This is a genomic window from Streptomyces sp. NBC_00203, assembly GCF_045206325.1.
In the GTDB taxonomy this organism is placed as follows: Bacteria; Actinomycetota; Actinomycetes; order Streptomycetales; family Streptomycetaceae; genus Streptomyces; species Streptomyces lutosisoli.
In genome coordinates, this window is the sequence record NZ_CP108126.1 from 9,963,827 (window position 1) to 10,020,401 (window position 56,575).

At 71.5% G+C, this 56,575-nt stretch carries 49 protein-coding genes, 3 pseudogenes and 1 riboswitch (2 of these 53 cut by a window edge); of the genes and pseudogenes, 22 read left to right on the plus strand and 30 right to left on the minus strand.

Annotated elements, in window-relative coordinates; genetic code table 11:
* Positions 1-77: the 5' portion of a PaaI family thioesterase gene (locus OG975_RS44155; RefSeq protein ID WP_406335340.1), read on the minus strand. 337 nt of this gene lie to the left of the window's left edge; only the first 77 of its 414 coding nucleotides appear in the window; its start codon is at positions 75-77; its stop codon lies off the left edge, out of view.
* Positions 78-273: 196 nt separating this feature from the next.
* Between OG975_RS44155 and OG975_RS44160 the strand changes: the two genes are divergently transcribed.
* Positions 274-1,602, plus strand: a complete 1,329-nt coding sequence (locus OG975_RS44160; protein WP_406335341.1) for a S1 family peptidase — start codon at positions 274-276, stop codon at positions 1,600-1,602.
* A 162-nt stretch (positions 1,603-1,764) separates the two neighbouring features.
* Here OG975_RS44160 and OG975_RS44165 read toward each other — a convergent pair whose 3' ends face one another.
* Positions 1,765-3,921, minus strand: a complete 2,157-nt coding sequence (locus OG975_RS44165) for a SpoIIE family protein phosphatase (protein WP_406335342.1) — start codon at positions 3,919-3,921, stop codon at positions 1,765-1,767.
* Between the two features lie 212 nt (positions 3,922-4,133).
* On the opposite strand from OG975_RS44165, the pseudogene OG975_RS44170 reads away from it, so the two are divergent.
* Positions 4,134-4,736: pseudogene (locus OG975_RS44170) on the plus strand (LuxR C-terminal-related transcriptional regulator); the annotation flags it as partial.
* On the opposite strand, the gene OG975_RS44175 reads toward OG975_RS44170, so the two are convergent.
* From OG975_RS44175 to lanKC, 4 genes are all read right to left on the minus strand, one after another.
* Positions 4,659-6,623 carry an ATP-binding cassette domain-containing protein gene (locus OG975_RS44175; RefSeq protein ID WP_406335343.1) on the minus strand — a complete coding sequence of 655 codons (1,965 nt, stop codon included), beginning with the start codon at positions 6,621-6,623 and terminating at the stop codon, positions 4,659-4,661. The pseudogene OG975_RS44170 and the gene OG975_RS44175 sit on opposite strands and share 78 nt — an antisense overlap.
* Positions 6,620-8,365 (minus strand): ABC transporter ATP-binding protein, encoded by a 1,746-nt coding sequence (locus OG975_RS44180; RefSeq protein WP_406335345.1) that lies wholly within the window; start codon positions 8,363-8,365, stop codon positions 6,620-6,622. The genes OG975_RS44175 and OG975_RS44180 overlap by 4 nt, the downstream gene beginning before the upstream one ends.
* 103 nt (positions 8,366-8,468) lie before the next feature.
* A complete protein-coding gene (locus OG975_RS44185; protein WP_264925528.1) occupies positions 8,469-8,585 on the minus strand; it encodes a SapB/AmfS family lanthipeptide in 117 nt (38 codons plus the stop codon).
* 49 nt (positions 8,586-8,634) lie between these two features.
* A complete protein-coding gene (gene lanKC, locus OG975_RS44190) occupies positions 8,635-11,310 on the minus strand; it encodes a class III lanthionine synthetase LanKC (RefSeq protein ID WP_406335346.1) in 2,676 nt (891 codons plus the stop codon).
* 206 nt (positions 11,311-11,516) lie between these two features.
* Here lanKC and OG975_RS44195 point away from each other — a divergent pair, with 206 nt between their 5' ends.
* From OG975_RS44195 to OG975_RS44205, 3 genes are all read left to right on the plus strand, one after another.
* Entirely contained in the window at positions 11,517-13,949 is a 2,433-nt protein-coding gene (locus OG975_RS44195) for a SpoIIE family protein phosphatase (protein WP_406335347.1), read from the plus strand.
* A gap of 37 nt (positions 13,950-13,986) precedes the next feature.
* Positions 13,987-14,490 carry a metallophosphoesterase family protein gene (locus OG975_RS44200; RefSeq protein WP_406335348.1) on the plus strand — a complete coding sequence of 168 codons (504 nt, stop codon included), beginning with the start codon at positions 13,987-13,989 and terminating at the stop codon, positions 14,488-14,490.
* Between the two features lie 80 nt (positions 14,491-14,570).
* The gene (locus tag OG975_RS44205) at positions 14,571-15,488 is read left to right on the plus strand and encodes an aminoglycoside phosphotransferase family protein (protein WP_406335349.1); all 918 of its coding nucleotides are present in this window, start codon (positions 14,571-14,573) and stop codon (positions 15,486-15,488) included.
* A 5-nt stretch (positions 15,489-15,493) separates the two neighbouring features.
* On the opposite strand, the gene OG975_RS44210 is transcribed toward OG975_RS44205, so the two are convergent.
* From OG975_RS44210 to OG975_RS44240, 7 genes are all read right to left on the minus strand, one after another.
* Entirely contained in the window at positions 15,494-16,228 is a 735-nt protein-coding gene (locus tag OG975_RS44210; RefSeq protein WP_406335351.1) for an SRPBCC family protein, read from the minus strand.
* 62 nt (positions 16,229-16,290) lie between these two features.
* The gene (locus OG975_RS44215) at positions 16,291-17,409 is read right to left on the minus strand and encodes an XdhC family protein (protein ID WP_406335352.1); all 1,119 of its coding nucleotides are present in this window, start codon (positions 17,407-17,409) and stop codon (positions 16,291-16,293) included.
* A gap of 34 nt (positions 17,410-17,443) precedes the next feature.
* Positions 17,444-18,553 (minus strand): vWA domain-containing protein, encoded by a 1,110-nt coding sequence (locus OG975_RS44220; protein ID WP_406335353.1) that lies wholly within the window; start codon positions 18,551-18,553, stop codon positions 17,444-17,446.
* Between the two features lie 6 nt (positions 18,554-18,559).
* Entirely contained in the window at positions 18,560-19,450 is an 891-nt protein-coding gene (locus OG975_RS44225; protein ID WP_406335354.1) for an AAA family ATPase, read from the minus strand.
* 16 nt (positions 19,451-19,466) lie between these two features.
* Positions 19,467-20,321 (minus strand): FAD binding domain-containing protein, encoded by an 855-nt coding sequence (locus OG975_RS44230; protein ID WP_406335355.1) that lies wholly within the window; start codon positions 20,319-20,321, stop codon positions 19,467-19,469.
* Positions 20,318-22,699 carry a xanthine dehydrogenase family protein molybdopterin-binding subunit gene (locus OG975_RS44235; protein WP_406335356.1) on the minus strand — a complete coding sequence of 794 codons (2,382 nt, stop codon included), beginning with the start codon at positions 22,697-22,699 and terminating at the stop codon, positions 20,318-20,320. Before OG975_RS44235 ends, OG975_RS44230 begins: the two co-directional genes overlap by 4 nt.
* On the minus strand, positions 22,696-23,166 hold the full coding sequence (locus tag OG975_RS44240; RefSeq protein ID WP_406335358.1) for a (2Fe-2S)-binding protein: 471 nt from the start codon (positions 23,164-23,166) through the stop codon (positions 22,696-22,698). The genes OG975_RS44235 and OG975_RS44240 overlap by 4 nt, the downstream gene beginning before the upstream one ends.
* 247 nt (positions 23,167-23,413) lie before the next feature.
* Between OG975_RS44240 and OG975_RS44245 the strand changes: the two genes are divergently transcribed.
* Together OG975_RS44245 and OG975_RS44250 are read left to right on the plus strand one after the other, a co-directional pair.
* A complete protein-coding gene (locus tag OG975_RS44245; protein ID WP_406335359.1) occupies positions 23,414-25,414 on the plus strand; it encodes a GTP-binding protein in 2,001 nt (666 codons plus the stop codon).
* Between the two features lie 79 nt (positions 25,415-25,493).
* Entirely contained in the window at positions 25,494-27,362 is a 1,869-nt protein-coding gene (locus OG975_RS44250) for a cellulase family glycosylhydrolase (protein WP_406335360.1), read from the plus strand.
* Here the strand turns inward: OG975_RS44250 and OG975_RS44255 are convergent.
* Positions 27,355-28,605: a YncE family protein gene (locus OG975_RS44255; protein WP_406335361.1), complete on the minus strand. Its 1,251-nt coding sequence runs from the start codon at positions 28,603-28,605 to the stop codon at positions 27,355-27,357. The two genes, OG975_RS44250 and OG975_RS44255, sit on opposite strands and share 8 nt — an antisense overlap.
* Before the next feature lie 188 nt (positions 28,606-28,793).
* Between OG975_RS44255 and OG975_RS44260 the strand changes: the two genes are divergently transcribed.
* Positions 28,794-29,453 carry a TetR/AcrR family transcriptional regulator gene (locus OG975_RS44260; protein ID WP_327434130.1) on the plus strand — a complete coding sequence of 220 codons (660 nt, stop codon included), beginning with the start codon at positions 28,794-28,796 and terminating at the stop codon, positions 29,451-29,453.
* A 219-nt stretch (positions 29,454-29,672) separates the two neighbouring features.
* Here the strand turns inward: OG975_RS44260 and OG975_RS44265 are convergent, their stop codons facing one another.
* Positions 29,673-30,914: a glycosyltransferase gene (locus tag OG975_RS44265; protein ID WP_406336727.1), complete on the minus strand. Its 1,242-nt coding sequence runs from the start codon at positions 30,912-30,914 to the stop codon at positions 29,673-29,675.
* Positions 30,915-31,138: 224 nt separating this feature from the next.
* Between OG975_RS44265 and OG975_RS44270 the strand changes: the two genes are divergently transcribed.
* Both OG975_RS44270 and OG975_RS44275 read left to right on the plus strand, forming a co-directional pair.
* A complete protein-coding gene (locus OG975_RS44270; RefSeq protein ID WP_406336729.1) occupies positions 31,139-32,098 on the plus strand; it encodes a polyprenyl synthetase family protein in 960 nt (319 codons plus the stop codon).
* Between the two features lie 81 nt (positions 32,099-32,179).
* Positions 32,180-32,959, plus strand: a complete 780-nt coding sequence (locus OG975_RS44275) for a class I SAM-dependent methyltransferase (RefSeq protein WP_406335362.1) — start codon at positions 32,180-32,182, stop codon at positions 32,957-32,959.
* 16 nt (positions 32,960-32,975) lie between these two features.
* Here OG975_RS44275 and OG975_RS44280 read toward each other — a convergent pair.
* From OG975_RS44280 to ctaD, 3 genes and pseudogenes are all read right to left on the minus strand, one after another.
* Positions 32,976-33,155, minus strand: a pseudogene (locus OG975_RS44280) (IS1380 family transposase); the annotation flags it as partial.
* 111 nt (positions 33,156-33,266) lie between these two features.
* On the minus strand, positions 33,267-33,620 hold the full coding sequence (locus OG975_RS44285) for a hypothetical protein (RefSeq protein ID WP_406335364.1): 354 nt from the start codon (positions 33,618-33,620) through the stop codon (positions 33,267-33,269).
* Positions 33,617-35,302 (minus strand): cytochrome c oxidase subunit I, encoded by a 1,686-nt coding sequence (ctaD, locus tag OG975_RS44290; RefSeq protein ID WP_406335365.1) that lies wholly within the window; start codon positions 35,300-35,302, stop codon positions 33,617-33,619. Before ctaD ends, OG975_RS44285 begins: the two co-directional genes overlap by 4 nt.
* Positions 35,303-35,407: 105 nt before the next feature.
* Here ctaD and OG975_RS44295 point away from each other — a divergent pair, with 105 nt between their 5' ends.
* Together OG975_RS44295 and OG975_RS44300 are read left to right on the plus strand one after the other, a co-directional pair.
* A complete protein-coding gene (locus OG975_RS44295) occupies positions 35,408-35,971 on the plus strand; it encodes an RNA polymerase sigma factor (RefSeq protein ID WP_406335366.1) in 564 nt (187 codons plus the stop codon).
* On the plus strand, positions 35,964-36,938 hold the full coding sequence (locus OG975_RS44300; RefSeq protein ID WP_406335367.1) for a CU044_5270 family protein: 975 nt from the start codon (positions 35,964-35,966) through the stop codon (positions 36,936-36,938). The genes OG975_RS44295 and OG975_RS44300 overlap by 8 nt, the downstream gene beginning before the upstream one ends.
* A gap of 10 nt (positions 36,939-36,948) precedes the next feature.
* Here OG975_RS44300 and OG975_RS44305 read toward each other — a convergent pair whose 3' ends face one another.
* Both OG975_RS44305 and OG975_RS44310 read right to left on the minus strand, forming a co-directional pair.
* Positions 36,949-37,797, minus strand: a complete 849-nt coding sequence (locus OG975_RS44305; protein WP_406335368.1) for a bifunctional 5,10-methylenetetrahydrofolate dehydrogenase/5,10-methenyltetrahydrofolate cyclohydrolase — start codon at positions 37,795-37,797, stop codon at positions 36,949-36,951.
* A 21-nt stretch (positions 37,798-37,818) separates the two neighbouring features.
* A riboswitch (ZMP/ZTP riboswitch) is annotated at positions 37,819-37,905 on the minus strand.
* Positions 37,906-37,910: 5 nt separating this feature from the next.
* Positions 37,911-38,780 (minus strand): hypothetical protein, encoded by an 870-nt coding sequence (locus tag OG975_RS44310; protein WP_406335369.1) that lies wholly within the window; start codon positions 38,778-38,780, stop codon positions 37,911-37,913.
* Positions 38,781-38,838: 58 nt separating this feature from the next.
* Here OG975_RS44310 and OG975_RS44315 point away from each other — a divergent pair, with 58 nt between their 5' ends.
* The gene (locus OG975_RS44315) at positions 38,839-39,411 is read left to right on the plus strand and encodes a MarR family winged helix-turn-helix transcriptional regulator (protein WP_406335370.1); all 573 of its coding nucleotides are present in this window, start codon (positions 38,839-38,841) and stop codon (positions 39,409-39,411) included.
* 24 nt (positions 39,412-39,435) lie between these two features.
* Here OG975_RS44315 and OG975_RS44320 read toward each other — a convergent pair whose 3' ends face one another.
* Positions 39,436-39,801, minus strand: coding sequence for a nuclear transport factor 2 family protein (locus OG975_RS44320; RefSeq protein ID WP_406335371.1), 366 nt, complete (start codon positions 39,799-39,801; stop codon positions 39,436-39,438).
* Between the two features lie 171 nt (positions 39,802-39,972).
* On the opposite strand from OG975_RS44320, the gene OG975_RS44325 reads away from it, so the two are divergent.
* Positions 39,973-40,266: a hypothetical protein gene (locus tag OG975_RS44325; protein ID WP_406335372.1), complete on the plus strand. Its 294-nt coding sequence runs from the start codon at positions 39,973-39,975 to the stop codon at positions 40,264-40,266.
* A gap of 69 nt (positions 40,267-40,335) precedes the next feature.
* Here OG975_RS44325 and OG975_RS44330 read toward each other — a convergent pair whose 3' ends face one another.
* The 3 genes from OG975_RS44330 to OG975_RS44340 all read right to left on the minus strand — a co-directional run bounded on the left by OG975_RS44330 (position 40,336) and on the right by OG975_RS44340 (position 44,325).
* Positions 40,336-41,700, minus strand: a complete 1,365-nt coding sequence (locus tag OG975_RS44330) for an MFS transporter (RefSeq protein ID WP_406335374.1) — start codon at positions 41,698-41,700, stop codon at positions 40,336-40,338.
* 157 nt (positions 41,701-41,857) lie between these two features.
* Positions 41,858-43,612 carry an ABC transporter ATP-binding protein gene (locus OG975_RS44335; protein WP_406335375.1) on the minus strand — a complete coding sequence of 585 codons (1,755 nt, stop codon included), beginning with the start codon at positions 43,610-43,612 and terminating at the stop codon, positions 41,858-41,860.
* A 146-nt stretch (positions 43,613-43,758) separates the two neighbouring features.
* Entirely contained in the window at positions 43,759-44,325 is a 567-nt protein-coding gene (locus OG975_RS44340; RefSeq protein ID WP_406335376.1) for a rhodanese-like domain-containing protein, read from the minus strand.
* Positions 44,326-44,406: 81 nt separating this feature from the next.
* Here OG975_RS44340 and OG975_RS44345 point away from each other — a divergent pair, with 81 nt between their 5' ends.
* Entirely contained in the window at positions 44,407-44,694 is a 288-nt protein-coding gene (locus OG975_RS44345; RefSeq protein WP_406335377.1) for a metal-sensitive transcriptional regulator, read from the plus strand.
* 36 nt (positions 44,695-44,730) lie between these two features.
* Here the strand turns inward: OG975_RS44345 and OG975_RS44350 are convergent, their stop codons facing one another.
* From OG975_RS44350 to OG975_RS44360, 3 genes and pseudogenes are all read right to left on the minus strand, one after another.
* Positions 44,731-45,477: a sulfite exporter TauE/SafE family protein gene (locus OG975_RS44350; RefSeq protein WP_406335378.1), complete on the minus strand. Its 747-nt coding sequence runs from the start codon at positions 45,475-45,477 to the stop codon at positions 44,731-44,733.
* Positions 45,474-45,827 (minus strand): rhodanese-like domain-containing protein, encoded by a 354-nt coding sequence (locus OG975_RS44355; RefSeq protein WP_381260987.1) that lies wholly within the window; start codon positions 45,825-45,827, stop codon positions 45,474-45,476. Before OG975_RS44355 ends, OG975_RS44350 begins: the two co-directional genes overlap by 4 nt.
* A pseudogene (locus tag OG975_RS44360) lies at positions 45,827-47,171 on the minus strand (MBL fold metallo-hydrolase); the annotation flags it as partial. The gene OG975_RS44355 and the pseudogene OG975_RS44360, both read right to left, overlap by 1 nt.
* Before the next feature lie 193 nt (positions 47,172-47,364).
* Between OG975_RS44360 and OG975_RS44365 the strand changes: the two are divergent.
* The 3 genes from OG975_RS44365 to OG975_RS44375 all read left to right on the plus strand — a co-directional run bounded on the left by OG975_RS44365 (position 47,365) and on the right by OG975_RS44375 (position 50,107).
* Complete coding sequence (locus tag OG975_RS44365) at positions 47,365-48,450, plus strand: S-(hydroxymethyl)mycothiol dehydrogenase (RefSeq protein ID WP_381260889.1); 1,086 nt, start codon at positions 47,365-47,367, stop codon at positions 48,448-48,450.
* Positions 48,450-49,079 (plus strand): MBL fold metallo-hydrolase, encoded by a 630-nt coding sequence (locus tag OG975_RS44370; protein WP_406335380.1) that lies wholly within the window; start codon positions 48,450-48,452, stop codon positions 49,077-49,079. The genes OG975_RS44365 and OG975_RS44370 overlap by 1 nt, the downstream gene beginning before the upstream one ends.
* 113 nt (positions 49,080-49,192) lie before the next feature.
* Positions 49,193-50,107, plus strand: a complete 915-nt coding sequence (locus tag OG975_RS44375; protein ID WP_406335382.1) for an SDR family oxidoreductase — start codon at positions 49,193-49,195, stop codon at positions 50,105-50,107.
* Between the two features lie 2 nt (positions 50,108-50,109).
* On the opposite strand, the gene OG975_RS44380 is transcribed toward OG975_RS44375, so the two are convergent.
* Entirely contained in the window at positions 50,110-50,649 is a 540-nt protein-coding gene (locus OG975_RS44380; RefSeq protein WP_327434148.1) for a hypothetical protein, read from the minus strand.
* 50 nt (positions 50,650-50,699) lie between these two features.
* On the opposite strand from OG975_RS44380, the gene OG975_RS44385 reads away from it, so the two are divergent.
* Positions 50,700-51,506 carry an SDR family NAD(P)-dependent oxidoreductase gene (locus OG975_RS44385; protein WP_406335383.1) on the plus strand — a complete coding sequence of 269 codons (807 nt, stop codon included), beginning with the start codon at positions 50,700-50,702 and terminating at the stop codon, positions 51,504-51,506.
* Between the two features lie 33 nt (positions 51,507-51,539).
* Here the strand turns inward: OG975_RS44385 and OG975_RS44390 are convergent, their stop codons facing one another.
* The gene (locus OG975_RS44390) at positions 51,540-52,940 is read right to left on the minus strand and encodes a pyridoxal phosphate-dependent decarboxylase family protein (RefSeq protein WP_406335385.1); all 1,401 of its coding nucleotides are present in this window, start codon (positions 52,938-52,940) and stop codon (positions 51,540-51,542) included.
* A 60-nt stretch (positions 52,941-53,000) separates the two neighbouring features.
* On the opposite strand from OG975_RS44390, the gene OG975_RS44395 reads away from it, so the two are divergent.
* The 3 genes from OG975_RS44395 (at position 53,001) to OG975_RS44405 (ending at position 55,548) form a co-directional block, all read left to right on the plus strand.
* A complete protein-coding gene (locus OG975_RS44395) occupies positions 53,001-54,383 on the plus strand; it encodes a PLP-dependent aminotransferase family protein (RefSeq protein WP_406335387.1) in 1,383 nt (460 codons plus the stop codon).
* A gap of 139 nt (positions 54,384-54,522) precedes the next feature.
* Positions 54,523-55,218: a L,D-transpeptidase family protein gene (locus OG975_RS44400; protein WP_406335388.1), complete on the plus strand. Its 696-nt coding sequence runs from the start codon at positions 54,523-54,525 to the stop codon at positions 55,216-55,218.
* A 141-nt stretch (positions 55,219-55,359) separates the two neighbouring features.
* Positions 55,360-55,548, plus strand: a complete 189-nt coding sequence (locus OG975_RS44405) for a hypothetical protein (protein ID WP_330309455.1) — start codon at positions 55,360-55,362, stop codon at positions 55,546-55,548.
* Positions 55,549-55,572: 24 nt separating this feature from the next.
* Here OG975_RS44405 and OG975_RS44410 read toward each other — a convergent pair whose 3' ends face one another.
* Positions 55,573-56,575 carry the 3' portion of an alpha-lytic protease prodomain-containing protein gene (locus OG975_RS44410; RefSeq protein ID WP_406335390.1) on the minus strand. 395 nt of this gene lie beyond the right edge of the window, so only the last 1,003 of its 1,398 coding nucleotides appear in the window; its start codon lies beyond the right edge, outside the window — the gene reads right to left on this strand; it ends in the stop codon at positions 55,573-55,575.

Sequence of the window (56,575 nt, forward strand, 5' to 3'; positions counted from 1 at the left end):
GACAGGCCGAGGTCGAGCACCCAGGGGGCGAAGTGGTCGGCGAGGATCTTGTCGGCTTCGGCGAGATTCAGTGTCATACGAGGCATTGTTCCCCGGTCGCTCGGCGGAAAGGCGTGATTGCCTCGTAATCCATGCCTTTCGCCGACGTAACTCCTGCCTTTCTTAAAGGGAGTTGAACAACCCACGTGGCTCACGCGTATCAACAGGCATCCAGGCGCCCCCCAAGTCAGCTGCCGGACGGCGGCATCGACCCCGTCCCCAGGAGGTCAGAAGTTGAGTCACAAGCGGATACCCAAGCGCAAGGCCGCCCTCGCGGCAGGAAGCGTGGCGGCGCTCGGAGCGGCGGCACTTCTGCTGCCCAATGCCAACGCGTCACAGACGAATTCTGACGACGCCACCCCGAAGACGTTCAAGGCGACCGATGTCGCGGACGTCGCCTCGCAGCTCGCCTCCCAGTTGGGTGACGCCTTCGCCGGTTCGTACTACGACGCGTCGAAGCAGCAGCTCGTCATCAATGTCGTCGGCGACAACAGCAACGTCGTCAACCAGATCGAGAAGGCCGGCGCCGTCGCCAACCAGGTGCAGAACAGCACCTCCACACTCCAGGCCGCCGCCAAGACGCTGAAGACGGACGCGACGGTTCCGGGCACGGCGTGGTCCGTCGACCCGAAGACCAACGAGATCCGCGTGACCGCCGACTCCACCGTCACGGGCACCAAGTGGGACACGGTGGAGTCGACCGTCAAGAGCCTCGGCTCGGGCGTGGCGACCCTCAAGAAGTCCGCGGGCACCTTCAAGACGTTCGTCGACGGCGGCGACGCCATCTTCGGCGGCGGTGCCCGCTGCTCCCTCGGCTTCAACGTCACCGCCGGCGACGGCAGCCCCGCGTTCCTCACCGCGGGCCACTGCGGTGTCGCGGCGGCCCAGTGGTCGGACGCGCAGGACGGCGCCCCGATCGCCACCGTCGACCAGGCCACCTTCCCCGGCAACGGCGACTTCGCCCTCGTCAAGTACGACGACCCGAACACGCAGACCAACAGCGTGGTCAACGTCGGCAACGGCCAGACCGTCACGATCAACCAGGCCGCCGACGCCGCCGTGGGCCAGCAGGTCTTCCGTATGGGCAGCACCACCGGACTGAACGACGGCAACGTCACCGGACTCGACGCCACCGTGAACTACCCGGAGGGCACGGTCACCGGCCTCATCCAGACCGACGTCTGCGCCGAACCGGGCGACAGCGGCGGCTCCTTGTTCACCCAGGACGGCAGCGCGATCGGCCTGACCTCCGGCGGCAGCGGCGACTGCACCGTCGGTGGCGAGACGTTCTTCCAGCCCGTCACGACCGCGCTGCAAGCGGTCGGCGCGACGCTCGGCGCGGGCGACGCCGGCGCCGGTGGCGCGGTCGACCCGAGCGCGAGTGCCGGCGACGCGGCGGGCGCCGGTGACGCCGGTGGAGCGGTGGACCCGAGCGCCAGTGCCAGTGACGCGGCGGGCGCCGGCGACCAGGCAGGCGGGGCCGACCAGACGGGCGATCAGACGGGCGACCAGTCCGCCACCGGCATGGACGACGGCTCGGGCCTGGTGTCCTCCAACCCCTGACGCCGGTGACGAAGAGCCACTGACCCGGCCGCGGAACAGCCGTCCCGGCCGGAGGTGGAAGGGTCCGGCCCTCCGGCGGGAGGGCCGGATCACCCGGCGTACACGGGGCCCACTCCACCGGCCGGATCCGCGGACAAGGCACTCGTGGCCACGCGCCCGGGCTCAGTCCTGAGCCCGCGCCCGCAGCAGGAGCAGTGCGACATCGTCGAGCCGCTCCCGCGTCGCCTTCTCGCCGCCCTTGACGAGGCTGTCGGCGAGCGCGTCCAGGGGCTGGTCGCCGGTCTCGGCCAGCTGTCGGCCGAGGTCGGCCAGGGCGTCCTCGATGTCGACGCCGGGCGACTCGATCAGACCGTCGGTGTAGAGGGCGAGCACGGACCCGGGGGCGAACGGCACCTCGGTCGTCGGATACGTGGCCGACGCGTCGATCCCGAGCAGTGGCCCACCGGCCAGGTCGAGCACCCGTACCTTGCCGTCCGGCCGCAGCAGCAGGGGCGGCGGGTGGCCCGCGCGCGCCATGACGGCCACCTCGCGTTCCGGGTCGAGGCGCATGTACAGACAGCTCGCGAAGAGGTCGGTGCCCAGGTCGATCAGCAGCTGGTTGGTGCTCCGCATGACCTCCTCCGGCGCCTGCCCGACGGTCGTGTACGCCCGCACGGCGGTGCGCAGCTGCCCCATCAGCCCCGCCGCCGTCACGTTGTGCCCCTGCACATCCCCGATCACCGCCGAGGCCAGGCCGTGCGAGAGCACCAGGTCGTAGAAGTCCCCGCCGATGTCCATGCCCTGAGTGGCCGGCAGATAGCGTGCGGCGGCCTCGATCATGGGCAGCGGCGGCAGCGAGTGGGGCAGCAGCGCGGCCTGCAGACCGTGCGCCAGCTGGAACTTGGCGTCATAGAGGAGGGCACGCTCCAGCGCCTGCGCGATCAGACCGCTCAGACTCGTCAGTACGGCACGCTCGTCCGCCGGGAAGGGACGCGGCTGCTCGTAGGCGAGGACACAGGTGCCCACCGGACGTCCGGACGCGATGAGCGGCAGATACGCCCACGCGGCCATGCCGTCGGGTGTCGCGTCCCGCGACGGGTAGAGGCGCTCCAGCTGCTCACGCGAGTCGAAGAAGGCGGGAACCCCGGAGGTCAGCGCATGGGTCCCCGGGGTCTGTTCGCTGAGCGGCATCCCGTCGAAGCGCTCCACGACCTGCGCGTCCCGGTACCCCCGATGCCCGAGCACATGCAGGCGCCCGGCCTGTGTGCCGAGGACCACCAGGGCCTGGCTGCCGACAGCGGGCGCGATCTCGTCCGCGACCAGCTGCACCACGTCCTGCACGCCCGCCGCCTCCGTGAGGGCGCTCGCCAGACTCAGCACATGGGAGATGGTCACCAGGCTCGGGGTGCCGTCGTCCTGCTGCGGTCCGGCACGGGTCATCTCGGCCACCGCCCGGGCCCGTGAGATGCGCACACTCAGCCCGTTCGTACTGGGATACATGCGAAACGACAGCCATTCACCGGGCGGCCGCAGCGCCACGAACGACGTGACGTGCTGGCTGAGCAGCGCGGCACGGTAACGGTCCTCGTAGACGGGGTCGTTGAGCCAGGGCACGGACGCCCACAGCTGGGCGCCCAGCAGCCCGCTGACCGGAATGCCGAGCAGCTCGGCCGTCGCCGGGTTGGCGAAGCTGACCCGGCCGTGCAGATCCAGCGCGCACAGTCCGTAGGGCAGCCGGGCCACCATCCGCGAGGCCTCCAGCGTGCCGAGCGCGCCGGTCATGGTCGCCGCGGCGGACGGTGCCAGCAGGTCCGGCTCGGGGTGGACCGGACGCCGCTCCTCGGCGGCCCGCTCCAGGCGCAGCGCGAGCCGGTCGCAGGCGGCGGTGAGGTGGTCGCGTTCCCGGTCGGAGAGCTCCGGCGGATGCGAGCCGGGCCAGGTGACATAGACGGCGCCGTACGCCTTGTTCGCGGTCGCCACGGGGAGCGCGGCCAGTGCGAAGGAATAGGGGAGCACCACGGCGATGCGTGGATAGCGCAGGGCCATCTCCTCCTCGCCGCTGACCCAGACCAGCCGGCGCTCCCGTACCGCCTCGGCGACCGGGATGGGCGCGCTCAGCCCCACCCGCTCCCAGGGCGCGGCGAAGGCCCTGGGCAGGCCCGCCATCACCGCCATCTCCAGCACCGGCTCGCGGGGCGCCAGCAGATACACCGCGCCGGAGTGGGCATGCACGTCGTCCAGCATCGCGGCGAGCGACAGCGACAGCAGCGGCCGTCCGACCGGCGCCGCGGTGGCCGCCGGCGCCTGCTCGGACCCCTGCCAGCCGGACACGCCGACCACCTCCTCGCAGGGCCGTGCGACAGCTTCCAGGGATCAAGGCTCCCTCTTGGCGGCTCTTCCCGCACGGCGAGCGGTGCGGGAAGGCCGTTCCGGTGGGGGCGCCGCTTCTACCCCGGTGGCGCGTAGGCATGTCCCTAGGGCTGAAGCGCGACGCGGCGCACGGGCGCTCCCCGTGCGCCCCCGCGCACCCTGTTGGCCGGTTCTTCGCGCCCATGAACGGTCGCAGGCGCCAACAATGGGCACGCGCTCAGGACGAGGGCGCCGCCGAACGGGGACCTGGAGGAGCCGACGTGATCCGTGTACTACTCGTGCACGACGCGTGTCTGGTGCGACTGGTGCTGGCGGAGTGGCTGCGCCGCGAGCCGGACCTCGAGGTGTACGACACCCCGTGGCGCAGCGCACCGGGCCGCGTCCGGTCGTTACGGCCGGACGTGTGCGCGGCGGACCTGGAGTGCACCGACTCCTACGGCATCCCGCCGCTCGCCGACCTGTGCGGCCGCGGCGCCGGCCCCCCGCCGCCACGGCTTCTCGTGCTTGCCGGTGCGAACAGGCCCGGATTGCTGAGGCGGGCCGCGGAAGCCGGCGCGCTCGGCTACGTCGACAAGGAGGGCTCGCCGGAGCGGCTGGTGTTCGGGATCCGCCGGGTCGCCGAGGGGGAACGTTTCGTCGACGACTCGCTCGGCTTCGGTTTCCTCAAGGCCGCCGAGATGCCGCTGACCCGGCGCGAGCTGAGCGTGTTAACCCTCGCCGCCGAGGGCGCCTCCGTCGCGGAGATCGCCGGCAGTCTCCATCTGTCCCACGGGACCGTACGCAACTACATGGCGGCCATCACGCGGAAGACCGGCGCCCGCAACCGCATCGACGCCATCCGGATCTCGCAGGGGGAGGGGTGGCTCTGAGCCCGCCCGCGACCAGGTGCCGACCAGGTCCCGGTAGAGCGAGGACCGCGCCAGCAAGGCCTCGTGATCCCCGAGGTCGACACGCTGTCCGTCCATCACCAGCACCTTCCCGGCACGCCGCGCCGAGCTGATCCGATGGGCGACGACGACCAGCGTGCCGCCGGGGCGCGCGGCGAAGGCGCGCTCCGCGCGTGCCTCCGCGGCGGGATCCAGGTGACAGGTCGCCTCGTCGAGCAGCACGAGCGGCGCATACGAGAGATACGCCCTGGTCAGCGCGATCAGTTGGCGCTCACCGGCGGACAGCGCCCCCGGATCCACCTCGGCTGTCGGACCACCCAGCCTCTCCAGCAGCCCGGCGAGCCCGACCGCATCCGCCGCCGCCAGCAGCTCCGCCTCCGGCACGGGATCCGGCCGCGACTGGCCCAGGTTCTCGGCGAGCGTCCCCGTGAAGACGTACGCCTCCTGCGGGATGAGGACCCGGTGCGCGGCGGCCCCGCTCCCGGGCACCCGGTGTCCGCACACCCGGATCGTGCCGTTCCCCGGCTCCAGGAGCCCCGCGACGAGTCCCGCGAGCGTCGACTTGCCGATCCCGCTCGGACCGACGACGGCCAGGTGGGTGCCTTGGGGGAGCCGCAGGTCCAGGTTGTCGATGACCGGGGCGCTGGCGGGGCCGTAGGCGAAGGTGACGGCGCTGAGGGACAGGGCGGGGGGCGCGCCGGGCGGCGGGGAGGCGGCGGCTTCGGGTGCGGGGTCGGCCGACGGCGCCTCCGGCCGCTGTACGGCGGCGGGGTCCGCCTCCTCCGGGGGCGGGGCCGGGGTGATCGGGCGCGGGACGGCCGCGAGGCGAGGCGTCGTCTCCGGGTCCTGTGCGACGGCGGGGTCCGTCGGATCCGGAGCGAGCCGGCGCAGCACCACCGCGAGGCGGGAGCCGCTCGTGCCCAGGCCGTGGACCAGGTTCTGGAGGGCCGGGAGGAGGGACTGGGTGACGTAGGCGAGGGCGCCGACCAGCGCTCCCGCGCTCACGCCGTGGTCCAGGAGCCAGGGAGCCGTGGCGAGCAGGAGGACGAGGGGGAGCTGCCCGCCGACGGCGAGGGACGCCACCCGCAGGATCCCCCAGCGCGCCAGGGACCGCGCCGCGCCCAGCTCGGCATCGATGCGCACGCCCGCGTCGGCGGCGACCCGCGCCTCCGCGCCACCCGCCGTGATGTCCCGCAACCCCGGGCAGACGGTGCCCAGTCGGTCCGCGATGGCCTCGTCCGCGACGAGGAACACCTCCTGCCTGCGGGCCAGCGGCCGCAGTGTCACGGCGAAGAGGGCCACCCCGGCCGCGAGCGGCGGCGCGACCACGACCAGGAGCAGCGGGTCGAGCGAGAACAAGCCGATCAGGGCGCCCGCCGCGGTGAACAGGAACGAGCGCGACACCATCACCACGCCGGCGAAGGTGTCCCGGGCGATCTCCACCTGCTGGGTGAGCCCGGACAACGCGGCGCCGTCCCCCTCCCGCACCCCGCGGGCGACCACGCGCCGCACCAGAGCGTCCCGCAACGGCTCGACGAGCGCGGCGACGGCCCCGTACACCCGCCCCGTCCCGAACGCCCCGACGCACACCGCGAGCGCGCCCATACCCAGCCAGCCGAGCCCGGCGCCCGTCCGTCCGGCCAGGAACCCGTCGTCCAGGGCCCGCGCCAGGGCGTACCCCATGAGGAAGGTCTGCCCCGTCTCCAGCACCGACCAGGCGATCAGTCGTACGACCACGCGCCACCGGTCGCGCAGGAACCGCAGCCCGTACCGGTACACCGTCATGAGCCGCCTCCGAGCCCGCGCGCATCGCCCGCCCCGAACACGCCCCGGTAGCCGGCCAGTTGCCACAGCTCCGCATGTGAGCCCCGCGCCCGCACCCGCCCGCCCTCCAGCCACACCACCGCGTCCGCCCGCGCCGCCGTGGACACCCGGTGGGCGACGATCAGCCGGCTGCTTCTGGTGGCGCTGCGGAAGAGCACTTCGGTGATGTGGTGTTCGGTGACGGTGTCGAGGCTCGACAGGGCGTCGTCGAGGATCAGCAGCCGGCCGCCGTGGGCGAACGCCCGGGCGAGACCGAGGCGTTGGGCCTCACCGCCGGAGAGGGGAGCGTCGGCGACGGGGGTGGCGTATCCCCGGGGCAGCCGGCGGACGAAGGTGTCGGCGTGGGCCGTGCGGGCGGCTTCCGTGATGCGGTCGGGGTCCGGGGCGGCGACACCGAAGCCGATGGTGTCCCCGATGGTGTCGCCGAGCAGGGCGGGCCGTTCGAAGGCGTACCCGACCGCACGGCGCAGCTCGCTCCGGTCCAGCTCGCGCAGGGGTGTCCCGTCGAGCAGGACATCGCCGTCGTCCGGGTCCGCCAGGCGGCCCGCGAGCGCCGCGAGCAGCGACTTCCCGGACCCCGAGCGCCCGACCACGGCGAGCGTGGTGCCGCCCGGCACGACCAGGTCGACTCCGTCGAGCACAGTGCGCCCGCCCCGCCGCACGGTCACCCCGCGCAGCTCCAACCGCCCCTGCCCGTACGGCAGTCGGCGTGTTCCGTACGCGGTCGGCGGCTCGTCCAGCACTTCACCGAGCCGCCGGGCCGCCGCCCGCGCCCGGACCAGCCCGGAGAGCCGGCCGACCAGGACACCCACGCCGGTCGCGAGCACCGCGTACCGGGACGCCGCGAGCAACTCGCCGACGGTCAGCCGGTGGTGGACGAGCAGGACGCCCGCCACGGCCAGCACCCCGATCTGCAGAAGCGGCGCCACGGCGACCGCCTGCGCGGCGGCACGCCCCTGGACCCGCCACATTTGGTGGCCCGCGCGGGAGAGTTCGGGCAGCGGCCGCAGGATCCGCGCCGCCTCCCTGTCGGCGGTCCCGCCGGCCGCGATCGTACGGAACCCGCCGATTGCCTCCGCCAGACCGCTCGCGATCCTGCCCTGCACCTCCTGGTACCGCGCCACGCACTGGGAGGAGTCGCGGGCGAGGGCCCGCAGCAGCAGCATGAGCACCGGCGCGCCGCCGAGGAACACGGCCGCCAGCCATGGATCGACGAGCCAGAGCGCCACCATCGCGCCGACCGGTGCGGCGAACGCGGCGAGCAGCGCGGCGACCGCGGCGGGCGCGGTTCCGGCCTGCGCGGCGTTGCCGACCAGCCGGGCCACGAGCTCGCCCGGCCCGAACCGGCGAACGGCCCGCGGCCCGACGGCGAGCACATGCCCCACCAGCCGGTCGCGCAGCCACGCGGTGGTCCGGGCGTCCGTGGTGGCGCCGAGCACGGTCTCCCACGCGTCGAGCACGGCGAGCAGCAGCACCAGACCGGTGCAGCCCAGCACCCAGCGCGTGGCCCGTGCCCCACCGGGATCCGTCAGCAGCAGGTCGAGGGCCCGGCCCATTGCGGCCGGCAGCAGCAGGTTCGCTCCCGTCGCGGCCGTGGCCGCCCCGCCGAGGGCCAGACAGCGCAGGCCACTGTGGCGGACGGCCGCGCGCAGGAGCGGCACGGAGGTGTCGGCGGGCAGGGGGCTTTCGGCGGGTGTCGTCATGGGGTGGAGGTCTCGCATCCCGGGTGCCTCGCGCCGGACGGACCCCGGGCGGCCCCTCCCGTGAAGGGAGGGAACCGCCCGGAGCCGTACCCGCGCCGTGCTGTCAGAGACAGAGCAGAACGCTCGCGGCGGAGACGCAGGAGAGCAGGCTCAGGGTGCTCGCGCCGCCGCCGCCCGTCAGCTCGTCGGACTCCATCGTCTGCAGGTCGAGAAGTGCCATCTCGTGTCCTTTCCCTTGATTGGGGACGGGGTGTTGCGTCACGACTCCGTCAGGTTGCGGAGCCGCGTGTGGGGGCCGCCGTCTTGAGCGGCGGCAGGAAGGGCAGATGAGCCGGGACCTCGCTGTCGAGGGCCGCGCCGAGCGCGAGCAGGCACCCTGCCGTTCCGGTGCCCAGGTCCATGGAGAGCCGCATCATCTGGTGCCCGGGGAAGGCGAGTTGCCCCTGGTAGGACATCGCGAACCAGCCGAGCCCGGCGACCTGCTCGGCGAGCCGCTCCTCGGTGGCGCCCGGCGCGCCGGTGCGGCTGAGGTGCAGGATCATTCCGGCGCGGCCCTGGAAGAGCCCGGGCTGTGCGTAGAAGCGCGAGGTCGCGGCGGTCAGGATGCCGGCGCGCGCCCGTTCGAACTCCTCGGCGCCGCGCCCGCCGTGGGCGAGCCAGTCGTCGACGACCATCCCCAGCCCGGCACTGCCGTCACCGAGGTACGGCAGCGTGCGCCAGCCCTCGTCGACCTCCAGACCGCCGCCCTTCTGGACGACACAGCGGTCCAGGTCCCGGCGCAGCGCCCGCGCGGCGGCGTCGAGGAGCTCGGGTGCGCCCGTGGCCTCGTACTGGCGCAGCAGGAAGAGCGCGGGCCCGCTCGCGCCGCGCAGCAGGCCGGCGCGTTGCCGGGGTGTGGCGGGGCCGGGTTCGGAGAGCCGGTCCAGGAGCAGCTGGGCGGCCTCCGCGGCGCGTTCGGCGAGCTCCGGTTCGCCGGTGGTGCGGGCCAGCTGACCGAGGACCAGGCCGAACCCGGCGATCCCGCCGTGGAGATCGGAGGAGAGCTTCTGCCACCGCTCCTTGAGGATGGAGTCGATCAGATCGAGGGCCCGTTGCCGGTGCCCGAGCAGGTCGAGGACGTAGGCGACGCCCGCGAGCCCGTCGTACAGGCCCAGCGGCGTGCCGACCGGCGCCGGGTCGGTGTGGTCGAGCAGCCAGCGCTCGCCCTCCTCGTGGCGCCCCGCCCCGGTCGCGGCCAGCGCGTACAGCACGCCCGCGGCCCCGTGCGCGAGCCCGAGCCCGCCGCCGTCGGAGAACTGGGCGATGTCGCCGGGGAAGAGCCGGTCGTCGCGCTCCGGTGTCGCCGAGGCCAGGATCGCCTTGACCATCGAGTCGCGGCTGTACGGCCAGTCGCCGGGGGCGGGGAGCGTGGCGAAGCGCGACGAGGCCGACCCGCGAGGGACGGCGGACGGCAGGGGCGTGCCGACCGCTCCGTCCTCGGGGGCCGACGCACGCCGGCCGCCGCCGTCCCGCGTGATCTCGGCGACCGCGGCCGCCAGGAACTCCCCGGGTATGTCCGGGAACTGCCCGGCGATGACCTCCGCCAGATGGGCGGCCTTCTGGCGGTCGACCACGAACAAGGTGGTGACCGGCATGAACAGCGCGAGCCGCAGACACGCCAGCGCGTACCGGTCGACGGCCGGGCCCGTCCGGTCCGGCGGCGCGAAGAAGCCCGGATGGGCGACCACCTGACGGCCGTTCTCCTCGATCGGCGCCGCGGCCTCGAAGTCGAGCAGGGACACCGACTCCCCGTCGGGCGCGACCATGATGTTGAAGACATGCAGGTCGTTGAAGACGATCCCGCGCGCGTGCACCGCCTCGACGGCCTTCTCGACCGCGCGGTGGATGCGCAGCGCCCACGCGGTGTACGAGGCGACGGCGTCCGGGGCCGGTTCCGGGGTGAGCAGCGGATGCCGCTCGGCGAAGAAGGCGTTGAGCGGCCGCCCCTCCAGGAAGTCCATGACGAGGAAGCGATGGTCGCCGAGTGTGAACCAGTCCCGTACCCCGGGCACCACACCCAGCCCCGCCACCCGCTCCAGCGCGTCCTTCTCGCGTTCGAGGCGGGCGACCGCGTCGGCCCCGTCCGCGGCGAGCCCCGCGTGCGGCCGCCCCTCCTTGAGGACGACCTTGCGACCGTCACGGGTGTCGGTGCCGGCGTACACCCCGCCGCCGTTGGAGAAGTGCAGCGCCTTCTCGATGCGGTACGGCAGCTCGCCCACCGTCGTCGTGTTGCGCGCCGCGAGGTGCGGCGCGAGAAAGGCGGGCAGCGTCACCCACTCCGGTACCTGGAAGGAGGGCTGCCGCCGGTCCGGCACCAGCTGCCCCTCGCCGTCCCGGACCGCGGGGACCAGCGAGCCGCGCTCGTCGACCACGAAGGAGCGCGCGAACGCGCCGTAGCGGACGTACAGCGGCCCGTCGTTCCAGCGCAGATCGGTGAGGATGTACGGCCCCTCGAAACCGTCAAGGAGCCCGCCCAGCTCACGCAGCACGAGGTGCAGCTGCTCCTCGTCCGCCGGGTAGACCGTGACGAACTTCCCGCTGGTGTCGCGGGCCGCGTACTTGGTGTTCCGCAGGTGCAGCAGATGCGGGCCCGGCACGAACTTGAACGGGATCAGCCGCGGCACGCAGAAGTCCCACACCATCCGGGCGATCCGGTCCGCGTTCTCCCGGGTGGCGGAGGCGTGGACCTTCCAGCCCTGGGAGGGCCCGGAGCGCGGCGTGCCGTCGTCGTCGACCGGCGTCAGCGTCAGCCAGTCACCGATCCGCGCCGCACGCCATCCCCGGGGCACCTCACGCAGCGCCGTCGGGTACGAGGGCGGGGCACCGCGCTCACCCGTGCCCGGCCGGTCCGGCGAATCGTAGAAGTACCGGTCCGCCAGCGCGTACACCTCGTACCGCTTGTCCATGCCATTCCCTCTCGGCCCTGTGATTCCGAGCCTTCCAGCCCGCCAGAGGCGCGGACAGTCACACCTGTCACGAGATCACCGTGCGGAACGCATGCGTAAAGTCATGTTCGGCTTCGTTCGAGAGGCTGGGCTCCGGCGCAGGCCCGACGGCCCCGGAACGGTCGCAGGGGCTGCGCGAGCGTCCCGGAAGCGCTGTAATTGCGGACGTGGTCAGTGAGGGCGCAGCGGGACGCGGAAAGAGATCGCTGCGTGCCGAACTTGCCCTCAAGACGCTCACCACGGAACGGGACCCGCGCGAGCGGCTGCGCCGCGTCCTGGAACAGGTGCTCGTCTTCACCGGCGCGGCCTTCGCCGCGGTGTACTCACCGAGCGAGAGCGGCGACGAGCTGCACCTGGCCGAGTACGCCGGGGTGCCGAGGACGCTGTACGGGCTGCGCGACAGCTATCCGCTCTCCGGCGGGTCCCCCGCGGTGGACGCCCACCGCTCGGGACGGCCCCTCTGGCTGGGGCCGGAGGAGCTCGGCCGCTGCGCCGACGCCCGGCGGCTGCCGTCCCAGGACTTCTCACTGGCCGTGCTGCCGCTGCGGGACGACGGCTGCCTGGTCGCCGTCACCGAGAACCCGGACGGCTTCGGCTCCGACGACCGGGAGTGCCTGGGCCTGCTCGCCGAGGCCGTCGTCTGCCCGCCGCCCGCCACGGCGGAGGGCACCGAGGAACTGCACGCCGGCTCGTTCAGCCTCGCCATGGACACCGGGCACGTCGAGGTCGGCGACGAGATTCTGGACCTGTTCGGCCTCGGCGCGGACGAATTCGACGGCAAGGTGGAGACGCTGCTGTCGATGACGGTGCCGGAGGACCTGCCCTCGCTGATGTCCGCGGTGGAACCGGACCCCATGTCCCTCGGGGACCGCGAGCTGGAGTTCCGGATTCTGGGGCCCTCCGGCGGACAGAAGTGGCTGCGGCTCCGGGCCCGCCTGCTGCCCGGCGGCGAGGGCCGCCCCGCGCGGCTGGTGGGCACGGTCTCCGACGCCTCGAAGCTGCGCTCCGGGGTCAACGACGTGGCCCGCGTGCAGCGGCTCGACACGGCCCTCGCCACCGCGGGCACCGTCCGTGACGTCGGCAGCGCCGTGGTCACCGCCCTGCGCAAGCCCCTCCAGGCCGACCGGATCGCCCTCGCCGAACTGGAGGGCGACCGTCTCGTCGTCACCGTCCTCGACCCGCCCGAGCCCGAGTCCTGGCCCGAGCTGTGGCGCACCGAATGGCGCTCGGAGTGGCCGGACGCGCCCGTCCGCTCCATGCCGACGCTCGCCGCGGCCCTCAGCGAGGGGCGCCCCGTCATCTGGCGCGCCGGGGCGCCCCTGGAACCCGCGCTCGCCGAGGTCGGCCCCGGCGGCCTCGCCATCCTGCCGCTGCCCGCCGGCGGACACATGGCCGGCGCCTGTCTGATCGGCTGGGACGCCCCGCACGACTTCGGTCCCGAAGAGCGAGCCCTGCTGACCGCCGCCGCGGGCCTCGCGGGCCAGGCCCTGGTGCGCGCCCACGCCTTCGACGCCGAACACGAACTCATCGGCATGCTCCAGCGCACCCTGCTCCCGCGCCGCCTGCCCCAGCTGCCCGGCGGGGTCGCCGTCGCCCGCTATCTGCCGACCACCGCCGGTCTGGAGGTCGGCGGCGACTGGTACGACGTGATCCCGCTGCCCGACAACCACGTCGCCCTCGTCATCGGCGACGTCCAGGGACACAACGCCTCGGCCGCGACCCTCATGGGCCAGATGCGCACCGCCCTGCGCGCGTACGCCATCGAAGGCCACCCCCCGGACGTGGTGGTCTCGCACGCCAACCGTCTCCTCATGGACCTGGAGACCGACCTCTTCGCCACCTGCTGCTACGTCGACGTCGACATGGAGGAGGGTTCCGCCTGGTACGTCCGCGCCGGACATCTGCCGCCGGTGCTGCGCCACCCGGACGGCCGCACGGAGATCCCCGAGTCGGAAGGCGGGCCACCGCTCGGTGTCGTCACCCAGGCCGACTTCCCCATGAGCCCCCTGCGGATCCAGCCCGGCACGATCATGGCGCTGACCACGGACGGTCTGGTCGAGTCCGTGGAGGTCGACATCGAGGACGGCCTGAACCGGCTCGCCGAGAAGCTGGCCGCCTCCGACCCCGCCCACCTCGGACTCGTGGCCGACGCACTGCTCGCGGGCGCCAACCGCAGCGACGACGTGGCCCTCCTCCTGATGCGCTACGACGGCATGGCGGTCCGCCCGCGCCGTGAGAGCTGGACCGTCTGGCGCGTCCCCGAGGCGGTCCGGCACGCCCGCCGCTACACCAAGCGCGTCATGCGGGCCTGGGGCGTGAGCGAGGGCCTGGACGCCGTGCTTCTCGTCGTCTCCGAACTCGTCACCAACGCTCTCGTGCACACCAACGGCCAGGTCAGACTCGACCTCACCCTGATCAACCACCGGCTGCGGATCTCGGTCGCCGACAACTCGCCGCGTACACCGATCAAGCCCACCAACCTCGGCTGGGAGGCCACCGGCGGCCGCGGCATCTTCCTCGTGGAGGCCATGTCGGCGGCCTGGGGGACGGTACCGGTGAGCGGGGGAAAGCAGGTGTGGAGCGACGTCCTGCTGGAGTGACACCTGCGAGACGGTCCTGGGGTGACACCCTGAGGGTGTGCGTCTGCTCCTGATGTCCGACACCCACCTCCCCCGGCGCGCCAAGGAGCTGCCCGCGCGGCTCATGGCCGAACTCCCGCTCGCCGACGTGGTCATCCACGCGGGCGACTGGGTGGACACCGCCACCCTCGACCTGCTGGAGGACCGCTCCCACCGGGTCCTCGGCGTGTACGGCAACAACGACGGCCCGGTACTGCGCGCCCGCCTCCCCGAGATCGCCCGCGCCGACCTGGGCGGCCTGCGCTTCGGAGTCGTCCACGAGACCGGCGCCGCCCAGGGCCGCGAGCAGCGCTGCGCCGCACGCTTCCCCGACCTCGACGTCCTGGTCTTCGGCCACAGCCACATCCCCTGGGACACCACGACGGAGACCGGCCTGCGCCTCCTCAACCCCGGCTCCCCGACCGACCGCCGCCGCCAGCCCCACTGCACCTACATGACGGCGACTGTGGCGGAGGGTGAGCTGACGGACGTACAGCTGCACCGGCTGCCGCCCCGGGAATGACGCCGCAGGCCGTCACGTGAACCGGAGGGGCGGGTGACCGCACCGGAAATCAGTGGACAGCCGACCGCCCGGCGGCTGGGATGGACGGCGTGTTGATCGACGCCGATCTCGTACGCCGTCTGCTGGCGGCGCAGTTCCCCCACTGGGCCGAACTGCCCCTCTCACCCGTCCCGTTGTCGGGCATGGACAACGCCACCTTCCGGCTGGGCGACGACCTGTCGGTACGTCTGCCGCGCTATTCCCACTGGGCCGGCCAGGTGGAACGCGAGCACACGTGGCTGCCGCGTCTCGCGCCCCATCTGCCGCTGCCCGTTTCCGAACCGCTGGCGAAGGGGGAGCCGGGGGAGGGCTATCCGTTCCCCTGGTCCGTCTACCGATGGCTGGAGGGGGAGACGGCGACGACCGAAACACTGACGGATCCGCTCCGGACGGCCGAGCAGCTCGCCGAGTTCATCACCGCGCTGCACCAGCTCGACCCCACCGGCGGTCCCGGCCCCGAGGCGAGCAACGCGTTCCGCGGTGTGCCCATGGGCGACGAGCGGGACTCCCTGGCCGCGGAGGCCCGAGTCCGCCCCAAGATCGCGGCACTCAAGGGCATGGTCGACACCGACGTGGTGACGGAGGTGTGGGAAGCGGCGCTCGCGGCGCCCGCCTGGGACGCGCCGCCGGTGTGGATCCACGGCGACCTGGCGACCGGCAATCTCCTCGCCGTCGAGGGCCGGTTGAGCGCGGTCATCGACTTCGGGACGCTCGCCGTGGGCGACCCCGCCGTCGATCTGCTGCCCGCGTGGAAGTTCCTGCCCGCCGAGGCCCGCGGCGTGTTCCGTACCGCGGTCGGACTGGACGACGCGACCTGGGCACGGGGGCGCGGCTGGGCGCTCGCCGGATCCCTGCCCGTGCCGGACGACCCGTTCTTCCAGGAGGACCCGGCGCGGGTGACCGCGGCGCTGCACCATCTGGAGCAGGTCATCGCCGATCACCGCGACGAGGCCGGCTGACGGACTCAGCGGCGCCGACGGCGTCGTACGCGCACGAACACCAGCGCAGCCACGACGGCCGCGGCGACCACCGCCACCAGCCGCTTGGCGACCGGCATCCCGGCCGTCCTGATCAGGTCGATCGGCTCCGCCTCGGAACGCACCGCCACCGTCGGCTCGTTGAGCAGCTCCGACTCTTGAAGCCGGCCGGACTCTTGAAGCCAGCCGGACTCTTGAAGCCGGCCGGATGCCTCCAGTCGGCCGGATGCTTCGAGTCGCCCAGGGTCTTCGAGGCGTCCAGCGTCTTCGAGTGGGCCGGATTCTTCGAGGCGCTCGGAGAGGCAGGCCGCGAACCGGCCGACCAGCTTGTCGCCCACCTCCGCCATCACGCCGCGACCGAACTGTGCAGGGCGCCCCGTCACCGTCAGATCGGTCCGCACCGAGACGGCCGTGCCGCCGTCGCGTTCGCTGAGCGTGCCCGTGACCCTGGCCCGTGCGGTGCCCTGGCCGCGCGCCTCCTTGCCGCTCGCGGTCAGCACCATGCGGTGCGCGGCCTCGTCCTGCTCCTCGAAGACGGCGGTGCCCCGGTAGGTCAGTGTGATCGGGCCGACCTTCACCTTCACCGAGCCGGTCACGGTCTTGCCGTCGTAGTCCTCCACCATCGCGCCCGGCATGCACGGGGCGATCCGCTCGATGTCGAGGAGCACTCGCCAGGCGTCCTGGACCGGGACGGGGACCGTGAACTCGTGGTGCAGATCCATTTTCTCCTCCTGGACGGGCTGGACGGGCTGGACGGAGCCTTCTCGGACGGTCCTGGACCGCGCTACCTCGGATGAATCGCCCCGCCCGTCGCCGTCAGGGGCGCACCGCTGCCGCCCCACCGCAGCGCGACGATCTCCGCGGCGACGGACACGGCCACCTCCTCGGGCGTACGCGCCCCGAGGTCGAGCCCGACGGGTGAGCGCAGCCGGGACAGGTCGCGTTCCGACAGACCGGCCTCGGCAAGCCGCTTCATCCGGTCGTCGTGCGTACGACGGCTACCCATCGCCCCGATGTACGCGGCCGGGCGACGCAGCGCCTCCTCCAGCAGCGGTACGTCGAACTTCGGGTCATGGGTGAGGACGCAGATCACGGTGCGCGCGTCGGTCGTCGTACCGCTCAGATAGCGGTGCGGCCAGTCGACGACGACCTCCACGCCCTCCGGGAACCGTTTCGGCGTGGCGAAGACCGGGCGGGCGTCGCACACCGTGACCCGGTAGCCGAGGAACGCGCCGATACGGGCCACCGCGGCCGCGTAGTCGATCGCGCCGAACACCAGCATGCGGGGCGGTGGCGCGAAGGAGTTGAGGAAGACGGTGACGGCGTCCTCGCGGCGTTCGCCGTGCGGGCCGTAGTGCCGCCGGATCGTGGCGCCCTGGGCCAGTTCGCCGCGCGCGTCGGCCGTGACGGCCACGTCCAGACCCGTCGACCCGAGGGAGCCCGACACCCCGCCCGGGGGCCCCGACTCCTCGTCCGGCCACACGGCGAGCGTGGCCCCGAGCGGGACGGGCCCGTCGATCACCGTCGCCACGGTCACCGGCCGGCCCGCGCTCACCGACTCGGCCACCGCCCCGAAGGCCGGGTCGTCGGCGGGGGACACCCGGCGGACGAGCAGGGTGATCTCGCCGCCGCAGGTGAGCCCGACGGCGAACGCGTCCTCGTCGCTGTACCCGAAGGTCTCCAGCCGAGCCTCGCCGGACTCCACGACCTCCTGGGCCAGCTCGAAGACCGCGCCCTCCACGCAGCCGCCGGACACGCTGCCCACGACCTCGTCGCCGGGGCCGACGGCCATGGCCGCGCCCGGTTCGCGCGGCGCGCTGCGGCTGACCGAGACCACTGTGGCAAGCCCGAACGGGGACCCCGCCGCGTACCACTCGTTCAGCGCCGGGAGGATGTCACGCATCGCCCGCTCCCTTCACCGTGGAGTGCGTCTCTTTTCAAGGGTCCGCTCCTCTCACCACCGCCGCCAGACGCTCCAGCGCGGCCAGGCTGTGCCCCTCGACGAACGCGTCCACGCTCGGCAGCGCCGCCGCCATCCCGCCGGCCAGGGGCGCGTAGCCGGGACGGGCCTTGCGCGGATTCGCCCAGATCACCCGGTGCGCGAGCCGGTGCAAGCGTCGCATCTGGGCCGCGAGCAGGGCAGGATCGCCACGCTCCCAGCCGTCCGAGAGCAGCACCACGACCGCGCCGCGCGCCATGCCCCGTCGGCCCCAGCGGTCCAGGAAGGCCCGCAGCATCTCGCCGAGCCGGGTGCCGCCGCGCCAGTCCGGGACCGCCGCCGAGAGTGCCGCCATCGCCGTGTCGGGGTCGCGGTGCGCGAGCTCGCGGGTCACCCGGGTGAGCCGGGTGCCGATCGTGAACACCTCCGTACGGGTGCCGTGCGAGGCCGCGTGCGCGAACCGCAGCAGCGCGTCCGCGTACGGGGCCATCGAGCCGCTCACATCCACGAGCAGCACGACCTGGCGCGGGCGCTCGGCCCGGGCGTGCCGCCGCAGCCGGGCCGGCTCACCGCCCCGCCGCAGCAACTCCCGTACGGTACGCCGCGGATCGACGCTTCCGCGCCGGGCCGGGTGCCGCCGCGCGGAGCGCCGTACCTCGCCGCGCAGGCGGAACGCGGCCAGCAGCCGCCGCAGTTGCTCCCGCTCGGCCGCCGTGAGCCCGGCGAAGTCCCGGTGGCGCAGTACGTCGGTGGAGTCGGCCAGCACCGGTGTCGGTACGCCGTCCTCCGTGGCCCGCGTCGCCGTGCGCGGAGCGGAACCGGGATCGCGGACGAGCAGGCGCAGCCGGGGCGCGGGAGCAGCCCCTTTCGGCACCCCGTCGCCCTGCGCGCCGAAGTACGCGGCGAAGACCCGCTCGTACCGCTCCAGATCGTCCCGGCTTCCGCACAGTGTGAGCCGCCCGGCCCAGTACACGTCGGAGCGCAGGCCCGGTTCGAGGAGAGTGAGCGCGCCGAGGAAGGCCTGGACACGGTCGGGCCCCGCGTCGACACCGGCCGCGCGCAGCGCACGGGCGAAACCGACGACCACGGCGGACGCGTCGACGCCCATCACCTTTCACACCCCTCGCGCCGCGAGGATCGCCGAGAGATCGAGCCCGCGGGCCCGCTCCGCGTCCTCCCGGTACTTCAGCACCGAACCCAGCGTCGCGACCGCCAGTTCGGCGTCCACCTCGGTGGCGCCCAGCGCGTGCAGGGCCTCCGCCCAGTCGATCGTCTCCGCGACCCCGGGCGGCTTGAGCAGGTCCTCGGCGCGCAGGGCCTGGACGAGCGTGGTGACCTGCTCGGCGAGCCGGGCGGTCACCTCTGGCAACCTCCCTCTCACGATGGCGAGTTCGCGGGCGAACCCGGGGTGGTCGAACCAGTGGTAGAGACAGCGTCGCTTCAGCGCGTCGTGCACCTCGCGGGTGCGGTTGGAGGTGAGGACCACGACCGGCGGCGACTCGGCCCGCAGCGTGCCCAGTTCGGGGATGGTGACGGAGTACTCCGACAGCAGCTCCAGCAGGAACGCCTCGAACTCGTCGTCCGCGCGGTCGACTTCGTCGACGAGCAGCACCGACGGCTGGGTCTCCAGTGCCTGGAGGAGGGGCCGGGTGATGAGGAACCGCCGGTCGTACAGCTCCCCTTCGAGCCGGTCGGCGTCGGTGATGCCCGCCGCCTCGGCGGCCCGCAGGTGCAGGAGCTGGCGCGGGAAGTCCCAGTCGTACAGGGCCTGGGACGCGTCGATGCCCTCGTAGCACTGCAGCCGGATCAGCGGGGCACCGGTCGCCTCGGCGAGGGCGGACGCGAGCGCGGTCTTGCCCACGCCCGCGTCGCCCTCGCAGAAGATCGGCCGGTGCAGCCTCAGGGCCAGAAAGCAGGCCACGGCCAGTCCCTCGTCGACGAGATACCCCGTCTTCTCCAGGCGGGCCCGCACCTCCTCCGGACCGCTCAAGCCGTCCACCGCCATGCCGGTGATGGGCTCCTCACCCCATTCCGGCGGCGGACAGGACCGCCCGCCGCGTGAGAACCCGGGCGAGGTGCGCGCGGTATTCGGGCGAGGCCGACGGATCGGACGACGGATGCGTGCCGTCCGCCGCCTCCTCGGCGGCGCGCCGCACCACACCCTCCGCGGAGGCGCCCACGAGCGCCTCTTCGGTCGCCCCGGCCCGCAGCGGTGTCGAGCCCATGTTCGTCAGCCCGATCCGTGCCTCGGTGATCTGCCCGTTGTCGCGCCGCACGAGCGCCGCGACACCGACGACCGCCCAGGCCTGCGCGACCCGCTGGAACTTCTCGTAGTGGAAGCCCCAGTCGTCCGTCGTCGGGATCTCCACCTCCACCAGCAGTTCGTCCGGCCGCAGCGCGGTCTGCAGATAGTCCACGAAGAACTCGCGGGCCGGGATGGCGCGCCGGCCCGCCGGTCCCTCCGCGATCAGTGTCGCGTTGAGCGCGAGGATCACGGCGGGCAGGTCGCCGGCCGGATCGGCGTGCGCGAGCGATCCGCCGAGGGTGCCGCGATGGCGTACGGCGGGATCGGCGACCGTGGCCGTGGCCGCCGCGAGCAGCCCGGCGTGCCGGCGTACCCGGGGGTCGCCGATGACGTCGTGGTGCGAGGTCATCGCGCCGATGATCAGCGTGCCCTCGTCCTCGCGGATCCCGCGCAGTTCGGGGATCCGGCCGACGTCGACGACGAGTTCGGGAAAGGCGAGCCGCAGCCGGAGCAGCGGCAGCAGGCTCTGCCCGCCGGCCAGCACCTTCGCGTCCTCGCCCGCGTCCGCGAGGGTGCGCACGGCCTCCTCGATGCTTGAGGGCCTCGCGTACTCGAATGCCGGGGGAATCATGCCGACGCCTCCTTCACGGACTGAGCGGACTGAAGGGCCTCCCAGACCCGCTGTGGCGTACAGGGCATCGCCACCTCGGTCACCCCCAGCGGGCGCAGCGCGTCCACGATCGCGTTGACGACCGCGGGCGTGGAGGCGATCGTCCCCGCCTCGCCGACACCCTTGACTCCCAAGGGATTCGAGGTGGACGGCGTCTCCGTCCGGTCCGTCACGAACTCGGGCAGATCGGCGGCCGAGGGCACGAGATAGTCGGCCATCGTGCCCGACACCAGGTTGCCCTCGTCGTCGTACACCGCCTCCTCGTACAGGGCCTGCGCGATGCCCTGCGCGACCCCGCCGTGCACCTGTCCCTCGACGATCATCGGGTTGATGACACGGCCGACGTCGTCGACACAGACGTACTTGCGGATGGTGGTCCGTCCGGTCTCGGTGTCGACCTCGACGGCGCACAGATGGGTGCCGTGCGGGTAGGAGAAGTTCTCCGGGTCGAGCAGGTGCTCGGCGTTGATGGTGGGTTCCATGCCGTCGGGCAGGTCGTGCGAGGAGAACGTCTCGAAGGCGATCTCCTGGATGGACTTGCGTGCCTCGGGCGAGCCCTTCACGGAGAAGACGCCGTGCGTGAACTCCAGGTCGTGCTCGTTGGCTTCGAGGAGATGCGCGGCCACCTTCCGTGCCTTCTCCACCACCTTCTGGGCGGCGTGATGGACGGCCGCCCCGCCGACGACCAGCGACCGCGAGCCGTAGGTGTCCATGCCCTGCGGTGCCGCCCTGGTGTCGCCGTGCACCACTTCGACGTCCTCGAAGGGCACCCCCAGTACGTCGGCGGCGATCTGGCTCCAGCAGGTCACATGCCCCTGCCCGTGCGGGCTGGTGCCGGTGACCACCTCGACCTTGCCGGTCGGCAGCATGCGGATGCTCGCCGCCTCCCAGCCGCCGGCCGCGTACCGCAGATCCCGCAGCACCCGGCTCGGCGCGAGCCCGCACATCTCGGTGTACGTGGACACACCGATGCCGAGGCGCACGACGTCACCGCGTTCGTTGCGCTTCTGCTGCTCGGAGCGGAGCTCGTCGTACCCGAAGAGTGCGAGCGCCTTGTCCGTGGCGGCCTCGTAGTTGCCGCTGTCGTATGTCAGACCCGCGATGGACGTGTACGGGAATTCTTCGTGCCCGATCCAGTTGCGGCGCCTCAACTCGACAGGATCCAGGCCGAGTTCGACGGCCAGTTCGTCCATGATCCGTTCGATGGCGAACGTCGCCTCGGGGCGTCCGGCGCCGCGGTAGGCGTCCGTGGGCGTCTTGGTCGTGAAAACCCCGGTGCAGGTGAATTCGTACGCGTCCATCTTGTAGATCGCCGGGTACATGAAGGCGCCCAGGACGGCGATGCCCGGCGTGACGAGCATCAGATAGGCGCCCATGTCGGAGAGGAGGTCGACCTTGAGGCCGAGGAGCTTGCCCTCGCGGGTGGCCGCGATCTCGATGTCCTGGATCATGCCGCGGCCGTGATGGGTCGCGAGGTAGCCCTCCGAGCGTGACTCGGTCCACTTCACCGGGCGGCCCAGCCGCCTCGCCACGGTGAGAGCGAGGGCCTCCTCGCCGTACACCTGGAGCTTGGAGCCGAAGCCGCCGCCCACGTCCGGGGCGATGACCCGGAGCTTGTGCTCCGGGATGCCGGTGACCATGGAGAGCATGATCCGCAGGATGTGCGGGATCTGGGTGGACGAGTACAGGGTGTACTCGCCGGAGGCGGCGAGTGGCGTGACGACCACCGCGCGCGGCTCCATGGCGTTGGGGATGAGCCGCTGCTGGAGGTATCGGCGCTTGAGGACGACATCGGCCCGCTCCCGGGCCGTGTCGAAGCTCTCGCCGGTGGCCAGAGGCCAGACGTAGCAGCGGTTCGTGCCCTTGTCCGCGTGGACCAGCGGGGCGTCCTCGGCGAGGGCGGCCTCCAGGTCGAGCACCGGGGGGAGGGGCTCGTAGTCGACCTCGATGGCTTCCAGCGCGTCGGCGGCCGCGTACCGGTCGCGAGCCACGACCACGGCCACCGGATCGCCCGCGTACCGCACCTCGTCGACCGCGATCGGCGGGTGGTCGGGCAGGACGATGTCCTCGGTGACCGGCCAGGCGCAGGGCAGCGAGCCGAGGCCCTCGGCGAGATCGCGTCCGCTGAAGGCGGCGACGACACCGGGCCGCTCGCGTGCGGCGGAGACGTCCACCCGGTCGATCCGGGCGTGTGCCATGGGGCTGCGCAGGATCGCCATGTGCAGCAGCCCGCTGACGTTGATGTTGTCCGTCCAGTTCGTCTGGCCTGTGACGAGACGGGCGTCTTCCTTGCGGGGGCGGGAGCGGCCGACCTCACGCTCGACGACCTGGTCGCTCATCGGGTGGCCTCCTGCCCGGAGGCGGCGAGGACCGCGCGCACGATGTTCTGGTAGCCGGTGCACCGGCAGAGGTTGCCCTCCAGGGCTTCCCGGACGTCCTGGGGACCCGGTTCCGGGTTCTCCCGGAGCAGATCCCGGGCCGCCATGATCATCCCCGGGGTGCAGTAGCCGCACTGCAGCGCGTGGTGATCGTGGAACGCCTTCTGCAGGCTGTGCCACTCCCCGTCCTGGGCCAGGCCCTGGACCGTGGTCACTTCGCTCCCGTCGGCCTGGACGGCGAGGACCGAGCAGCTCTTGACGCTCTCTCCGTCGAGGTCGACCGTGCAGGCCCCGCAGTTGGAGGTGTCGCAGCCGATCGGGGTGCCGGTCAGGCCCAGGCGGTCTCGCAGGTAGTGGACCAGGAGGAGGCGGGGTTCGACGTCGTCCTCGTAGGTGGTGCCGTCGACCTTCACCGATATGCGGGTCATGTGCCCTCCCAGAGAGCCAGGTGAGGGGTATCAGCCATTTTACGTGACGTGCGTCACTCTAAGGCTGAGTGCCGAGGGGGGCGAGCGCTGCGGCACGCATTTGTTGAGCGTTAATCCGTTGCCGTCGTGTGCCGCCGCCTGCTGCACTACCGGGGACGCGTCCACCAAGATCGAGGAGCAGCAATGCGCAGAGCGTTCATGTCCACCCAGGAAGGAATCACTCCCACTTCAAAGGACATGACGCCCGGTGCATATGCTCAACCTGGGAATTCTGGCGCACGTAGACGCCGGTAAGACAAGCCTGACCGAGCGGCTGCTGCACACGGTCGGGGTCATCGGCGAGATCGGCAGCGTCGACGACGGAAACACCCAGACCGATTCCCTCGCGCTGGAACGACAGCGCGGTATCACGATCAAATCCGCCGTCGTCTCCTTCGCGATCGACGACGTCGCCGTCAATCTGATCGACACCCCCGGCCACCCGGACTTCATCGCCGAGGTGGAGCGCGTGCTCAGCGTGCTCGACGGCGCCGTGCTCGTCGTCTCGGCTGTGGAGGGTGTCCAGGCGCAGACCCGGGTGCTGATGCGGACGCTCCAGCGGCTGCGGATTCCCACGCTCGTCTTCGTGAACAAGATCGACCGTGGTGGGGCGCAATGCGAGCGAGTGCTGGAAAGCATCGCCGCGCGGCTGACTCCGGCGATCGTCCCGATGGGCGAGGTGGCCGGACCGGGCGCGCGCGACGCCCACTTCACCCTGTTCGACGATGCCCGCCTCCAGGCGCCCCTCCTCGATCTGCTCGCCGAGCACGACGACGACCTGTTGGCCGCGTACGTCGAGGGCCGTGTCTCCCGCGACCGACTCCGCTCCGCTCTCGCACGGCAGACCGGGGAGGCCCTGGTGCACCCCGTGTACTTCGGCTCGGCCATGACGGGCGCGGGCATCACCGAACTGATCTCCGGGATCAAGGAGTTGCTGCCCTCGGCCGAGGACGACGTCGACGGCCCGGTCTCGGGCACCGTCTTCAAGGTCGAGCGCGGACCCGCGGGGGAGAAGATCGCCTACGCGCGGATGTTCTCCGGGACCCTGCGCACACGCGACCGGCTGACCTTCCGTGACGGCGAGGAGGGGAAGGTCACCGCGATCAGCGTCTTCGACCAGGGGGCGGCCGTCCGGGACGGAGCCGTGGCGGCGGGGCGCATCGGCAAGCTGTGGGGGCTCGGCGACATCCGCATCGGCGACACCATCGGCGTACCGCGGAAATCGCGGGCGGACGGGCACGGCGCGGACGAGCACTACTTCTCCCCGCCGACGCTCGAAACCGTCGTCGCCCCCTGCCGTACGGCCGACAAGGGCGCCCTGCATCTCGCGCTCACGCAACTCGCCGAACAGGACCCGCTGATCAATCTCCGGCAGGACGAAGTGCGCAAGGAGACCTCCGTATCGCTCTACGGGGAGGTGCAGAAGGAGGTCATCCAGGCGACGCTGGCGGACGAATTCGGTATCGACGTCATGTTCCGCGAGACGACACCCCTGTGCATCGAACGGCCCGTGGGCACCGGCACGGCGGTCGAGTTCAACAAAAAGGACCCCAATCCCTTTCTTGCGACGGTCGGACTGCGCATCGATCCGGCGCCGGTCGATTCCGGTGTGGAATTCCGGCTGGAGGTCGAACTCGGTGCGATGCCGTACGCGTTCTTCAAGGCGGTCGAAGACACCGTGAAGGAGACGCTGGAGCAGGGAATCCATGGCTGGCGGGTCATGGACTGCACGGTCACCATGACCCATTCCGGCTATTCACCCCGGCAGAGCCACGCCCATCAGGGCTTCGACAAGAGCATGTCCAGCACGGGCGCCGACTTCCGGGGGCTGACACCGCTGGTGCTGATGAGCGCGCTGCGGGAGGCGGGCAGTCAGGTGTACGAGCCGATGCACCGGTTCCGTCTGGAGGCTCCGGCGGACACGCTCGCGGCGGTGCTGCCGGTGCTGGCGAAACAGCGCGCCGTGCCGCAGACCACGGAGATGCGCGGCGACGCGTGCGTGCTGGAGGGTGTCGTCCCGGTCGCCCAGGTTCATGAACTGGAGCAGCAGCTACCGGGGTTGACACGCGGAGAGGGCGAGCTGGAATGCGCCTTCGACCACTACGCCTCGGTCGTCCGCGGCACGGTGCCGGACCGGCCGCGGACCGACCTCAACCCGCTCGACCGGAAGGAGTACCTGCTGAACGTGACGCGACGGGTCGGTGGGTGACGCGAGGCCGGTGAAACGAGAAACTTACTCATGAGTCAGGGGTGTTGACGCCCCTGGGGCAGCGGCGCATGTTGTGAACATGTCGAAGTTACGTGCGCGTCTGCTCGGCGTCCTCGTACTCCTCACCGGCTTCCTCACGGCGGCGGGCACGCAGCCCGCCGCCGCGGACGGACTCCCCGACTCCCTCTGGTTCGACGAACCCGCGGCCGCCACCCTCACGGTCGCGAACGGCCACTTCACCGACGGTCTCGGCCGCGAGGTCGTGCTCCGCGGCTACAACGTCTCCGGCGAAACGAAGCTGGAGGAGAACAGCGGACTGCCCTTTGCCTCGGTCGCCGACGCCAAGAAGTCCGCCACCGCGCTACGCGCCCTCGGCGGCGGCAACTCCGTGCGCTTCCTGCTCTCGTGGGCGCACGCCGAACCCGCGCGGGGTCAGGTCGACACCACCTATCTCGCCGCGGCCACCGATCAGATACGCGCCTTCCTCGACGCGGGAATCCGCGTCTACCCCGACTTCCACCAGGACCTCTACTCCCGCTATCTCTTCAACACGGGCAGCTGGTACAGCGGCGACGGCGCCCCCAAGTGGGCCGTGGACGCGGGCAATTACCCCCAGGAATCGTGCGGGATCTGCCTCTTCTGGGGCCAGAACATTACCCAGAACGGGGCCGTGAAACAGGCGTCGTACGACTTCTGGCACAACACGTACACGCTCCAGGACGCCTTCCTCACCACGGCCCAGGCCACCATGGCCTACGTCAGACAGCACCTCACCACCGCCGAATTCGCGGGCGTCGTCGGCTTCGACCCGTTCAACGAGCCGTACGCGGGCACCTACGACTCCGGGCAGACCAGCCGCACCTGGGAGCGAGACGTCCTCTGGCCCTTCTATGTGAAGTTCCGGGCCCGCATGGACGCGGCGGGCTGGCAGGACAAGCCCCTCTTCGCCGAACCGAACCTCTTCTGGAACGCCAACATCGACTCCCAGAAGCAGGAGGGCGGCCTGCTGGACGCGGGAACGCTGGGCCCGCGCTATGTGTTCAACACCCACTTCTACGACCAGAAGGCCATCTCCGGCATCCTCATGTGGGGCAAGGCGGGGGACGGCCAGTACGCCACCGACTTCGGGACGGTACGTGACCGGGCCTCGGCCGCGGGCACGACGGCGATCGTCAGCGAATTCGGCCACCCGCTCAGCGGATCCGTCTCGGACAAGGCCCCGACGGTCGTCAAGGCGATGTACCAGGCCCTCGACTCCCGCCTGCCGGGCTCCACCTGGTGGACGAAACCGGCGTCGTCAGGGCCGGTCCTCTCCGGAACCCAGTGGCAGTGGGACATCTACAACGGCCGCCATCACGAGCTGATGAACAACAACCCCGACAAGGTCCTGACCACCGGCGACGCCTGGAACGACGAGGACCTCTCCGCCGTACGCCTGGACGACTCGGGCACGGCCGTCCTGCGCCAGGACACCCGCCTCCTGGACCGCCTCTACCCCAGCGCCACCGCGGGAACCACGGTCGCCTTCACCTACGAGGACCGCTCCCGGGACGGCTCCACCACCCTGACCTGGAACCCGGTTCCGTCGTCCCTGCCGCATGTCTCCCAGCTCGTGGGCTCCGGCCAGTACGGGCTGCTGCTCTGGCGTTCCAGCGGGAGCACCGTCCCCACGGAACTCCATCTGCCGGCTTCCTTCCCGACCTCGGCCACGACCGTGGTCTCCGACCTGGGCACGTCGTTCGGGCCGCCGTCGTACACGACGACGACCCCGATCGCCGTGGCCCCCGAGCCGGGCGGCACCGGCAGCCGCCGGCTGCTGCTCACCGCACCCGGCTCGGGCACACTGCACTACGCGCTGGTCACGAACGGGGCGACGGCTCCGTCCGCGGACCTGCTGAGCGCGGCCCGGACCGAACTGGCGTCATGGGCCGCGACGGCGGTCAACTAGCCGACGGGCCCGACCAGTTCGCCTCCACATGGCCGAGGCGAACACGCTGGGGGTGGTCGCCGACCGGCACCGACACCGTCTTCTGCCCTGTGGCGAAGTCGATGGCGGTGACCTGGTCGGCGCCGCTCTCGGAGATGACGCAGTCCTTGCCGTCACCGCTGACGGTCGCCCAGTACGGCTTGGAGGCGGTGACGAGCGGGCCCTCCTGGAGGGTCGCCCGGTCGACGACGGTCGCGTAGTCGTCCATCGTTCCCGCGACGCACAGCTTGGTGCCGGCGGGGTTCATCGAAATGCCGTGGTGGCGGGAGTCGTTGACCCAGGTGGTGCGGTCGGTGCTGGTCGCCGGGTTCATCGGCAGCGTCTTGACCCGGGTGATCTTGTCGGAGGCGACGTCGTACTCCAGGAAGCCGTTGAAGAAGGAGACCTGGAAGTAGAGCTTGGACTCGTCGGGGGAGAAGACCGCGGGCCGGACCGCGTCGGAGAAGTCCTTGAGGCCGATCGCGTCCAGCCGCTCACGCATGTCGATGACCTTGACCTGCTTGTACGTGGTGGCGTCGACGACCGTGATGTGCCGGTCGCCCTTCGTCCAGTCCAGCCACGGGTCGTCGAGAGCGGTGTTGACGTCACCGATCGCCATGTTCCAGATGTACTTGCCGTCGTGGGTGAAGATGTTCTCGTGCGGCTTGTCGCCGGTGGCGAAGGAGCCGAGCTGCTTGCCGGTGCTGATGTCCAGGACGTGCACGGTGTTCGCGGTCGACGCCGAGACCGCGACGCGGGTGCCGTCGGGGGAGACGGCCATGTGGTCGGAGCGGTAACCGGACACCGGGAAGCGCCAGTTGATGGCCCCGGTGGCTAGGTTGATCGAGACGACGTCCGCGAAACTCGGACGGGAGACGACCACGGACTTGCCGTCGGGTGTGGAGTACATGTCGTCGACGAACTGGTCGTGGCCTTCGCCGACGCCGTTGCGAATGGCCATGAAGTAGGCCCACTTGATCGGATCGGCGTTGATCGCGGCCATCCGTTCGTCCTTGTCCGGGATGACGTTGATCCGGCCGACCTTCGCGAAGTCGCCGGTGGACTTGATGACGTCCGCGGTGCCCTCCCAGTTGTTGCCCACGAACATCACCTCGCGCAGATCGGTGGCGGAGGCCTGCGCGGTGGCGGCGGTGGCGGTGCCACCGAGGGTGAGGGCGAGGACTGCGGTGAGGGAACAGAGGTGTCTGGGCCTGAGGGCAGACATGGTGGGTCCTTGTCGTCGTGGGGAGTGCGGGTGGCGGGGGCATGACAAGGGAAAATCTGAACACGCCCGCGTTCAGAGTTGACTTACTGGAAAGTAAGGAGGGGACCCACCTCTCCACAAGGGTCCGTACACGACAAAATCGTCGGAGGGTCGAACGGTGGTTCGTCAAAACGGCGAGGGAGGAACGCGTGGCGGGCAGGCTCAAACAGCCGACCGGCCGTTACGGGGGCAGGACCGCCGAGGAGCGGCAGGCCGAGCGGCGCCGACGTTTCCTGGAGGCCGCGCTCCAGCTGTTCGGCGACAGCCCGGGCTTCCGGTCCACGACCGTCGCGGCGCTGAGCGAGGCGGCGGGGCTGTCGACACGGCAGTTCTACGAGGAGTTCCGCACCCTCGAAGACGTCCTGGCCGCTCTGCACCTCCAGGTCAACGACTGGGCCGAGGAGGCCGCGCTGGCGGCGCTCGCCGATGCGGAGGAGTTGCCGCTCGCCGAGCGTGCCACCGCGATCTTCCGCGCCTACGCCGCCAACGTGACGAGTGATCCGCGCCGGATCCGCATCACCTTCGTCGAAATCATCGGCGTGAGCCCCCGGTTGGAGGAACAGCGACTCGCCCGCCGCGCCCGCTGGGTGGACTTCATCTGCGCCGCGGCAGCGGCTGCCGCCGCACGTGGCGAAGCGGCACCGCGCGACTACCGGATCGCCGCGACCGCCTTCATCGGCAGTGTCAACGGGCTTCTGCACGACTGGAGCGCGGGCTGGGTGGACGCGACGCTCGACGAGGCGGTGGAGGAGCTGGTCCGGCAGTTGCTGGGGATTCTGAGACCGGCGGGGTGGGGCGGGGCGGGCTGACATCGCCCCCGCCGCCCCTACCCGTCCCATCCCCAGGGGCTCTGCCCCTTCGACCCCGTTCGGTTGTGTGTCGGCTGCGGGTGGGTGGGGGCTGGTCCAAAGGATTGCGCAGTTCCCCGCGCCCCTAAAAGGGGCGCGGGGAACTGCGCAATCTTTTAGGGGGGTCTGGGGGCGGAGCCCCCAGGGATGGGACGGGTAGGGGCGGCGGGGGCGAAACCGTCACGGCGGTGGACCCGCCAGTCGGCCGAGCGCCGTGGCAACCGGCCCCACCCCGTCCTCCGCACGAATCCGCCCCGCCAAATCCTCGGCACGCCGCCGATACGACGGTTCCCCCGTCGCCCGCACGAGCGCCGACGCCAGCCGCGCCGCCCGGAGCCCCCGCAGCGGTACCACCCCCGGAGACACCCCGAGGGAGACCAGGCGGTTGGCCCAGAACCCCTCGTCGAACTGGATCGGCACGGGCACGGCCGGGACCCCGGCACGCAGCCCGGCCGCCGTCGTGCCGGCCCCCGCGTGATGGACCACCGCGGCCATCCGGGGAAAGAGCACGGAGTGCGGCACCTCCCCGACGGTGAACATGTCGTCACCGCTGGCGCGCAGCTCGCCCCACCCCCGCTGGATCACCCCGCGCAGCCCGGCCGCCCGCAGGCCGCGTACGACCTCGTTGCTCAGCCGCTCGGGATCGGGCACGGTGGCGCTGCCCAGGCCCACGAAGACCGGAGGAGGACCGGCGTCCAGGAAGTCCCGCAGTGGGGAGGGCAGCTGGGCGTGCTCGGCGTCGTACGGCCACCAGTATCCGGTCACGTCGAGCCCGGGACGCCAGTCGCGGGGCCGCCGCACCACCAGGGGACTGAAACCGTGGTGCACGGGCCAGCCCTGCCGCTCGCGGGCGCGTCGCGTGTCGCCGGGGCCGATACGCGGCAGACCGAGCCGGGCCCGCAGCGTGCGCACGGTGCCGGCGAACACTCGCTCGACGGCCATGTTCACGCCGTACCCGGCCGCCCGGTTCACGGCGGGCCCCCAGGAGCGGACCCCGGTCACCGGAGGTGCGAACTCCCTTGTGGGGGCCAGTGGTTGGAGGTAGACACCCATGCTGGGCAGCGACAGCCCTTCGGCGACGGCGTGCCCGAGCGGCCCCAGGGAACTCGACAACAGGAGTACGTCACTAGTCTGGGCGGCCTCGATCAGGTCGTCGGTCATCTGCCCGACGAGCGCACGCGCCGTCTCGACGACGCGGATGAGTTTCCCGGCGCCGGTGGTGCTGCGGTGCAGCCCCTGTCCCCGCGCGGACTCCAGCTCCGCCCGGGGATCCACGGGCAGCGCGTGAAACCCCACGCCCGAACCGGCCACCAGCGGCTCGAAGCACCCATGTGTCACCAGGGTGACCTGGTGCCCGGCACGCACCAGGCCATGCCCGAGTCCGGTGTACGGCGCCACATCGCCCCGCGATCCCGCGGTCATGATCGCTACTCGCACGATGGTCAGTATGGCGGGGTTCACCGCCGGTGGCCCGCGGCCCGCGCGGTTTGTTTCTGTGCCCTCGGCATCTACGGTCCCGCTGCCGCTGAACCGGCTCCGGGAAAGGAACCGGCCACGGCCGAAAGCCGCTCTGGCTCCTGTCCATCCGGAATGATCGAATCGGTGCTCGATCGATCTCGACGGCGGGGTGGGGCTACGTGAAGGCGATGACGTACGTGGATCTGCATCGCCGGATGTCCGCGGACATCGAGGCGGAGACGGAATCCGCTCTCGACCGACTCGGTCCGTCGGCGACATCGCTCCGGGCGGCGGTCGCCTCACTGCTGGAGCATCGCACGTTCAAGTACCCCCTGTCGGTGCTCCCGATGATCGTCCACGCCGTCGAGACCGGCGCGCCCGAACCGGCTGTTCCCCTGGCTGTCGTCCATGAACTGTGGTGGACCTCCGCGTGCTACCTCGACGACCTGGCCGACGGGCAGGGCGCGTTCGTCGCCGGTGACCTCAGCGAGAGTGAGGCGCAGCTCGCGGCGGTCATCAGCGGAACCCCGCTCCCGCTTCTCGTCGTTCAGTCGCAGCGGATTCCCGAGGCGGTGCGCGGCGCTCTGTCCGCCGAGATCGTGACGTGCTGGATCGTGGCGACCGAAGGGCAGCTGAGTGACCTTCGCGGAGACGCGGGCGCCGCCACGCGCGAGTCGGTGGTCACGGCGTACAGAGGGAAATCCGGCGCACCCTTCAGCATGGTCACGGCGATGGCCGCCGAACTGGCGGGTGTGGAGAAGGGGAGAGTGGAGCTCTGGCGCGAGTTTGGCAATGTCTTCGGCATTCTGTGGCAGATATTCAACGACCAGGAAGACATCCTGTCCGGCCGCAACGAAGACCTCCTGAACGGCACCGTCACGTATTTGCTCGCGTGCGCCCTTGAGGAGGCGGCCCCCGAGTCCACGGAGCGTGTCCTGGGGCTGCAAGCCGCCGCGCGGAATTCCGCGCGATCCCGAGCGGAACTCACCGACGTCCTTCTCGCGCCCGCCGTTCTTGGCCGGTACGAGAAGGACATCGACGAGTTCCGCGCCGAAGCTCACCGCATCCTGGACGAACTGGGCGGCGACGAAGCCTATGTGCCTGTGCTGCGGCACCTCGTGGACCAGTCCGCCCGCATGCTCCTTTAGCCTCGTAGCGCTGTCGGGTGGCCGTCGCCGAGGTGGGGAGACGGGGTAGCCGACCGCCGGCACCACCGATAGCGTCACCGCATGGACCAGGATGAACGGCTGCTTCACGCCTCGTCGTTCGGCGCGGCGGCGGTCGCCTACGCCGAGCACCGTCCGGACTACGCTCAGACCGCGGTGCGCTGGGTGCTTGAGCCCGCGCCGGGCCCGCGGGTGCTCGACCTCGGCGCCGGAACCGGCAAGCTGACCGCCACGCTGGTCGCGCTGGGCGCCGAAGTCATCGCGGTCGAGCCCGACCCGGAGATGCTGATCGAGCTGCGCCGCTCGCTGCCGGCTGTCCGCGCCCTGCCGGGCAGCGCCGAGGCGATACCGCTGCCGGACGCGTCCGTCGATGCCGTGCTGGCCGGCAACGCCATGCACTGGTTCGACATGGCCGTCGCGGGACCCGAGATCGCCAGGGTCCTCGCACCCGGCGGCATCCTGGCCGGCCTGTGGAACGTCATGGACGACCAGGTCGACTGGGTTGCCGGGCTCGCGCGGGTCAGCGGGAGCGCGGCCATCGGCCCGCGTGACACGCCCACCAGCTGGCGTACGGAGACGGCCGACATGCACGTTCCCAAGACTGGCGTGGCGGCCCGGTTCGGCTCGCCGGAACAGGCCGAGTTCCCGCACGGGCAGCGCCGCACCGCCGACTCTCTCGTCGCGACCATCGCGACGCGCGCGGGGGTTCTGGTCATGCCGCAACAGGAACAAGAGGCCACGCTGGGGCGGATCCGCGCCTTCCTCGCGAGTAGACCGGAGACCGCCCGCGGCGAGTTCACTCTCCCGATGCTGACCAGCGTGCTGCGCGTCCGGCGGCTGTGAGGCATCACATCGACACCCGAGCCTGACGCACGGCCGCGAGCGCGCGGAGACCTGCCGCGGCGCGCATGTCGACGAGGCGGGAGACGGCCGGGTCGGAAGCGACCGGCCCGAACATGCCGTCGGCCCGCAGTGTCGCCATGTACGCCGGGCAGTCCCCGCCCAGAGCAACCGCGAGCGCGAGGTCGAGCAGGTTTTTGTCGGCAGGAACCGATTCGCCTGCTCACTTGAGAAGTGCCTTCGGCCGGTGCGGGAACGAGGGCCTTGGCAATTCTCATCCTCGCTGGTCAGAGGCACTTCACGGGAGCGGCTAGCCGTTGGGCACGGACATCATCACGGCAGCCGCGAGCGCGAGGGCCGTTCCGAGGAGAAGCCCCGCACAGAGCCGTCGTCGCAGAGAGCGGTATCGCTCCTCGCACTCGGCCCGCAAATCCCTGCCGCGTTGCGCGGTGCGCTCCCAGGAACGCCGGGTGAGCGCCAGGTAGTTCTCCTGATAGCGCGCCTCCACCTCCTCCCGCTGGGTGTCCGTCAGCCAGGCCAGCGCACGCGTGAAACGGACGGCTTCGGCGCGCCCCTCGGCGCGGGTGGCCTCGATGAGGAGGTGGCCTTCGAGCTCGCTGATCAGGGCACGCGCCTGCAGAGGGCGGTTGTCCATGGCGGTCATCGGAGTTCCTTCGCTGGCGTCTCCCCCTGCATGCCCGCCGTGGCGATGTCGGGATGGTGCAGGTCGAAGGCCGGGGATTCACTGCGAATCCGCGGCAGGGTGAGGAAGTTGTGCCGCGGCGGCGGGCACGACGTGGCCCATTCCAGTGAGCGGCCGTAGCCCCACGGGTCGTCGACCTCGATTTTCTCGCCGTACTTGGCGGTCTTCCAGATGTTGTAGAGGAACGGCAGGAAGGAAAGGCCGAGCACGAAGGAGGAAATCGTCGACACCATGTTGAGGGTCGTGAGGCCTTCCACGGCCAGATAGTCGGGAATCCGGCGCTGCATCCCGTTGGCACCCAGCCAGTGCTGAACAAGGAATGTGCCGTGGAAGCCGGTGAACAGCGTCCAGAACGTGATCTTGCCGAGGCGTTCGTCGAGCATCTTGCCGGTGAACTTCGGCCACCAGAAGTGGAATCCGGAGAACATTGCGAAGACGACCGTACCGAAGATCACGTAGTGGAAGTGCGCCACCACGAAGTAAGAGTCCGATACGGGGAAGTCCATCGGTGGCGAGGCGAGCATCACGCCGGTCAGACCGCCGAAGACGAATGTGACCAGGAATCCGACGGCCCACAGCATCGGGGTCTCGAAGGACAGGGACCCCTGCCACATCGTGCCGATCCAGTTGAAGAACTTCACCCCCGTCGGGACGGCGATCAGGAACGTCATGAAGGAGAAGAACGGGAGCAGGACACCGCCCGTGACGTACATGTGGTGCGCCCATACGGTCACGGACAGACCCGCGATCGCGATCGTCGCGCCGATCAGTCCCATGTAGCCGAACATCGGTTTGCGCGAGAAGACCGGAATGACCTCACTGATGATGCCGAAGAACGGCAACGCGATGATGTACACCTCCGGATGGCCGAAGAACCAGAAGAGGTGCTGCCACAGCAATGCGCCACCGTTGGACGCGTCGAAGATGTGGGCGCCGAACTTGCGGTCCGCCTCCAGGGCGAAGAGCGCGGCCGCGAGGACCGGGAAGGCCAGCAGGACCAGTACACCGGTCAGCAGCACGTTCCACACGAAGATCGGCATACGGAACATCGTCATGCCGGGGGCGCGCATACAGATGATGGTGGTGATGAAGTTGACCGAGCCGAGGATCGTGCCGAAGCCCGAGAAAGCCAGACCCATGATCCACATATCGCCGCCGACGCCCGGTGAATGCACGGCGTCCGACAGCGGCGCGTACGCGAACCAGCCGAAATCCGCGGCCCCCTGCGGGGTCAGGAACCCGCCGACGGCAATCAACGAGCCGAACAGGTAGAGCCAGTAGGCCAACATGTTCAGCCGGGGGAACGCCACATCGGGCGCACCGATCTGCAACGGCATGATCCAGTTCGCGAAACCGGCGAAAAGAGGGGTGGCGAACATCAGCAGCATCACGGTGCCGTGCATCGTGAACGCCTGATTGAACTGCTCGTTCGACATGATCTGCAGACCGGGGCGGGCGAGTTCGGCGCGCATCAGCAGCGCCATCACCCCCGCGATGCAGAAGAACCCGAACGCCGTGACCAGATACAGCGTGCCGATCGTCTTGTGGTCGGTGGTGGTCAGCCACTTCACCGCGGCGAGTCCAGGACGCCGCGCACGCACGGGAACAGGTGCGGGCAGCGTCGTAACAGTGTTGCTCTCCATGCCCCGCCTGTGTCCGGCGCCGGCCCCACCGTCACACTGGAGCGAAGCGACGAGCGTCACATCGGAGGGTGTGACGATCACGGACCTGCCGGACACCTACGGATCATGAGCAACGACGAGACCTTCGCCGCTGCCTATCGCGAGCACTACTGGGCGGTCAGCCGCTACGTTGCGCGGCGACTGGACGGCCACAGCAGTGATGTCGAGGAGGTGGTGGCGGAGGTCTTCACCGTCGCCTGGCGGCGCCGGTCCGATCTCCCGCCGTCCCCCCTGCCCTGGCTGTACGGGGTGGCCCGCCACTGTCTGTCCAATGCCGTACGCGGCTACGGGCGCCGTCGCAGGCTCGTCGACCGGCTCGGCAACGACGAGAGCGTGCACGGCACACAGGTGGTGGAAGGCCCCGACACCGAGTCGCCGGGCGACTGGGTGCACGAGGCCCTCGCCCGGCTCTCCCCCGCCGACCAGGAAGTACTGCGCCTGACGGCCTGGGAGGAGCTCGCCGTCGACGAGGTCGCCGTCGCCCTCGGCTGCGGCAGCCGCGCCGCGGCGATGCGGCTGCACCGCGCCCGCCGCCGCCTCAGAGCCGAGATCGACCGCATGGAGACGACCGTGGCCGCCGGCACCGTAGCGCCCCGCCGCGACACCCCGAAGGAGCACGGCCATGGCTGACGAACTCGAACTGCTGCGCCGCGCCAACCCGGTGCCGTCCGGCGACCCCCGCTTCCACGACCGCCCGCTGGACCAGCACGCGGAGCGCCGCCTCAACCAGCTGCTGCACAGCGAGAGCCCCCGACGGCTGCGCCGCTGGACCTGGAGCATCGGGACCGTGGCGGCGGCCGGCGTGGCCGCCCTCACCCTCATGGTGTCGGGAACGACCACCACCCCCGCCGTGGCCGCCCCGCGCCCGCTGGTCGTCGAGGCCGGCTCCACCCCCGTACCCCTGGACCGGCTCGCCGACCGCGCGGCGGCATCCGACAGCGCGCTCAGACTGCGCCAGGGGACCCACTTCCAGGCCTGGAGCCTGAGCATGACCTCAGGTCCCCAGGCCCGGCCGCCGGTCACCCTTCCCGAGGAACGCGTCGTGCGCTGGAAGGCGGACGGAAGTCACACGGAACTCGTCGTCGCGACCGATCCGCGCCACCCGGGCAGGCCGGTCATCACTGGCGCCGACCCTGTCCCGCGCACTGTCGAGGACGGCCATGTCCTCAGCAGGCAGACGTACCCGCCGAGTTGGAGCGACGCCCCGCCCCAGGCACGGCCGCCGCACGACGCCGAGCGGCTGCGCGCCTACCTCGAAGAGATCGACACCACCGGGGAGATGGACACCCCCCAACTCCTCGACGCCGTAGCCGAGTTGCTGGACCACTGGACGCTCGGCAGCCGTGAGAACGCCGCACTCGCGCGGATCCTCGCCGACGCGAAGGGGCTGCGCCCGGCCGGAGCGGTCACCGACCGGCTGGGCCGCCCCGGGCAGGCGTACGTGTACGACGACACAGCCCACTCCAGCCACCGGATGCTGATCCTGGACCCGGCGACCGGTGCCGTCCTCGGCCTGGAGGACACCGTCACCAAGGCCGATCCCGAGTTGGGCCTCAAGGCGGGGGACGTGATGTCGTACAAGGCGTGGATGCGCTGAGCCGCGACGGTCAGACGCCTGCCTGGCGTTCGGCTCCGGTCACGGTCTGCTCCAGCAGGACCGCGATCGTCATCGGGCCGACGCCACCCGGCACGGGCGTGATCAGCCCGGCCCGGGTGACGGCGGTGTCGAAGTCGACGTCGCCGACGTTCCCCTCGTTGTAGCCCGCGTCGATCACGACGGCTCCCGGCTTGATGTCCTCCCCGCGGATCAGCCGGGGCCGTCCCACGGCGGCCACCACGATGTCCGCCTCGCGCACCACCGACGACAGATCCGCCGTACGCGAGTGGCAGTACGTCACCGTCGCGTCGCGCCCGAGCAGCAGCATGCCGACCGGCTTGCCGAGGATGGCGCTGCGGCCCACGACGACGGCCCGCTTGCCGGCCGGGTCGACGTCGTACTCGTCGAGGAGCCGCATGATGCCGCCGGGCGTGCAGGACACGAAGCCGGGCAGGCCGAAGCTCATCGCGGAGTACGAGCTCAGCGTCACGCCGTCGACGTCCTTCTCCGGCGCGATGGCCTCGAACGCCGCACGTTCGTCGATGTGCGGCCCGACGGGGTGCTGGAGCAGGATGCCGTGCACGGTCGGATCGGTCGACAGCGCGGTGAGCGTGTCGACCAGCTCGGCCGTCGTGGTGCCGGCGGGCAGTGCGACGTGCCGCGACTCGATACCGGCCTTGCGGCAGCGGTTCTGCTTCATCCGGACGTACGTCACCGAGGCGGGATCCTCGCCGACCAGTACCGTCGCCAGACAGGGCGCCATGCCCGTACGGTCCTTGAGGCCGGCCGCGCGCTTGGCGGTCTCCTCGACGATGCGGCGCGCGAGACCGGCGCCGTCCATGAGCTGGGCCTGGGACATGGGCTCTCCTGAGCGTTGCTGACACATCGCCCAGGCGCGCGGCAAAGACCCGTTCGTCAGGCCGCTCCCCGGTGGTACTCCACCTCAGCGCCAGTCACGGCCCGCCGGTCAGCCTAGCTCGTAGGACGATCGGCCTGGACGGCGGGCGGTGCCGTCGGGTCTTCTCCCGCCAGGAAAGCGTTGGCCTGCGCCTCGGTGCTCACGGCTCCGATGGCTCCCGCCCAGCGAGCGATCTCCCGGGCCAGCGCGGCGGCTCCGGCCTCGTCGCCGGTGTCGCGGGCGAGGACCGCCAGGAGCATCTGCATCGAGAGGGTGCCGGGGACGGTTCCGGCCCGGGCGCCGAGCGTGGTCGCCCGGTTCCAGCGTTCCAGCGCCCGTGCGTGGTCGCCGTGGTCGTGGTCGTGATCGCCGAGGTGGCGCAGTGCCTCGCGGGACAGCAGGTCGTCCCCCGACTCGCCCGCGCGCAGGGCGGCCTCGTAGTGGACGGGCGCGCCGGCCCGCTCGGCGAACAGATTGTCCGCGATCAGGCCCAGATACATCTCGGCCCAGCCGCGGCGCACCGCGTCCGGGGCCTGGTCGCGCAGGATCCCGGCGAGGTGCCGCAGAGCGGCGAGGGCCTCCGGGTCCTTGCCGTCGGGTCCGGCGCGGAACGCGCCGTCGACACGCACCAGAGCGAGGTAGTCGTGGCGCAGCCACAGGAAGTCCAGGTCCCAACGGCCGTCCAGGCGTGCTTCCTCGAAGGCCTTCTCCGCGGCGCCGAGCCGAGTCCGCGCCAGGCCGGTTCCACCGAACCAGTCGCTCTCCAGCGCGACTTCGGCGGCGGCCACGGCCAGTCGGGCGCGCGCCTGCGGATCGGTCACATCGGTGGCGTCCAGCAGGTTCGTCGCGCGTTCCCAGCGACCGCTGATCCTCAACTCACGTACAGCGGCCAGGAGTTCGTCCAGCGATACGAGCGTACGAATCGTGCTTGCGGTGTTCGTCATGGCGAGGAAAGTAGTAATTCGAAAAACTATCCACAAGAAAACTATTTGGGGGGCCCGCATGACAGAACCGTCCGACGCGGCGACCGCGGACTCGGTCGACCGGCACGTCGCGCTCTGGTCGAAGGAGCTCGACTGGATGGACCCGGTCAAGGAGGCGATCATCGCCCGGCTCGCCATCCTGGCCCGGCACGCGGCGCAGGCCCGCCGGGACACCCTGGACTCGGACGGCCTCCAGCACTGGCAGTTCAAGGTGCTGCTGATGCTGCGCCGGCTCGGCCCGCCCTACGAGGCGAGCCCGTCACAGCTCGCCGACATGCTCGGGCTGACCCGGGGCGCCCTGTCGGCGCGGCTCGCACCGCTGGAGGACGCGGGCCTGCTCACCCGCACGCATGAGAGGAGCGACCGTCGCCGCGTACGGGTACGGCTCACCGACGCCGGATTCGACGCGTTTGAGCAGCACGTGGTGTCGGAGGACAAGGGTGAGAACGCGCTGCTCGCAGTATTGAGCCCAGCAGAGAAGCGGACGCTCGCAGACCTGCTGCGGAAACTGGTCCTGTCAGCCGAGTCCGGTGCGTACGCGACCGGCCCATCGCCGTGCTCGCCGAAAAGGTCCAGGTCAGACGGGATCTGATCTGGACCCTCGGCCAGATCCTTCCTACTCGTCCCATGCCTGCACAAGCGTCTGCTCGACGATCTTGCCTTCGCGCAGCGACATCATCGAGCTGGCGAGTACCCGCACGCCGTCCGGGTACTCGCAGGACTCGGTGTAGGCGACGTGGTCGTCCTGGATGACGCACTGTTCCAGCTTGTGCTTCATGTCGCGGCTGTAGACGTCGTTGAGCATGTCGGCGATCTCGCTGCGACCGTGTTTGACCATCGGGTGGCTGGGCTGGGTGTTGCGGTCGATGACACGTAGTTCCGCGTCGTCCGCGTAGAGCGACAGCAGAGCTGTCGCACTCTGTCCTTCTATGCCCCGGCGGAGCGCTTCGGTGTCGAAGGTGGGGAATGCCGCAGTGCCCATAGTGACCTCCTTGGAAGGCCGCGGCCCAGCGAGGAGTGGACCGCGAAGGGCCTCTCCTTCGAGGCTCCTCCGCTGTGGGGCGGTCGGCAAGCGCAACGGCCCGATGCGCCTGAGGGGTGAGGGACGGGGGAGGGCCGTGTCCGCCGGGGGCCCGGGGCCGTTGCTCAAAGCATGACCTCAACACGACGTATGGTCGCCGCCGTTGGTCTCGCCATCGGTGTCACGGGCCTTGCCGCGCCGATGGCGAGCGCGGCGGGCTCCGAGGCCCAGAACGCGGGGAAGCTCAACCCGATCGCCGAGCTCGACTCGCTGGCGATGAGTGACATTCCCGCGGAACACCAGGCCGATGTCCCGCTGCCCTCCCGCCAGCTCCGCGGACTCAGCCGGCTGAGCGACCTGAACCAGCTGCACCAGGTGACCGACCTGGCCGCGCCCGTCACCGGGCTTCTTCCCGGGCTCGAGTAGCGCGGCAGCACGCGGGCGGCAGGGCGAGCCCCGGCAGAACGATCACGTTCTGCCGGGGCTCGCCGTCGCTCACGCGTCGGCCGTGACGACGGCGCCGGCGGAGGCCCGCTCGCGCCGGCTCGTGCGCCGGGCCAGCGGGACGAGCGAGATCGCCGCGGCGCCGAGCAGCCCGGCCAGGGCGAACGTGGTGAAGCCCCAGCTCTGGTTGCCGTTCGCGGCGAGCGAGCCGATCAGCCAGGGCCCGACGACGGCGCCGGTGCGGCCGACCCCGGTGACCAGGCCGAGCCCGGCCGCGCGCTCACTCTCGCGGTAGACGGTGTTGGCGGTGGCGTAGACCATGACCTGCGCGCTGAAGAGCCAGACTCCCGTGATCGCTACCACGGCGTATGTCACGCCCAGCGGGAGATGTGCCTTGAGCAGCAGCGCGCCCGCCGCGGTGAGCACGAACCAGACCGCCGAGACACGGACGGCGCCGAAGCGGTCGGCGGTACGGCCCGCGATCAGCAGGCCCACGATGCCGCCGGCGTTGATCACGAGCAGGAAGCTCACGGAGGAGCTCAGGCCGTAGCCGGAGGCGCGCATCATCTGCGGCAGCCAGGTGCTGACGCCGTACACGAGCAGCAGACCCGAGAAGGAGGCCAGCCAGAGCAGGGGAGTGGCCCAGCGGGACTCGGGACGGAAGAGCGCCCGTACGGCGGCGAGACGGCCCGCGGCGCCAGCGGCCGGAGCGGCGACCTGGGTGGGGCGGACCAGGCCGTAGCGGTCGGCGACGGCGTCGGCCTTCGCGCGCTCACCGCGGGCGAGCAGCACGCCGGGCGACTCGGGCAGCAGCTTCAGCAGCAGCGGTACGGCGATCACGGCGGGCAGCACGCCCGCCCAGAAGACCCAGCGCCAGCCCGCCGCGGGCGCCAGCGTCAGCCCGAGCGTCGTCGCGAACATTCCGCCCGCGTGGTACGAGGTCATCAGCAGGCCGGTGGTGAGCGCCGCGCGGCGCGGCGGGGCGAATTCCATGACCATGGCCAGGCACAGCGGCATCAGACCGCCGAGCCCGAGACCGGCGACGAACCGGCCCGTCCCGAACAGGGTGGGGTCCCCGGCCGAGGCGCAGATCGCGGATCCGACGGAGAACAGCGTCACGCTGGCGACCAGCATCGGGCGGCGGCCCAGCCAGTCGGTGATGTTCCCGGTGGTCAGGGCGCCGATGAGCATGCCGAACGTGGTCCAGCTGCCGATCGTGCCCGCGCTCGCCGGCGTCAGCCCGAGCCCGGAGTCGTCGAGCATGTGCGGCATCACCGCGCCGTAGATGTTGACATCCATGCCGTCGAAGAAGACGGCCATCCAGCACAGCGCCAGAACGGGGAAGACGCTGCGGAAGGTGTGCGACGGGCGGTCGGGAGACAGGTGCTGCACACCGGACATAAGGGGAGAAGTCATATTCAAGTCCCTGGAAAAGCGAGCGGCTCGTTCGCTGAGTGAAGTTGTATTCACCCTGTGAGTGGCTTGAGTGTCCGGGTGGGTAGCGCGGGTGTCAATGGTCCGGGCCTGGAATCCGTGTCCGTCCCCGGCCCGGCGGCGTACGTTCTGCGGGCGGCTACCCGGCGGTAGCCAGGAACTGCGTGGCCGCCAGTTCGGCGTAGAGCGGATCAGCGGCGACGAGCTCGCGGTGGGTGCCCACGGCGCGGACACGGCCCGCGTCCATGACGACGATGCGGTCGGCCATGGTGACGGTGGACAGCCGGTGTGCGACCACGAGGACCGTGGTCGTACGGGCGACATCGGCGACCGTGTCGCGCAGCGCGGCCTCGTTGACGGCGTCGAGCTGCGAGGTGGCCTCGTCGAGGAGCAGCAGCCGGGGGCGGCGCAGCAGGGCGCGGGCGATGGCGACGCGCTGGCGTTCGCCGCCGGACAGCTTGGTGCCGCGGTGGCCGACCAGTGTGTCCAGGCCGCGCGGCAGCCGGGCGATCAGGCCGTCGAGACGGGTCGTCTTCAGGACGCGCGTGAGGTCGGCCTCGTCGGCCTCCGGATTCCCGAGCAGCAGATTGTCACGCAGGGAGCCCGAAACGACGGGGGCGTCCTGCTCCACATAGCCGATGGCGGAACGGAGTTGGGGAAGATCCCACTGCGCCAGATCGCGGCCGTCGACCGTGACGACGCCCGCCTCCGGGTCGTAGAACCGCTCGATGAGCGAGAAGACGGTGGTCTTGCCCGCGCCGGAAGGGCCGACGAACGCGGTCATGCCGCGGGCCGGCACGGCGAAGGTCACACCGTGGTGGACGTACGGCAGATCGTCGGCGTACCGGAAGCGGACGTCGTCGAAGGCGAGCGCCGCGGGTTCCGCGCCCGGAGTGGGCAACGGCGCGGGCCGGGCGGCCGGTTCGGCGGGCAGCCGCAGCGCCTCCTGGATCCGGGCCAGCGCGGCGGCACCGGTCTGGTACTGCGTGATCGCGCCGACCACCTGCTGGATCGGCGACATCAGATAGAACACGTAGAGGAGGAAGGCGACCAGCGTGCCCACGTCGATGGAGCCGGTCGCGACCCGGGCGCCACCCACCGCCAGCACCGTGATGAAGGCGATCTGCATCGCCAGACCGGCCGTGTTGCCCGCGGCCGCCGACCACTTGGCGGCCCGCACGCTCTGCCGCCACGACTCCTCGGCCGCCGCGTGGATGGCCGCCTCCTCGCGGTGCTCGGCACCGGACGCCTTGACCGTGCGCAGCGCGCCCAGGATCCGCTCCAGCGAGGCGCCCATCACACCGACCGCGTCCTGGGCCTGCTTGCTCGCCCGGTTGATGCGCGGCACGATCACCCCGAGCACCGTCCCCGCACACAGGATCACGCCCAGGGTGACGCCGAGCAGCACCACGTCGACCAGGCCCATCATCACCACCGTCGCCACGAGTGTGAGACCGCCCGTCCCGAGGCCCACCAGGGAATCGGTGGTGACCTCGCGCAGCAGCGTCGTGTCGGAGGTGATCCGGGCCATCAGGTCGCCCGGCTCGCTGCGGTCCACGGCCGGTATCCGCAGCCGCAGCAGATACGACGACAGGGCGCGCCGCGCGCCGAGCACCACCGACTCGGCGGTGCGCCGCAGCACATACGAACCCAGCGCCCCCACCGCCGCGTTGGTGACCACCAGCGCCGCCATGCCGAGCAGCGCCCGCCCGATGGGCCGGTCGTGCGACAGATCGTCGATGAGCCCCCGCGCCACCAGCGGCAGCACCAGACCGGTCGCCCCGGTCGCGAGCGCCAGCAACGCGCCCGCGAGCAGCGCCCATCGATGCGGTCGAACGTACTCGAGCAGCAGGCGCCACGCGGGCACCTCGGGCTCGGCGGCGGTGATGCTCACGGTGCTCCTTGCGGGAGTCGGTGCGGAGCATTCAGGCTACGTCGGCGCGGACGCGGAGCGAGAACCGCTCAACTTCCGTGCAGGGTGGGCCAGTCCCGGGCCATCGAGAGGACGAGCGGGGGTTCGCCGTCACCCGGCGGCTGGTGTCAGCGCCCCGCGAGCGCGGCCAGCGTCGCGTCGAGGTCGGCCGGCCGGGGCCGGTTGTGCGGGAGCCTGGCGAGCAGCGCCGCCATGCCGCAGGTGTTGGTGACCGCCGAGAAGACCAGGCCGCCCGCTATCCCCGCGGAGAGCAACTGCCAGGCAGGGTGCAGCAGTCCGAGGCCCAGCCCGGCCAGGACGACACTTCCGGCGGTGAAGCGGACCTGGCGCTCCATGGACCAGGTGGTGCGCGTACCGGCCGCAGGGTGATGCAGTTCATGGCCGCGCTCGGCCCAGGCGCTGGTGCCGCCGACGAGGGTCGCGGCCGTCACGCCGTGCTCGGCGAGCGTCTTGCGGGCGCTGTCGGAACGGGCGCCGGACGCGCACACGACGAGCAGGTCGGTCGTGGCCTCCTTGAGGGCGGGCAACGCCCGGTGCAGCTGGTCCAGGGGGATGTTGAGGGCGCCGGGCAGGTGCCCGGAGGCGTACTCGCCGGGCGTGCGGACATCGAGGACGGTCAGCTCGGGCAGGCGCGTGCGGGCCTGGTCGGCGTCGAGGGAGAGGAGGGTTGTCATGTCGGGTGTCATCCTTGCTCTTCGAGGGTGCCCCGGAGGGCGGAGTACTATACCCCTAGGGGTATGGGTAGAGGAGTGTTCGTGGAACTGGATCTCGCGGGTGCCGAGCTGAAGTCCGTGCTGAACCGGCTGCGCCGGGCGCAGGGGCAGATCTCCGGAGTGATCAAGATGATCGAGGAGGGGCGCGACTGCGAGGAAGTCGTCACCCAGCTCGCCGCCGCCTCCCGCGCGCTGGACCGGGCCGGTTTCGCGATCATCGCCACCGGTCTGCAGCAGTGCCTGACCGACGTCGAGGACGGCATGAAGAACGGCGAGGACAAGGACGCGATGCGCGCCCGGCTGGAGAAGCTGTTCCTGTCACTGGCGTGACGACTCACTGGCGTGCCGGCTCATGGCGTGCCGTCGTCATACGACGGCGTCGACCATCATGAACAGGGCCACCGCCAGCAGGACGCAGGCGAAGATCCGCTGAAGCATGCCGCCGGACACCTTGGCCGCCAGTCGCCTGCCGTCCCACGCGCCGAGGATCGCGGCGCCCGCGAACGGCGCGACGACCGACCAGTCGAGACTCTCGGCCGTCCCGGCGCGGGCAGCCAGCGCCGCCAGCGAGTTCACGGTGATGACCAGCAGACTCGTACCGACGGCGGCCCGCATCCGCAGACCCACCACACCGACCAGGGCCGGTACGGCGAGGAAGCCGCCGCCCACCCCCAGCACACCGGTCACCGCGCCGAGCCCCGCGCCCGTTCCGGCGATCAGTCCGGGACGCGGTGGCGCCGCATCGGGCACGGTGGCCGAAGGCCGCAGCATCCGCACCGCCGCGAGGGCGGCGACCACCGCGAAGGCGGCGGTCAGCAGACCGGACGGCAGATGTCCGGCGACGGCTCCGCCCAGGGCCGCGGGCACCAGTCCCGCAGCCGCGAACAGTGCGCCGCCACGCCAGCGCACGGCGCCTTCCCGGGCGTGCGCGGTGAGCGCGGTCGCGGACGTGACGGTGACGATGACCAGGCTCGCGGTGGTGGCCGCGGCGGCGCTGAAGCCGAGCAGATAGATCAGGGCGGGTACGGCCAGTACGCTGCCGCCGCCGCCCAGCGCACCGAGCGCCAGCCCGATCACGCCGCCGGCGAGGAGAGCGAGGATCAGGACACTCACGCGGCCGGTCCGCCGTGTTCGTGCCCCTGGCCCGGCGCGGTCACCGTGGACAGGCCCGCCTGAGCCCAGGCCCGCATCCCCCCGATGACGTCCACCACGTCGAAGCCGCGGGCCGCGAGCAGCGCGGCGGCCTCCCGGGAGCGCTTCCCGGAGCGGCACACGGCGACGAGGGGACGGTCCTGGGCGGCCGGAGGCAGCGCGGCGCCGGCCGCCAGCGCGGACAGCGGGGCGTTCACGGAACCCGGCGCGTGCCCGTCCGCCCACTCGTCCGGCTCGCGGACGTCCAGCAGTACGGCATCGGTGCCGGGGCCCGTGCGGTCCCGGGCCTCGGCCGGAGTGATCCGCGCCATGGGCAGACCGGCCTCGCCCGCGGCGGCGAAGGCGTCGTCCACGGCCACGACATCCCGGCCGGCCGCGTCGAGGAGCGAGGCGGCGATGGCTGCCCGCATGCCTCCGGCGCAGTGCACCCAGACGGTTCCGGCGGGTATCTCGCCGAGGCGGTCGCGCAGCTGGTGGACGGGGAGGTGCACGGAACCCGCGATGTGGCCCTCGGCGCGCTCGGCATCGCGCCGGACGTCCAGGATCACGGTCTCGCCGGAGTACGCCCCGGCGAGGTCCGCGAAGGTGGCGCGCGGGAAGGAGCGCGGCCGTTCGCCCTCGCGCACCCAGCCGCCGGGCGAGCCGACGGCGGCCGCGGCGGGACGGTCGACGCCGACGCGTACGAGCTCCCGCTGGGCGTCGGCGAGTTGGCGCGGTGACTCGGCGAGCAGGGTGACCGGCTTGCCCCACGGCAGCAGCCAGGCCAGATAGGTGGCGAGCGAGCCGTCCGCCTCGAAGTTGACGGACCCGGTGACATGGCCCGCGGCGAACGCGACCCGGTTGCGCAGATCCACCACCCACTCACCGGCGGAGAGCCGGGCGGCGATCTCCTCGGCGTCCGCGAGCGCGGGCGGGGTGAGGTCGACCGGGGTGGGGCCCCCGGCGTTGGCGGGGCCCATGTGCGCGTAGTACGCGGGCACGTCGTCGAGCCCGGCGAGCAGTTCGGCGACGAAGGTGTCGACGTCCTTGACCAGCGCTTCGTTGCTGCCGCGCTCCTGCCCGATGGTGGTCGAGTCGCCCGAGGCGTGCCCGGCGGAACAGAAGCTGCCGAAGCCGTGGGTGGGCAGCACCGCGGTGTCGTCCGGGAGCTCGGCGGCGAGCCGGTGCGCGGAGGCGTGCTGTGCGCGGGCCAGCTCCCCGGTCAGCCGGGGCTCGACCAGATCGGGCCGCCCGACCGTGCCGATGAGCAGGGAACCGCCGGTGAACGCCGCCACCGCGAGCCCGGCCTCCTCCAGGACGTACGAGGTGTGGTGCGGCGTGTGTCCGGGCGTGGCCAGCGCGCGCAGGGTCAGCCCGGCGTCGACCTCCACACGGTCCCCGTCGGCCACCGGCACCCGCTCGAAGGCGACCCGTGCGCCGCCCGGCACCAGGTAGAGCGCCCCGGTGAGCCGGGCCAGCTCCAGGCCGCCGCTCACGTAGTCGTTGTGGAGGTGCGTCTCCACGACGTGCGTGATCCGCACGCCCCGCCGGGCCGCGGCCGCGACCACCCGGTCGACGTCCCTCGGCGGATCGACCGCCACGGCGCCCTCCGGGCCGCCCGCCAGATAGCTGCGGTTGCCCAGGCCCGGCACTTCGATGGTGTCGACGAAGAACACGGCAGCACTCCTCTCCTCGTGGACCCCGGGAAATTACCCCCGGGGGTATATATCCACGGTAGCAGAGGTACCCCCGGGGGTATATTTTCGTGGGGTGGGGTACGCGGCGGACCGCGGTCACCTGGCCTTCTACCGGCCGGTCACGCCGTAGGGTCGGTTGACGGAACGTCGACCCATGGAAGGGCTTACTCACATGGCGCAGGAAGTACGGGGCGTGATCGCACCGGGCAAGAACGAGCCGGTGCGTGTCGAGACCATCGTCGTGCCGGACCCCGGGCCCGGAGAGGCCGTGGTGCAGATCCAGGCGTGCGGGGTCTGCCACACCGACCTGCACTACAAGCAGGGCGGCATCAACGACGACTTCCCGTTCCTGCTCGGCCACGAGGCAGCCGGGATCGTGGAGTCGGTCGGCGACGGTGTCACGGACGTCGCGCCCGGCGACTTCGTCATCCTCAACTGGCGTGCGGTGTGCGGACAGTGCCGGGCGTGTCTGCGCGGTCGTCCCTGGTACTGCTTCAACACGCACAACGCCAAGCAGAAGATGACGCTCACGGACGGCACGGAGCTGTCCCCGGCCCTCGGCATCGGCGCCTTCGCCGAGAAGACCCTCGTCGCCGCCGGACAGTGCACCAAGGTCGACCCGGCCGTCTCCCCGGCGGTGGCCGGACTGCTCGGCTGTGGAGTCATGGCCGGCATCGGAGCCGCCATCAACACCGGGAACGTCGGCCGCGGCGACACGGTCGCGGTCATCGGCTGCGGAGGCGTCGGCGACGCGGCGATCGCCGGCTCCCGGCTCGCGGGCGCGGCGAAGATCATCGCCGTGGACATCGACGACCGGAAGCTCACGACCGCGGAGAAGCTCGGCGCGACCCACACCGTCAACTCCCGCGAGACCGACCCGGTCGAGGCCATCCGCGAGCTGACCGGCGGCTTCGGCGCCGATGTCGTCATCGAGGCCGTCGGCCGCCCGGAGACCTACCAGCAGGCCTTCTACGCCCGTGACCTGGCCGGCACGGTCGTGCTCGTCGGCGTACCCACCCCGGACATGAAGCTCGAACTGCCGCTGATCGACGTCTTCGGACGCGGCGGCGCCCTCAAGTCGTCCTGGTACGGCGACTGCCTGCCCTCCCGGGACTTCCCGATGCTGATCGACCTGCATCTCCAGGGACGCCTCGACCTGGGCGCGTTCGTGAGCGAGACGATCGCCCTGGACGAGGTGGAGCCGGCCTTCGAGCGGATGCACCACGGCGACGTGCTGCGTTCGGTGGTGATGCTGTGATGACGGTGCGCATCGAACACCTCGTCACCTCCGGCACGTTCTCGCTCGACGGCGGCACCTGGGACGTCGACAACAACGTCTGGATCGTCGGCGACGACCACGAGGCGATCGTCATCGACGCCGCCCACGACGCCGACGCCATCGCCGAGGCGGTGGGGGACCGGCGGCTGCGGGCCATCGTGTGCACCCACGCCCACAACGACCACATCGACGCCGCGCCCGCCCTCGCCGAGCGCACCGGCGCCAAGATCTGGCTGCACCCCGACGACCTGCCGCTGTGGAAGGTGACCCACCCCGACCGCCTCCCCGACGCCTGGCTCCACGACGGCCAGGTGATCGAGGCGGCCGGCGCCGACCTGACCGTCCTGCACACCCCGGGCCACGCGCCGGGCGCGGTGTGTCTGTACGACCCCGGCCTGGGCGCCGTCTTCACCGGCGACACGCTCTTCAAGGGCGGCCCGGGAGCCACCGGACGCTCCTACTCCCACTTCCCGACGATCGTCGAGTCGATCCGCGAGCGGCTGCTCGGCCTCCCGGCCGACACGGTCGTCCGGACGGGACACGGGGATTCGACCACGATCGGCGCCGAGGCCCCGCATCTGGAGGAGTGGATCGCGCGCGGTCACTGACACGAGGGAACGGCGGTCAGAATCCTGACAGAAGGTGTCCGGCTTCTAGGGCACGCTCGTAGGGACACATGGGCGGAGGCAGCCCGTGAGCGCTACGAGCACGGAGGCCGGACATGTCAGAGCCGTTGGAGGGCAAGGTCGCGTTGGTCGCGGGCGCGACCCGCGGAGCAGGTCGCGGGATCGCCGTGGAGCTCGGCGCGGCCGGTGCCACCGTCTACGTCACCGGGCGCAGCACACGCGAGCGGCGTTCGGAGTACGACCGCCCGGAGACCGTCGAGGACACCGCGGACCTCGTCACGGCGGCGGGAGGCCGGGGCATCGCGGTCCCCACCGACCACCTCGTCCCGTCCGAGGTCCAGGCCCTGGTCGCACGCATCGCGGACGAACAGGGCCGCCTCGACATCCTCGTCAACGACATCTGGGGCGGCGAAAAGCTCTTCGAGTGGGACACCCCGGTCTGGGAGCACGACCTCGACCACGGCCTGCGCCTCCTGCGCCTCGCCGTCGAGACGCACGCGATCACCAGCCACCACGCGCTGCCCCTGCTGCTGCGCCAACCGGGCGGCCTGGTCGTCGAGATGACCGACGGCACTGCCGAGTACAACCGGAACACCTACCGCGTCTCGTTCTTCTACGACCTGGCCAAGTCGTCCGTCCTGCGCATGGCGTTCGCCCTCGGACAGGAGCTGGGCCCGCGCGGAGCCACCGCGGTGGCGCTCACCCCCGGCTGGCTGCGCTCCGAGATGATGCTCGACAACTTCGGTGTGACCGAGGCGAACTGGCGCGATGCCCTGGAGCGCGTCCCGCACTTCGCCATCTCCGAGACCCCGTACTACGTGGGCCGCGCCGTCGCCGCCCTCGCCGCCGACCCGGACGTCGCGCGCTGGAACGGGGAGTCGCTCTCCAGCGGCCGGCTCGCCCAGGTGTACGGCTTCACCGACCGCGACGGCAGCCGCCCGGACGCCTGGCGCTACCTGGTCGAGGTCCAGGACGCGGGCAAGCCGGCGGACACCACGGACTACCGCTGAGGTCAGGCGCGTACCTGGGGCGGCGGGACCTCCCAGCGCGCCGAGTGGCCGGGCGGGAGCGCCAGGTCACGGCGGACCGCGGCGTAATACTCCTCGCGCCCGGCGCGCTGGCGGTCCAGCAGGACCTGCCATGCCCCCGGATCGTGGACGCGATCGCTCAGGAACCGTTCCATGTCGATGACCGAGAGGACCCACAGACGCGCCTTGTCCACCACCTCCTGCGTGCCCAGCAGCAACAGCGCCTCGCCGGCCGGGTCCCGGCCGACGGTGGCCTCGGCCAGGAGAGGGGCGGCCTCCTCGGGGGACAACGGGTGCGGGTGAGGGTCGTTCCCGAGGTGGGCGGCGACGCGGTACGTCAGGGTGATGGCCTTCTTGAGGGACCTCGCGTAGTCGGAGTACACCGCGAGTCTCCGCTCCTCCCAGCGAGTGGCCTGTTCGCGACGGAACCGCACCTGCTCGCCCCGCACGATCGCCAGATACGAGCCGAGGGCACCGATGACCACGCCGATCAGCGCCGGGAGTTGTTGTATGAACGCGGACATGGGCGCACGGTATCTGTCCCCGGGACGATCACGGCAGTACCGTCCCTGCCATGACTGCGATGAGGCGCTTCGAGGGTCACGGGGTTCTGATCACGGGCGCGGCCCGCGGCATCGGCGCGGCCACCGCGCGACGACTGGCCGAGGAAGGCGCCCAAGTGCTCGTCACCGACGTGGACTTGCCCGAGGCGGAGAAGACGGCCGCCTCGATCCGTGAACTCGGCGGGAGCGCAGAGGCGTTCCGTTGCGATGTGGGGGACCGTACGACGGTCGAGGCGGCCGTCGCGTACGCCGTGGACGCCTTCGGATCGCTCGACGTCCTGGTCAACAACGCGTACGGCTGCACCCCCGACGCCCCGCTCTTCGAGGACGAGCCCGACGAGGTGTGGGCCCGCGACCTCGACCTCACCCTGACCGGCGCCTACCGTTGCGCCCGCGCGGCGCTCCCGCACCTGGTGGCCTCGGGCCGCGGAGCCATCGTCAGCGTCGGCTCGGTCAACGGCATCCAGTCCTTCAGCAACCACGCCTACAGCGCCGCCAAGGCGGGTCTCATGTCGCTGACCCGCACCCTCGCCGGGCACGCCGCCCCGCGCGGTGTGCGCGTCAACCTGGTGGCGCCGGGCACGGTCCGCACCACGGCGTGGGAGGACCGCGAGGACCAACTCGCCCTGGCGTCGGAGGTGTATCCGCTGGGCCGGGTCGGTGAGCCCGAGGACATCGCGGCCGCCGTCGCCTTCCTCGCCTCCCGGGACGCGGCCTGGATCACCGGGACGACGCTGTGCGTGGACGGCGGCCTGCTGGCGGTCAACACCGGTTTCCAGCAGGCCTTCAAGCGCCTCGATGGTGTTGAGCGGGGTTAGTGGAGCCGAGGGGGTTAGTGGAGTCGGCGGGTGTCAGGGGCGTCGAACGGCGCCGTGGCGCGTGACGGCTTCGTACACCCGGTCCGTATCCGCCTCGGTCGTACGCCAGTTGCTGAACGCCGCCCGCAGCGCGTGCGTGCCGCCGTAGAACGTCGGCGTCACATAGGCCTCACCCGAGGCGGCGATCTCCCGCGCCAGCGCGTGCACCCGCTCCTCGCTCGGATCGTCGGCGAGGGTGAAGCAGACGACGTTGAGCCGGACCGGTGCCAGCAGCCGCAGTTGAGGAACCTCCGCGATCCGCTCGCCGAGACGCCGGGCGAGCGCGATGTTCCGCTCGACGATCTCGCGATGCCCCTCGCGCCCGTACGCCGTCAGCGAGAACCAGGCCGGGAGCGCGCGCAGCCGACGGGAGTTCTCCGGCGTGAGGTGCAGGAAGTCGGGGTCGCCGGTGGGGAGTCCGAGATACGGCGACGCGTTGTGGAAGACCCGGACCTGGAGATCCTGGTGGCGGGTGAACTGGACGGCCGCGTCGTAGGGGACGTTCAGCCACTTGTGCAGGTCGACACAGACGGAGTCGGCCGCGTCGAGGCCCTCGACGAGATGCGCGTACGACGGTGACAGCGCGGCGAAGCCACCGAACGCGGCGTCCACGTGCAGCCAGAAGTCGTACCGCTCCTTGAGTGCGGCGATGGCCCGCAGATCGTCGAAGTCGACGGTGTTCACGGTGCCGGCGTTCGCCACGACCACGGCCGGGCGTCCGTCGAGCGCGTCCAGGGCGGCGGCGAGCCGCTCGACGTCGACGGCCTCGCGGTTCCCGGACAGCACCGGCACCGGACGCAGCCGGTCCCGCCCGATGCCGAGCACGGACAGTGCCTTGGCGACGCTGGAGTGCGGGCTGCCGGACAGCACGTCGACCGGACCGAGCGCCCCGACCCCCTCCCGCGAAACCGACACGCCGCGGCGCTCGCCGAGCCACTCCCGCGCGATCGCCAGGCCGACCGTGTTGGAGACGGTCGCCCCGCTCACGAACGCCCCGCTGTGCGCCTCGCTCAGCCCGAACAGTTCGCGCAGCCAGCCCAGCGTCTCGCGCTCCAGGGCGGCGGCGGACGACCCGCCGCTGCCGGACACGTTCTGGTCGTAAGCGCTGGTCAGCCAGTCCCCGGTGAGCGAGGCGGGCGTGGCGCCGCCGGTGACGAAGCCGAGGTAGCGCGGGCCGGCCGAGCCGGAGAAGCCCGGCGACCAGCGCTCGGCGAACCGGGCCAGGGCGCCCTCGGCGCCCGTTCCGCCGACCGGAAGGGGCTCGGGGCCGGGCGCCTTGCCGAGGTTGGCGACCGCACGCTCGTCGAGACCGCTCACCTCCCGCGCGGCGAAATCGCGGGCGGACTGAAGCAGTTCGGGGAGCCGGTGGAGGTCGTCGGCGAGCGTGGGGTGCATGGCGGCAGCGTAGGCGGGCGGCGGGCGAAAATCCTGGTCCAGTTGAGGGAAACTGGACCAATGCAGAGAGGATTCGCCGCCGCGCTCGGCACCTGGCGTACGAAAGAGGGCCCGCTCGCGCGGTCGCTGTCGGCGGCCGTGCGCGAGGCGGTGGTCGACGGACGTCTCCCGGCCGGGACCCGGCTGCCGTCCGAGCGTGAACTCGCCCGCACCCTGGACCTCAGCCGCGGCACCGTCGTCACGGCCCTCACCCTGCTGCGGGACGACGGCTGGCTGCACACCCGGCACGGCAGCGGCAGTGTCGTACGGCTGCCCGCGCAACTGACGGAACGCACGACGCCGTGGTCACTGGACCGGGGCGGCGCGGGCGACGCGGACCTCGACCTGACCCTCGCCGTCACGGCGGCACCCCACGAGGCCTACCTCGCCGCCGTGGGCCGGGCCGTCGAGCGCAGCGCGGCCCTGCTCGTCGACTCGGGAGTGGCGACACCGGGACTGCCCCGACTGCGCACACTGCTCGCCGAGCGGTACACCCGCTCGGGCCTGGCCACCCGCCCCGAGCAGATCCTGGTCACCTCCGGCGCGCAGGCCGCGCTGACACTCCTCCTCGACCACCTCCACACCGACCGCAGAGCACCGGTCGTGGTGGAGAGCCCGACCTACCCGGGGGCGCTGGCCATCCTGCGGCGGCGCCGGGCCCGCCTGCTGCCGGTGCCCGTGACGGCCGCGTACGGCTGGGACACGGAGCACCTGGCCGAGACCGTACGCGGGAAGGGTCCCCAACTCGCCTATCTCATCCCCGACTTCCACAACCCCACCGGCGCGCACATGACCGCCCCGGCCCGGGCCGCGGTCGCCGCCCTCGCCGAACGCCATGCGCTGACCGTCGTCGTCGACGAGACCATGCGCGACCTGGACCTGCGGACGCCGCCCCGACCGGAGCCCCATCTCTGTGGAGCACGAGTGATCCAGATCGGCTCGGCGAGCAAGGTGCTGTGGAGCGGCCTCCGGGTCGGCTGGATCCGGGCGGGCGCGGCCCTCGTACGCGAGCTGGCGCGCAATCCGCTGCAGGCTCAGCTCTCACCACCGCCACTGGAGCAGCTGATCGCCACCGAGCTGCTGCACGAAGGAGAAGGCGACGGGCTCGACGAGGTCCTCGTCGACCGCCGGAGCCGGCTGCGCGCCCAGCGCGACCACCTGGCCGGACTCCTCACGGAGACGGACTGGACGTACACCCTCCCGGACGGCGGACTCTCGCTCTGGCTGCACCTCGGCGGGGACACGACGGCCACGGAGCTGGCGGCACGCGCTGCGAAACGGGGGCTCGCGGTGTCGCCGGGTCCGCTGTTCGCCGTGGACCGGGCGACGCTGACACACCACCTGCGGCTGCCGTTCACCGCGACGCCGGACGTGCTCACGCGGGCGGTGGGGCTGCTGCGGTAGCCGTCGCAGCCAGGGAGAAGCCCGGCAGGACGGGCCAATGTCACCGTTTGGTCGCAGCGTCGTCAGCCCTACAACGTATACACCCCGATGCGGGTCTAGCAGGCAGATATCGGAGAAAGTACGAAAGGGAAGGCCCGCCATGGGGGACATACGCCGACGAGGAGCCGTCGCGCTCGGGATCACCGGACTGCTCGCACCGCTGACCCTCGCGCTGGGCACGACGCCCGCGCAGGCCGCGAGCTGCACGACACAGACCGGCCCGTACCAGAAGCAGGTGGAGAAGTTCCTCGGCCGGCCGGTCGACGGCCGGCAGTCCACCGCCGACTGCAAGGCGATCCAGGCCTTCCAGACCAAGCACGGCATCACCCCGAACATCGGGTACGCGGGACCCGTCACCTGGGGCGTGATGGACCTCATGAACAAGCAGAAGGCCGTGGGGAACAACCCCAACAAGGACGGCAAGTGCCCGGTCAACAAGGGCCGCATCGCCTGCGTCAACCTGACACTCCAGCTCAGCTGGGTCCAGGACGGCGACAGGCTCGTCTACGGTCCGGTGCCGGTCCGTACCGGACGCGACGGATACGAGACCCGCACCGGCCTGAAGAAGATCTACTGGCGGGACATCGACCACGTCTCGGACATCTACAACGTGCCCATGCCCTACAGCCAGTTCTTCGACGGCGGCGAGGCCTTCCACTCGGTCGGCCTCAGCATGTGGAACCCGCCCGGCTCGCACGGCTGCGTCAACATGACCAACGCCACCGCCAAGAAGTACTGGTCACTGCTCAAGACCGGCGACGACGTCTTCGTGTACGGCCGCAAGCCGGGCACCTGACGGCACCCGGCCGCAGGTGCCGATCCGGAGCTCCCGCTCGCCCAACTCGTCGAGGACGCCGTCCTCGTGAGTGATGAGCTTCACGGTCCGTAATGTCAGGGGGCGCACCTTTACTCACATCACCTTCACGCCAAGGCCCGTATGATTCACACCATGTCCACCACTCCTGAAAGCGACTCTGAGCGCTCAGCCGCCGAGGTCAACGAGGAGATCCGGGCCCTCTGGTTCCGGACGGGCGGGACGCTGAACATGGAGCAGCGGCGGGAGTACCAGCGGCTCGTCCTGGAGTGGGCGGAAGCCTCCCTGGAGTCGCCCACGCAGGCGGCGTGACCACCCGGATCTCAGCCCCGACTCTCAGCCCCAACTCTGCGAATACTGGCGCCGATAGGCTTTGCGGTCCTGTTCCGTGCGGATGTACCGCGTCGCCACCAGGGCGATCAGACTTCCCGCGATGATCAGCAGGCCCGGACCGACATTCTGGGGGTTCGTGAGCCGGGAGACGAGCGTCTGGGCGTCGCCCGTCGTCCCCACCGGCTCGACGGCGCCCGGCGCGGCCGACCCGGGCGCGACCGCCGCGCCCTGAGACGCCGAGGGTGCAGCCGAGAGCGACGGAGCGGGGGAGGTCTGGGCCGCACCGCCGGCGGAGGCCTGCGGCTGCCCCGCGAGCTGCACACCCAGCGCCGTCAGCGCCTTGGTGACCGGCTGGAAGAACGTCGTACCGCCGGCGGTGCAGTCCCCGTTGCCTCCCGAGGTCACTCCGAGTGCGATGCCCTCGGAGAACATCGGGCCGCCGCTGTCGCCGGGTTCGGCGCACACCGTGGTCTCGATGAGCCCGGTGACGGTGCCCTCCGGGTAGTTGACCGTGGCGTTGAGCGCGGTCACCTTCCCGTCGTGCAGCCCGCTGGTGCTGCCGCTGCGGAAGACCCGTTGGCCGACCGTCGGATCGGCGGCGCCGGTGATGCGTACGCCGTTTCCGCCGCCGATGGCCACGACATTGCTCCCGGCCGTGGTCTGCTGACCGTTGTCGTACTGCACGAGGGAGAAGTCACTGCCGGGGAACGCCGTGGTGATCGTCCGGCCCACCTGCTGAGTGCCCCGGTTGTCGGCGAACCAGACGGATCCTGCCGGGCCGCAGTGCCCGGCCGTGAGGATGAACTCACTCTGCCCATTGGTCACATTGAAGCCCGCCGAACAGCGCCCGCCGGTCGAGAAGATCGGCTGCGCGCCGTTCAGCCGCGTGGTGAACGCGCCCTGGGTCCGCTGCATGCGTACGGAGTCCCCGATGCCGTCCGCGAGTTGCGTCATACGCGACCAGTCGGAGGCGGAGACCGTACTGTCGGCCTGCACCACCACCTCG

Coding starts and splice junctions, on each gene's coding strand:
- OG975_RS44175 (WP_406335343.1), bottom strand. CDS start 6,623: ATGACGGTGTACCGGTACGGGCTGCGGTTCCTGCGCGACCGGTGGCGC.
- OG975_RS44180 (WP_406335345.1), bottom strand. CDS start 8,365: ATGACGACACCCGCCGAAAGCCCCCTGCCCGCCGACACCTCCGTGCCG.
- OG975_RS44185 (WP_264925528.1), bottom strand. CDS start 8,585: ATGGCACTTCTCGACCTGCAGACGATGGAGTCCGACGAGCTGACGGGC.
- lanKC (WP_406335346.1), bottom strand. CDS start 11,310: ATGGACAAGCGGTACGAGGTGTACGCGCTGGCGGACCGGTACTTCTAC.
- OG975_RS44205 (WP_406335349.1), top strand. CDS start 14,571: ATGGACGGCGTGTTGATCGACGCCGATCTCGTACGCCGTCTGCTGGCG.
- OG975_RS44210 (WP_406335351.1), bottom strand. CDS start 16,228: ATGGATCTGCACCACGAGTTCACGGTCCCCGTCCCGGTCCAGGACGCC.
- OG975_RS44215 (WP_406335352.1), bottom strand. CDS start 17,409: ATGCGTGACATCCTCCCGGCGCTGAACGAGTGGTACGCGGCGGGGTCC.
- OG975_RS44220 (WP_406335353.1), bottom strand. CDS start 18,553: ATGGGCGTCGACGCGTCCGCCGTGGTCGTCGGTTTCGCCCGTGCGCTG.
- OG975_RS44225 (WP_406335354.1), bottom strand. CDS start 19,450: ATGGCGGTGGACGGCTTGAGCGGTCCGGAGGAGGTGCGGGCCCGCCTG.
- OG975_RS44230 (WP_406335355.1), bottom strand. CDS start 20,321: ATGATTCCCCCGGCATTCGAGTACGCGAGGCCCTCAAGCATCGAGGAG.
- OG975_RS44235 (WP_406335356.1), bottom strand. CDS start 22,699: ATGAGCGACCAGGTCGTCGAGCGTGAGGTCGGCCGCTCCCGCCCCCGC.
- OG975_RS44240 (WP_406335358.1), bottom strand. CDS start 23,166: ATGACCCGCATATCGGTGAAGGTCGACGGCACCACCTACGAGGACGAC.
- OG975_RS44250 (WP_406335360.1), top strand. CDS start 25,494: ATGTCGAAGTTACGTGCGCGTCTGCTCGGCGTCCTCGTACTCCTCACC.
- OG975_RS44255 (WP_406335361.1), bottom strand. CDS start 28,605: ATGTCTGCCCTCAGGCCCAGACACCTCTGTTCCCTCACCGCAGTCCTC.
- OG975_RS44265 (WP_406336727.1), bottom strand. CDS start 30,914: ATGACCGCGGGATCGCGGGGCGATGTGGCGCCGTACACCGGACTCGGG.
- OG975_RS44270 (WP_406336729.1), top strand. CDS start 31,139: ATGACGTACGTGGATCTGCATCGCCGGATGTCCGCGGACATCGAGGCG.
- OG975_RS44275 (WP_406335362.1), top strand. CDS start 32,180: ATGGACCAGGATGAACGGCTGCTTCACGCCTCGTCGTTCGGCGCGGCG.
- OG975_RS44285 (WP_406335364.1), bottom strand. CDS start 33,620: ATGACCGCCATGGACAACCGCCCTCTGCAGGCGCGTGCCCTGATCAGC.
- ctaD (WP_406335365.1), bottom strand. CDS start 35,302: ATGGAGAGCAACACTGTTACGACGCTGCCCGCACCTGTTCCCGTGCGT.
- OG975_RS44295 (WP_406335366.1), top strand. CDS start 35,408: ATGAGCAACGACGAGACCTTCGCCGCTGCCTATCGCGAGCACTACTGG.
- OG975_RS44300 (WP_406335367.1), top strand. CDS start 35,964: ATGGCTGACGAACTCGAACTGCTGCGCCGCGCCAACCCGGTGCCGTCC.
- OG975_RS44305 (WP_406335368.1), bottom strand. CDS start 37,797: ATGTCCCAGGCCCAGCTCATGGACGGCGCCGGTCTCGCGCGCCGCATC.
- OG975_RS44310 (WP_406335369.1), bottom strand. CDS start 38,780: ATGACGAACACCGCAAGCACGATTCGTACGCTCGTATCGCTGGACGAA.
- OG975_RS44315 (WP_406335370.1), top strand. CDS start 38,839: ATGACAGAACCGTCCGACGCGGCGACCGCGGACTCGGTCGACCGGCAC.
- OG975_RS44320 (WP_406335371.1), bottom strand. CDS start 39,801: ATGGGCACTGCGGCATTCCCCACCTTCGACACCGAAGCGCTCCGCCGG.
- OG975_RS44325 (WP_406335372.1), top strand. CDS start 39,973: ATGACCTCAACACGACGTATGGTCGCCGCCGTTGGTCTCGCCATCGGT.
- OG975_RS44330 (WP_406335374.1), bottom strand. CDS start 41,700: ATGACTTCTCCCCTTATGTCCGGTGTGCAGCACCTGTCTCCCGACCGC.
- OG975_RS44340 (WP_406335376.1), bottom strand. CDS start 44,325: ATGACAACCCTCCTCTCCCTCGACGCCGACCAGGCCCGCACGCGCCTG.
- OG975_RS44355 (WP_381260987.1), bottom strand. CDS start 45,827: ATGGCGCGGATCACTCCGGCCGAGGCCCGGGACCGCACGGGCCCCGGC.
- OG975_RS44365 (WP_381260889.1), top strand. CDS start 47,365: ATGGCGCAGGAAGTACGGGGCGTGATCGCACCGGGCAAGAACGAGCCG.
- OG975_RS44370 (WP_406335380.1), top strand. CDS start 48,450: ATGACGGTGCGCATCGAACACCTCGTCACCTCCGGCACGTTCTCGCTC.
- OG975_RS44375 (WP_406335382.1), top strand. CDS start 49,193: ATGTCAGAGCCGTTGGAGGGCAAGGTCGCGTTGGTCGCGGGCGCGACC.
- OG975_RS44380 (WP_327434148.1), bottom strand. CDS start 50,649: ATGTCCGCGTTCATACAACAACTCCCGGCGCTGATCGGCGTGGTCATC.
- OG975_RS44385 (WP_406335383.1), top strand. CDS start 50,700: ATGACTGCGATGAGGCGCTTCGAGGGTCACGGGGTTCTGATCACGGGC.
- OG975_RS44390 (WP_406335385.1), bottom strand. CDS start 52,940: ATGCACCCCACGCTCGCCGACGACCTCCACCGGCTCCCCGAACTGCTT.
- OG975_RS44395 (WP_406335387.1), top strand. CDS start 53,001: ATGCAGAGAGGATTCGCCGCCGCGCTCGGCACCTGGCGTACGAAAGAG.
- OG975_RS44400 (WP_406335388.1), top strand. CDS start 54,523: ATGGGGGACATACGCCGACGAGGAGCCGTCGCGCTCGGGATCACCGGA.
- OG975_RS44405 (WP_330309455.1), top strand. CDS start 55,360: ATGATTCACACCATGTCCACCACTCCTGAAAGCGACTCTGAGCGCTCA.